This is a genomic window from Legionella shakespearei DSM 23087, assembly GCF_000373765.1.
GTDB classification, from domain to species: domain Bacteria; phylum Pseudomonadota; class Gammaproteobacteria; order Legionellales; family Legionellaceae; genus Legionella; species Legionella shakespearei.
This window is the reverse complement of sequence record NZ_KB892392.1, coordinates 1-57,671: the sequence shown is the minus strand read 5'-3', so window position 1 is coordinate 57,671 and position 57,671 is coordinate 1. Positions and strand designations below refer to the sequence as shown.

The window sequence follows — 57,671 nt, the reverse complement described above, 5'->3', positions numbered from 1 at the left end:
GCAATTAATCATTCATGCCCCTTTCGGAGCGCGTATTAATAAAGCCTGGGGTTTAGCATTGCGCAAATGTTTTTGCCGCTCTTTTAATTTTGAATTGCAGGCTGCCGCAACAGATGACGGCATTAATATTGCCCTGGCAGAACAGCATAGTTTTCCTCTGGGTGATGTATTTAATTTTCTGCATATCAATACCATTACTGAGGTTTTAATCCAGGCTGTTTTACAATCTCCTTTATTTGCTACCCGTTGGCGTTGGGATGCCTGTCGGGCTCTGGCCTTGGTGCGCTTTCGTAATGGCAAAAAGGTTCCACCCAATATTTTACGCATGCGTTCAGAGGATTTGCTCGCAGCAGTCTTTCCCGATGCAGCAGCCTGTCAGGATAATCTTGCTGGTGAAGATATTGAGCTTCCCGATCATCCCTTGATAAATGAAACAATGAAAGACGCACTGACAGAAGCTCTGGATATTGATGGCCTTATCCAGGTTTTAACCAAAATAAAAAGCAGGGAAATCCAGTGTGTAGCAGTAGATACCCCTTCTCCTTCGGCTTTTTCCCATGAAATATTAAATGCTAACCCTTATGCCTTCCTGGACGATGCTCCACTTGAGGAGCGACGAGCCAGGGCTGTTGAAATGCGACGGATATTACCGCAGGAATTGTTAAAAAATCTGGGTAGACTGGATCCTGAAATCATTGAGTCAGTTCAACAGCAGGCATGGCCAGATGTAAGGGATGCTGACGAACTTCATGACGTATTGCAAACTCTTGTTGCCTTTCCTGCCCAATATTCACTTTTTCAGGGAACAATGAATTTGTGGGAAGAGTTTTTCAATGAATTGCTTGCTTCGGGAAGAGCAGGAACTGCAACCATCAATAATCAGCTTTATTGGTTTGCTGTAGAAAAGGCAAAAACTTTTTCGCTTATTTATCCTGATGCGATTATAAATAATACTTTGAAGGAAATCGAAAAGAATCCTCCAGATCGTGAACAAGGAATTTTAAATATGCTTCGTGGCTGGTTATTTCATCTGGGGCCAGTCACTGTTAAGGCACTGCACAACCTGGTGCAGTTAAAAAACTCGGAAATAGAACAAGCATTGCTCCACCTCGAAGCTACAGGATTGATTTTAAGAGGAAATTTCACCAATCAGGAACAAATGGAATGGTGTGAACGCCGTTTGTTAGCCCGCATTCACCAACTGACTTTGGGAAAACTGCGCCAGGAGATCAAACCCGTCAGTGCAGCCCAATTCGTTCGTTGGCTATTAATCTGGCAACATCTGGCTCCAGGAACACAATTAAGTGGCGAACAGGGCTTGCTGGCCATAGTGGAACAATTGCAAGGTTTTGAAATTCCGGCCAAAGCCTGGGAAACGGATATTTTGCCCAGACGGATGACTCATTATGATCCCCAATTACTGGACAGGTTATGTCTTATGGGTGTCCTTGGTTGGGGACGGTTGTCTGCTCCTGACTCGGCTACAGCAAACGACAATGGCGTAATCGAAATAAAACGGGTCATACCAACCAGCGTTGCCCCTATTACCTTTTTCCTGAGAGCTGACTCCCAATGGCTACCGGCCAGCCAGCCAGAAAATAACACCGCCATGTTAAGTTATATTGCCCAGGATGTTTATGATTATTTGCAAAAAAATGGCGCGTCATTCTTTACTGAAATTCATAGTGCTGTTGGGCACTTAAAATCAGAAATTGAAATGGGTTTGTGGGAATTAGTTACTGCCGGAATAGCGACAGGGGATCTTTTTGATAATTTACGCTCACTGATTGATCCGAAACGCCGCCTTGTCAGAAAAAGAAGACGCCCTTTGCATCATCAGTACGGCACAGGCCGCTGGTCCTTGTTAAAAGCAGGTAATCCCGTAGATAAAAATAAACACCTTGAGTCTATATGTTGGGTATTATTAAAAAGATATGGGGTGGTTTTTCGTGATTTATTAGCCAGAGAGAAAATCATACCTCGCTGGAGGGATTTACTCATCGTATTGCGCCGTATGGAAGACAGGGGAGAAATCCGGGGTGGGCGCTTTGTTGATGGCTTTTTAGGAGAGCAATTTGCTCTCCCGCACGCTGTAGATTCTTTAAGGGCTATTCGAAAGAAAGAACCTGACGAAGAAATTATTACCCTTTCTGCAGTGGATCCTCTCAATGTGGTGGGTTTCATTCTACCAGGCAACAGGATCACAGCCATATCGGGAGGCAAAGTAATGCTACAGAATGGTGTGGCGGTCTCATATTGAGTAACACTCAGATCTATGCAGAATCGCCTTCCCCTCTCCGGGGGAAGGTGCCCGACAGGGCGGATGGGGGGATCAAAAAAGGAGTTTTTATCAAATAGACCATCTTGTTTTAGAGCGTTCTACCTTAAATGAGTTCTCTTTTTGATCCCCCCACCCACCCTATCGGGCACCCTCCCCCGGAGGTGGAGGGGCTACTTGCGATGATCATCCTGTTTATTTACATCTTTTTTTAAATAAACCCTCTACTGAGCCTCAACTCAGATTGCTCTGAATGACGTCTCTCGTCAACGACCCTTGATAATTTCCATCCCGCCTAAATACGGTTGCAAGGCTTTTGGAATACGGATATTGCCCTCTTTATCCTGATAATTTTCCATAATGGCAACCAGGGTTCGGCCTACGGCCAGTCCTGAGCCATTCAAAGTATGCACCAGTTCCGTTTCATTGGTTTCAGGATTTCTATAACGTGCCTTCATACGGCGTGCCTGAAATGCTTCCATATTTGAACAGGAAGATATTTCACGGTACGTATTTTGGCTGGGCAACCATACTTCCAGATCATAGGTTTTTGCAGAACCTGCTCCCATATCACCGGTGCATAAAGCCAGAACGCGATAAGGTAATTCCAAACGCTGCAGGATGACTTCGGCGTGACGGGTTAATTGCTCTAAAGCATCATAAGAATCCTGAGGCTTGGTTATCCAGACCAGTTCCACCTTTTCGAATTGATGCTGTCTTATCATCCCCTTGGTATCTTTACCATAAGAGCCTGCTTCGCTACGGAAACAGGGTGAATGGCAGGCATGGCGTACGGGTAAGCTATCAGCGCTTAAAATAGTGTCTCGCACTGTATTAGTTACAGGAATTTCTGCAGTGGATGTCAGATAATAACCGCTGTCACCAGATAATTTGAACAAGTCTTCTTCAAACTTGGGCAACTGCCCTGTACCCAGTAAACTGTCAGAATTAACTATATAAGGAACATAAATTTCCTGATAACCGTGCTCTTGAGTATGTATATCCAGCATAAACTGAATCAGGGCTCTGTGGAGTCTGGCCAATTGCCCTTTCATAACCACAAAACGGCTGCCAGTTATTTTTGCAGCCAATGCAAAATCCATCTCTCCTAAAGCTTCACCTAACTCATCATGGGATTTGGCAGGAAAATCCAAAACCGTCGCTTCTCCCCAACGTCTTACTTCCTGATTGTCTTGCTCATCTTTTCCAACAGGCACCGATTCATGAGGAATATTGGGCATGGATAAAGTGATAGCCTCCAATTGTTGCAAGACTACTTCAAGATCTGCCTTTTGCTGTTCCAGCTTAGCTCCTAACTGATTGACTTCCTCACGCATGGGCTCTATATTTTCGCCTCGCGCTTTGGCTTCACCAATAGCTTTGGAACGCTGGTTTCTTTCATTCTGCAGTGCCTGCGTACCAACCTGTAAGGCTTTACGTTTTTCTTCTAAAGCAGTAAAGGCAGCTACATCAAAGGTATAACCGCGTTTTAATAGTTGGCTTGCTATGAATTGGGGATTATCCCTCAGTAATTGATTATCTAGCATAGTATCACTCTAAGAATTAAGTTGGATCGAGATAGCCTGCAAGTAAAAAGCGCGCTGCCATAGTACCTAACAATACCATAGTTAATGAACCAATATTATTAGCCATGATATTGGTGAATAATTTCAGCCATTGCTCCTGTTCAAACAAAAACAAAGATTCAGCAGCAAAACTGGAAAAAGTAGTATAAGCACCTAAAAATCCGGTAAAAAAGAACAAACGCCAATACTCTTCGGCACTAAACCGCCCTACCAGCAAAGTAAGAAAAAATCCTGCCAGAAAAGAGCCCAAGGTATTAACAATTAAGGTGCCATAGGGAAAACGTAATCCCCAGACATTTTGTGCGAACATCACTGTTGCATAGCGAGAAATTGCCCCCAATGATCCGCCAAAAGCTACAATCGCATAAGGAGCAATCATTTTTTACCTCACAATACCACGTGTTGATTGATTCAAGGCATCAATCATGGGAACGACTTCAGGACATTCACCTTGCATTAACTCAAGCTCGGCAACTGCTTGCTGTACAGTAAGTCCCTTGCGGAAAATTATTTTATAAGCACGGCGCAGACAGTCAATCGCAGAAGATGAAAATCCACGGCGGCGCAATCCTACTGTATTAATACCACAGGCTGAAGTAGCATGCCCGGCAATCATGACATAAGGTAAAACGTCTTTGGTCACATAAGTTGCTCTGGCAATAAAGGCATAAGCACCAACATGACAAAACTGGTGAACTGCAGCATAAGGGCCAATAATGGCATAATCATTTACAATAACATGGCCTGACAAGGCAGCATAATTAACCATGATGATTTGGTCACCTACCATGCAGTCATGCCCTATATGAGAATAAGCCATTAAAAAATTGCCATTCCCAACACGAGTAATTCCGCCGCCTTTCACAGTACCTCGGCTAATCATGCAATATTCGCGAATGACGTTGTTATCGCCAATTTCAAGTCGCGTTGGTTCCCCTTTATAGGTAATATCCTGGGGCTCATCGCCAACAGAAGCAAATTGGAAAATTTTATTGTTTTTACCAATGGTTGTAGGTCCCTCAATAACTACATGAGGGCCTATCCAGGTGTTCTCACCAATTTCTACATCGGCGCCAATAACCGTTCCAGGACCTACTGATACACCCTTTGCCAATTTAGCAGACGGGTGAATCATTGCTCTTTCATCTATCACTTTTAATTTCCTTTGCTGCGCTTAATAAGTCTGCGGAACAGGCCAGCTTATCACCAACATAAGCCTCGCCATGTATGCGCCAAAAATCTCTTTTTTGTCCTATTAATTTAACTTCAAGACGTAATTGATCGCCCGGAGTAACCACCTGCTTAAATCGAGCATTATCAATTCCCGCAAAAAAATGCAGAAAATCGTAACCTTCTTTGGGTTTACGGGATAAATTGGATAAAATTGCAGAGGCTTGCGCCAATGCTTCCAACATTAACACTCCCGGCATGATGGGATTGCCCGGGAAATGGCCTGTAAAGAAATTCTCATTAATAGTGACATTCTTGATTGCGGTTAAATAATCAAGTGTTTTATAGTCCAGCACCCGATCAACCAATAGAAACGGATAACGGTGCGGTATCAAACTGACTATCTTGTTTATATCTATGAACTCATCCATACACTGTTTCTCATGTAATAATCATTGAATTCTTTAAAAGAAGGATCATTATCTTGTTTTAATTGATTCTAATCAATCGTAAATTTAAAAATATCTCTCACAATACACATTTTTATAAGCGTCGCCCGGTCTGCCTGCAGCTGACTCTCTACACATCTTTTCCATTACCCGATATCCACGTCGTCCTGAGCGCGTCTTTTTGCGCGAAGGACCTCCCGAAAGCGGCATGGTGCCACTGAGATCCCGGCTGCAAGCAGACCGGGCTACACATCCTGTCAGGATTCAGTGCCAATTTCAGGAGATTCTCCGCGCAAAAAGACGCGCTCAGGACGACGTAGATCCGAAACCGGGCTACGTTTCTTCACTGCTGATTTTTTTCTCCAAGGCCCCGAGTTTGACTATATAATCATCCAGGCGCCTGAACCGTGCTGCATTACGACGCCAGCGGTTGTGTTCATGAACCAGGGTACCTGAAGAATAAATTCCTGCTTTGGCAATAGACTTATTTACGGTAGACATACCGGTGATCACTACATCGCTGCTTAACTGAACATAGGCAGCGATACTGCTGGCTCCTCCAATGATACAGTCCGCACCAATATTCGCAAAAGCACCAATGGCGGCACAGCCCACAATTGCTGTATTACTCCCTATAAATACATCATGGGCAATTTGTACCAAATTATCGATACAGACATTTTCTCCAATGAACGTATCGCCTAATGCACCTCTATCCACTACAGTATTGGCACCTACATGCACACCTGATGAAATGATTACTCCACCGAGATGAGGACCTTGTAGCCATACGCCCTGATGTTTCACATAATTAAATGGAGAGGCACCTATAATACATCCTGAATTGATTACTACCTTGGTGCCTAATTGGCTGCCGGAATGCAATAATACGCCGGAATCTATTCGGGAGTTAGCTCCAATCCGGACTGATGATTCAATTACAGTATGAGCCCCAATAATAGCCCCATCCTCTAACAAAACATCTTTATCCACAACTGCATATGCTCCTATAGATACATGCTTACCCAATTGGGCAGTGGGATGAATTTGGGCTGTTGGGTGTATACCACAACGTTCAGAGGGATTGAGAGAGAAAAGACCGATTGCCTTGTTCATGGCAGCAAAAGGATCATCGACCACTATAGAGTTGGTCGGACAAAGAGGTAAATGCTCTGTCTTAATTAAAACTGCTCCTGCTGATGTTGCCGCCAGGATATGTTTTAGCGAAGGATTATCAAAATAAGTCAGGTCTTTGTTTGTAGCACGAGCCAGGGAAGATAAACCAAAGATGGCGTGATTGGCATTTCCATGCCAGACGCCATCTAAAGTTTCAGCCAGCTGCGTTAAGGTCAGCAATTTAATAGCCAAATTAACTGATTGCTTTAATTACTTTTGCAGTCACATCAAGAGTTTCAGAGCTGAAAGGAGCCGCATCTTTTTGCACAATAATGTCATACTTTTCTTCTTTGGCAATTTTAGTAATTGCAGCACGGACTTTAGTATATAAACCTTCCATTGCTTCATTGTGAGCAGCACTTAATTCTTGTTGGTATTGTTGTCCATCTCTTTCAAATTGTTGTTGTGCTGTAACAATTTTCTTTTCCATTTCTTTCTTTTGAGTAGCGCTCAATATTGCTGCATCACGCTTGAATTTTTCCATATCGCTTTTTAAAGTAGTTTCCATAGCAACTAATTTGTCACGACGTGGTTTAAACTGGCTTTCCAATTTTTGTTGGATGTCTTTCATTTGTGTTGACGTTTGCATGATTTTTTGCAAATCAACAACGCCAATCTTTGCCCAATCAGCAAATACAGCAGTGCCAAATAAACTAAAAACCAATGCGACTAATACCGCACCAAAACGCTTCATAATTATCTCCTAATTGAAAGATTGAGATGCTAGCACAATTCCAAAAAGGTTGCGATATGTACAACCATACTTTTCATCAGATGACACGCCAATATTTAAACGCCTTTGACTAAATATCAACAATCTTATGACCAAACACAAGTTTGTAGCCTGTATTAGCGGAGCGTAATACAGGATCGAAGCGGCAACGACCCGTATTACGCTCCGCTAATACGGGCTACAAAACTGTTGATTTTACGTCGTCCTGAGTGCGTCTTCGTTCCTTAAAACCCGGAGGAAAGTGCGAACTGGAAGAATTGGGTTTGATCCAGCGGTTGTGGATTCAGGGCTTTTGCCACGCTGAATGCCAACGGGCCAAAGGGTGATCTCCATTCCAGTGAAACACCCGCTGAATAACGCATTGGACCTGCAGGAGTACCACGGAAAGCAATTGGTGTCCCCTGTGAAAATACGTTACCGGCATCGGCAAAGATCGTAGTACGAATATTATCTCTGCTGAGCGGATAAGGTAAAATCAGCCCAACAGTTCCATTGAGCAGGAAATTAGCACCCATAGCATTACCCAGATTATCTTGTGGGCCTAGAGAGTAACTGTCATAACCACGTACCTGACCAGGTTGGGCAATACCCCCAGCGTAGTAGTTTTCAAAGAATGGTAACCCTTTATTACCAAAGGTGTTTCCATACCCTACGTTACCCAAAACTGAAAATATCCAGCCACGTGTCAGTGGATAATAAAGATGAGCCTGATAGGAACTCTTGTAATAAGTCAGCGATTGGGATGTTGCGGGTAAGGCAACAAAGGCAACAGCCTGCTGGTTGAAACCACTGTTAGGATAGGGCATTTGATCATAGGTGTTTCTGCTCCATCCAGTACTCAGACGAATTTCCTGGAAATGACGTCCGTTTGCATTGACGAAATTCTGAATAGGAATGACATAACCTACATTATTAATGTCAATGTCCTGATATCCAAAACCCGCCTGGAAGCCACTTGCTTCACCCAAGGGGAAATTATAACTGACATCACCACCATAACGATTCGAACTGTAAGTACTTACATTAAGGTTTTTAGGATCAACACGGGAATAATAAAGGGTGGCACCGCGGCCAATGCCCGTATCCGTGTAAAAAGGATTGTAATAATTTAATTGATAATCTTGTCCCCATTGGCTTGCATTAAATGCAGCCCCCATGGAGCGCCCTGTTCCCATAAAGTTATGTTGATTTACCGAAGTATTAAACTGATAACCGTTGGTGCCGTATCCAATAGAAGCACTGGCTTCAGCTGAAGGTGCTTCTTCCACTTGCACGTCCAAATCAACCTGGTTATTGGTTCCTGGTACCGGATTTGTTTTTACATCAATATTTTTCAGGTAACCCAGCAAACGTAATTGCCGTTCTGATTCTTTAATATTATGCAAGGACAAAAGTCCGCCTTCATCCTGACGAATCACATTTCGCAATACGAAATCTGCGGTTTTAGTGTTGCCATGGAAGTTAATGCGGCGGACATAGACATGCCGTCCCGGCTCAACAACAAAAGTAATAAATACGGTTTTATCATTTTCATCAACACGGGGTTCTGCATTAATTGCAGGGAAACCATAACCCACGTCGCCTAAAGCAAGGCCAATCGCTGAAATCGTTTCGGTTACTTTTTTACGTGAGAACACATCACCCTTTTTAACCTGAATCAATGGGGTAATTTTTTCTTTTGGCAATATTGTTTTACCAACTACAGAATATCCCGAAAAATGATATTGAGGACCTTCATCAATATGAATATTGATGTATACATCTTTCCTGTCTGGTGATAACAAGACTTGCGATGAAACTATATTAAATTTCAAATAGCCTCTGTCCAGATAAAAGGAACGCAAGGCTTCCAAAGAAGCATCCATGGATGCTTTGGAGTACTGGTCTTTTTTAGTAAAATAGGTAAACAGGTTACTGGTTGTCAACTGCAATTCAGGGAGCAATTCGTTAGTAGTGAAATCGTGATTCCCTATAATTTTTATTTCTTTAATACGTGACACACGGCCCTCTGAAACCGTAATGGTAATACCCACTCGGTTGTCCGTCAGGTTGGCCACATGGGCTTCAATACGTGAGTTATATTTTCCTCTGGCGGTGTATGCCTGCTTTAATTCCTTTTCCAGACGTTCCAGGGAAGACTTTTGAAACACTCGTCCTTTGACTAGCCCCATTTCCTTCAGGAAAGACTTCATTTTATCACTGGGTATGTCTTTGTTCCCTACTATACTGATGGTACCGATAGTGGCTCTTTCTACCACATTAACGATCAATATATTGCCTTGTCGCTCCAGAGAAACGGACTGGAAAAAGCCAGTATCATACAAGGTACGGATAATCTGACCTGTAGAACCGGGGGTTATTTCTTCGCCGACCTGTACGGGGATATAGTTTAATACCGTTCCGGTTGAAACTCTTTGTAAACCGGTGACTTTGATACCACGCACTATGAAACCATCTGCCGCCATAGTTTGTGCAGACCACGTCAACAATGTAGAGCAACAAACACCCAAGATTAATTTATTACTGACTTTTTTCATTATTATTTTACGTCCAGTACTGCGGGCACTTCTGAATTTTTAAAATCCAGTTACGCCAAAAATTTGAAACCCTTTTATAGAAAGTAAAGCCTTCTGTCAAGTTTCCCCTAACCCGTTAATCTCGATATATCATTAGTAAGCGCTACAAACATGAGAGCGACTAATAAAAGTAAACCAAAATAAACACCTACTGTTTTCACTCCATCAGACAAAGGTTTGCGTCTGATTATTTCCAACGCATAATACAACAAATGTCCACCATCCAGCATAGGAATTGGCAATAAATTTAACGCGCCTAAACTGATGCTGACTAAAGCCAGGAAAAATAAATAAGATACCAAACCGCTACGGCCTGAGTCTCCCGCACCCTGCGCTATGCCCACAGGCCCGCTGATGCTATTGATGCTTAGTCGCCCAGTGACCAATCTGCCCATCAGGGTAAATGTTGTTCCAGTCAGCTGCAAGGTCTGTTTAAAGGCGGTTCCCAAAGCGGTAAAAGGCCCCTGCCGCTCCATACGCAACCAATGGGCGGGCCAATCAACCTTTTGTGAACGAACACCAATAAATCCTTCTGGTTTGCCTTGATTCATTTGCTTGCCAGTGAGGATTACTATTTTTTGCTCTGTTCCTTTGCGTTTGATTTCAAGATTGAGTTGAGTATCTGGACGCTCGCGCACGTAGTCAACTAAAAACATCCAGTCATCAAAAGATTGTCCGTTAACACTCAAAACATAATCGCCAACGTGTAACCCTGCTTTTGCTGCCGGAGAATCAGAAACAACTTCGCCAATCACCGGTGGAATAGTGGGTATGAATGGCTCAATTCCGAGACTGTTAATCGGATCAGGTTTTTTATCGTCAAGAGTCCAATTGGCCAGAGGTAAAAAATGTTGGCTTTGTTTTCCGTCTACTAAAGATTTAACCGTAACATCTACGGTCTCTTCCGAACCGATAAGAGGCATCATGACGTATTGAAAATCTCTCCAGGAATTCACCGGGGTGGAATTTAATGAAATGATTTCCTGTTTTGAGCCCAGGCCAGCTTTAGCAGCAATGCTATCCGGTTTGACTGATGCAATCATCGGAGCCAGTGAATACATCCCTATGACCAGAACCAACCACAACGCCACAAAAGCAAAAAGGAAATTAAACAGTGGGCCTGCCAAAACTATGGCAATGCGAGATAAAACCGGTTGATTGTTAAAGGCCAGATGCTTTTCATTTTCAGGCACATCCCCTTCAGACTCGTCAAGCATTTTAATGTAACCGCCCAAGGGAAACAGCGACCAGGCGTATTCAGTTCCCTTTTTATCGTGCCACCTGGCAAGCACGGTTCCAAAACCAAAGGAAAAGCGCAATACCTTTACCCCGCACCAGCGCGCCACCTGGAAATGGCCGTATTCATGCACGGTAACCAGCAACAGTAAGGCCAATAGAAAATAGAGCAAAGTAAGGAGCATATCGCTATCCCAAAGTTAATCCAAAATAAAATACGGGCAATGCGGCTATCAGACTGTCCAGGCGATCCAGAATGCCACCATGGCCTGGAATAATAGCTCCAGTGTCTTTCAAATGACAACGCCGTTTTAAAATACTGATAAACAAATCGCCAAAAATAGAAATAATTACTGTAATCAAGGCCAGAACAATCCAGTGAACAACCGATTGGGGCATAAAATAGAAATAACCGACACCCATGACTGTCATTGCCAGAACAACACCACCTAATACACCTTCCCATGATTTTCCAGGGCTCACCTGAGGGATCAATTTGGTTTTACCCCAACGTTTTCCCGTAAGATAAGCACCAATATCAGAAGCCCATATTAAAAACAACAAATAAACCAGCAAGCCTTTACCCTGGGGCAAATCATATAAGTGAATCAGGCTTTGTGCAAATAAAGGCAACAATACGCAACAAACGCCCGCAACAAGGACGGGATATCCCCAATATTTTTGTGATTCAGGGAAGGTTATTATGGCAATACAATTGAGTCCCCATAACACCAGGCCCAAAGCGAGCCAATAGCTGAATAAATAACCACAGGCCCATAAGGCAAAGAATAACAGGAGAATAAACCCTGCCTGCATGATGCGATTTTTTAGAGGGATTAATTGCAGACTCTCATACCCTGCTCCAAAAAAAATAATCCCGACAATTCCCGCCAAAAGCCAGGCTGGTGCATAAAAAAGGATAAGTAAAACCAGGGGTACCAGAATTACAGAAGTGATCAAACGTTGCATAAACATGAGTGTACCCTTATTTCAAATTCGAAATCTGTCCAAAGCGTCTTTTACGTTTACCAAAGGAAGCCAATGCCAGTTCCAGCTCCTGAGCGTTAAAATCTGGCCAATGAACTTCAGTAAAATAAAGTTCGGTATAAGCTAACTGCCAAAGAAAGAAGTTGCTGATGCGCAGTTCCCCACTGGTACGAATGAATAAATCCGGTTCAGGCAAACCATAAGTATCAAGATAGTGCTCAAAAACCTGTTCGGTAATATCACTAAGCAGCATCTCACCGCTCGCTACTGCCTGGCATATTTTTTTTGTGGCGTTGGTGATATCCCACTTGCCACCATAATTCATCACCACATTTAAAATTAATTGTTGATTAGCACAAGTCAGTTCTTCTGCTTCATTCATTTGTTGTTGCAACGCAGGAGCCAGTACCTCTCTATCACCGGTAAATCGCATCTTCACGCCGTGTGCGTTTAATTCAGCCAATTCTTTCTGTAAAGCCTGCACAAACAATTCCATAAGGAAATTAACTTCATCAATTGGCCTGGCCCAATTTTCGGAACTAAAGGCAAAAAGACTCAAACAGGAAATTTTTTTTTCCATACAACAACGAATCATTTCCTTAACCGCAGCAACACCCGCTTTATGCCCTTCAATGCGCGGCAAACCACGCAGCTCTGCCCAACGCCCATTACCATCCATCACTATCGCAATGTGTTGAGGTAGTTTATAATCCAAAACAACTCTTCCTGCCATTTAAAATGGTTGATAGTCTAACCTCTTTAAGGTAAAAATTTAAGTGGTACCGGAAAATCAGTTCCAGGGATTTTATTTTTGAATGAGGGATAGATGAAAAAACATCCATTTACAACTTTAGCAAAATCACTCCTGATTTTTTCCAGCCTTGCCGTTTCCCCTTCCCCCCTTTATGCCGACTCTTCCAGCGGATTTGCCTTATCCGAGCATTGGGCCATGGGGCAACAGGTAAAACTGCGCTTTGATGTGAATCAGCAGCCAGAAGCTGCCGTTCCCTTACACCTGAAAAATGGCCTGGTACTTTCTTATGGCGACATCATGAGTCTTGGCGACCTTTATGGAATCATTGGTCGTCCAATCAGCCACGGCCTAACTAAAGAAGAAAGACAGTCGCGCTTTAAAGATGCGTTTAAATCCTTCGCCAAAAACTTCATGGCCATTGAGGAAGTTAAAGAGCTGAATGCCGTGGTAAAAAAGGAAATTGAGGCCGTTGAATTCGGAATAGATCATGGGGAAAAGGCGGAAGCCATATATGAGCGCATAGGCAATGAAATTGGCCGTCAGATAAACTGTATTACCGGAGGGGGTTGCACCAGCATGGGTTGGTGGCTCTATCCTGGGCGTTATTTGCTTCTGGCCATGGAAAATTTCGATCATTTTTCTCCTAATAATATCATCGCTTACAAAAACGGGCACAAGGCGGCCTTGCAACAAGCCCTGAAGGCAAGACAAACGGGAAATAAAGCGGATTTGGAACTGGCTTATGCCATGGATGCCTTCGCATCTCACTATCTTTCAGATCGCTTTGCAGCAGGCCATTTACGCACCCCCAGAGAAAATCTGGCAGATAAGGTCACACCTGCCGTTCTTGGCAGCCTGTTATCCAGCTATATGCATAGTGAAGAGAATAAATACGGCATCCATGTCCACAATGATCTTGGCGAGCGCTGGGTAGTGTATGGTGATTTTTCCTATTTTAATCCCTTTAACCAACCCAATCAGCAGATGCTATTAAGAACCCTGCAAACTTCCGCAGATGAAATTTTTGAAACTTATTTTACTGGGGTAATTCCTGATAAAAGTGTTGTATTACATATGATCCCGCATCCTGAACCATTGAATGGCGAAAATGACCTGGATATAGCCCCTATGTTTTACTGGGATGAGCAAAGCAAACAATTATACAGAAGGACTGATTTGTCCAATCCTTATGACAGGCATTGGACTAATAGCTGGTGGGGATGGAGCACTTGGGTCATTTTAAAAACTCAATATGGCGTAAGTTCGACCATACAACTTAGCCTGACCAAGCATCTTTCACAGTATAAGCCCAAGGAATTGGACACTAACTCTTTTGGGTGAATACAAGACCACATTGATCTATAAAAGAGCTATACTCTAATCACGTACCTGTTATTGTAACAGGGACATGATCCACGTCGTCCTGAGCGCGTCTTTTTGCGCGAAGGATCTCCTGAAAGCGGCATGGTGCCAGTATTTGGAGATCCTTCGCGCAAAAAGACGCGCGAAGAAACGACGTAGATCTTAGTGTAAACCTATGCATAACAAGGGAGAAAGTCATGCGTGGATTGGGATTGAATTATCAAATTTCTCGTGCGTTTATTCTGTTGGTGTTTTTATTTACTTCTACACTTTGTCTGGCAGAGCATTTTGGTGGTGCAGGCGGTTTCGGCCATGTAGGTGGCGTGGGAGGCGTCGGCCATGTCGGAGGTGTGGAGGGTGTCGGCGGAATTGGTGGTGTTCATCCTTACGACAATGGCTGGAATAACGGCTACCATAATTCTAATGTTGGTAATTATTATCCAGGAAACGGTTGGGTTGCCCCCACCTACATTATCAACGGTGGCGGTGATTATGATGATTGCCAAAGCGTGCAACAATGCGATTCCAACGGCAACTGCATCCAGACTCAAGACTGTAATTGAAACACCCCCTGTAGCCCGTATTAGCGAAGCGTAATACGGGATCACATGACTTATGAACCATGCCATTCCCCGTATTACGCTTCGCTAATACGGCTACGAATCCTGAGCTATTGCTATATACCTCTTTAATTGACAAAGGTATAATTCTTTTTCTGCATCCTTTAATAATCGGGTTTAACTCATGTCTAAAAATGCTCCACTGGTCCTCATGATCCTTGATGGATGGGGATATAATCCCAGTGACACGCATAATGCTATTGCAAAAGCGCATACTCCCCAATGGGATGAATGGTGGCAAACATGCCCTCACATGCTTTTACACGCTTCCGGATTACCCGTAGGGTTGCCTGATGAGCAAATGGGTAATTCTGAAGTAGGGCACATGCACATAGGTGCCGGCCGCGTCATTCAACAGGACTTTACCCGCATTAATCAAAGCATTAAAACTGGGGAATTTGCTGAAAATCAGGTATTTAACCAAATCATTACCGAACTGCAGGATAACAATAAATCCCTGCACATTATGGGCTTGCTCTCTCCTGGTGGCGTGCACAGCCATGAACAGCACCTGTTTGCCTTACTTGCCCTGTGCCATGCCCGGAAGTTCACTGCAGTATGTTTGCACTTATTTCTCGATGGCCGGGATACCCCACCCCAAAGTGCTCTGGACAGTCTGGAACGTTTAAATGCAGAGCTTAAAAAATATCCTGTGGCCTCCATAAGCTCAATTACTGGCCGTTATTACGCCATGGACAGGGACAAACGTTGGGAGCGAATGGAGCCCGTTTATAATTTATTGACCCAGAATCAGAGTGAACATCATTTTCCTGATGCGCAAACGGCCATCAAATCGTTTTATGAACAGAAACTTTCTGATGAATTTATCCCTCCGACCTTAATAGGGACGCATCAACCCATAGAAGATGGGGATGCTGTTTTATTCTTTAATTTCCGCGCGGATCGCGCCCGGCAATTAACTGCGGCCTTTATTGATCCTGCCTTTAACGGATTTAAGCGACAGTTCCTGCCGAAATTATCCTGTTTTGCCACCATGACCCAATACGATAAAAATATACCCACATCCATGGCCTTTCCCCCAATGCAATTAAACAATACGTTGGGTGAACTGTTAGCCTCACATGGCTTAAGTCAACTACGTATTGCAGAAACCGAAAAATATGCGCATGTCACCTTTTTCTTCAATGGCGGGAGCGAACTGGTTTTTGCTCATGAAGAACGCATCCTGATTCCCTCCCCCAAAGTGGCTACTTATGATTTACAACCCGAAATGAGTGCTGAAGAATTGACAGAAAAACTGGTTGCAGCCATTAACAGTACAACTTATGATGTAATTATATGTAATTACGCCAATGCAGATATGGTTGGCCATAGCGGTAATTTTAATGCAACAGTACAGGCCATAGAATGCCTGGATAGATGTATGAACAAGGTTTGGCAAGCTCTTGCCATACAAGGGGGCAAATTGTTAATTACCGCCGATCATGGCAATGCAGAAGAAATGTTTGATGATACAACACATCAGGCACATACCGCCCATACCAGTGAGCCCGTTCCTCTGGTTTATGTCGGCGGCGGTTGGCATTTTACCCAATCATCCGGCAGTTTGATTGACGTGGCGCCAACAGTGCTCACCTTATTAGGAATCACTCCCCCGCCGGAAATGACTGGACAGCCCCTATTGGAAAGAGACTATGCCCCGGTTCATTAAACGGTCCCCTGTCGCAGTAAAAAGAAATCCGAGCCGCGACCATGAGGGAGCGGAACCCTTGGGCCGGCTAATGAACAAGCGAATTAACACGAAAACAAAACATCTTGCCACATCAAACTATTCCGCTCCCTCACGGTCGCGGCTCGGATTAGATCAGGCAATTCTTAACTTAATGGCAGTGGGATTAAGCCTGGTAATGGCCCAGCCCTGCCAGGCCACTTCCCCCGTGGTACAAACCCAGACCAAATTAAAACAATTGGATGCCCAAATTAAAAACCTGCAGCAAACACTGACTACTGCAAATGATAAGCGGGGAATACTGCATAAAGAACTCTCAGGTACAGAAAAGCAAATTGGTGAAGGAATACGTAAACTTTATGGAATCCAGCAAGACATTAATGCGAAAGAACATAAAATTGCCGAATTGCATAACAAGTCAGCGCAATTAAATAAGCAGTTACTGATGCAGCAACAATTATTAGCGAGCCATGTACGAGCACGCTATCAAATGGGTGAATACCAACCTGTTAAATGGATACTGAATCAGGACGATCCCTATAAAATCAGCCGAATTTTAACTTATTACCAATACATTGTTAAATCGCGGCAAGATTTAATTAATGAAATTGGTGAAACTCGCCAAAGCCTGAGTGAAAATAAAGAAAGGCTGCATAGTGAGCTGACAGAAACCCAAAAGTTGAAACATCAACTGACCCAACATCAGGAGTTGTTGCAACATAATAAAAGTTATCATACAACCTTAATTCAATCGCTTAATAAGGAAATTCAAAACAAACAACATACTTTAACTGAATTCCAAAAAGATAAAGACAATTTATCACGCCTTTTAAAGTCATTATCTCAACAAAGTGTCGTTCAAAGCAGCAAACCCTTCCTGCAAATGCGCAAAAAATTGCCGCTTCCTGTACAAACTGAGCACCGATCCATACGTAGAATGAATCAAGGGGTGACATTTTTTGCCGATGAAGGGGCAGTAGTTACTGCCGTTTACCCCGGAAAAGTAGTATTTAGCGACTGGTTAAAGGGCTATGGCCTCCTGGTGATCATTGACCATGGACAAGGCTTTATGACTCTGTATGCACACAATCAATCTCTCTTCAAACATAAAGGACAAACAGTCCGTCAAAACGAGCAAATAGCTAGTGTAGGCCACAGCGGCGGTATTAAACAAAACGGTCTATACTTTGAAATAAGACAAAGAGGAAAAGCGGTTTCTCCGCTGAACTGGTTGTCTTAAAGTTGCCTCTGGCATTTAAATTGCATTTCAATATTTAATAAAAACAAAAGAAGGCGGCTTAATTAATAGCCTTGCATCCCAGGAGATCGCTATGGTTACCAGAAAAATACTTCCACGTACATTAGCATTAGTGTATGCCTTAACGTTAATGCTTCCATTAACCGCTTTTGCAGCCAGTGAAACGGCTACAGATAATAATACTAATACGAAAAGGATTCCATTGGAAGATGTCCAACGATTTTCTAATGCAATAGGTGAAATAAAAAAATATTACGTGAAACCAGTTGATGATAAGGAACTGTTTGATAATGCTATTCGTGGCATGTTGGGCGGTCTCGATCCTCACTCAAGCTATCTTAATGAAGAGGAATTTAAAGAACTACAAACCTCTACCAGCGGTGAATTCGGCGGCTTAGGCATAGAAGTGACTATGGAAGATGGTGTGGTTAAAGTCATTACTCCACTGGTTGATACTCCTGCCTTTAAAGCAGGAATAAAATCCGGAGACTACATTATCAAATTAGGTAAAGAGTCAGTTCAAGGCCTCACTCTTAAAGATGCCGTTAATTTAATGCGCGGAAAAGCAGGCACCACCATTGAATTAACCGTTTTAAGAAAAGGCGTCAGCAAACCTTTAACGTTTGACCTGATCCGTGAAGTAATATTGATCAAGAGTGTGAAAAGTAAAATGTTAAGTGATGGATACGGTTACATTCGTTTAACCCAATTCCAGGCCTTGACAGGTAAAGACATGCTGCAAGCCATAGAACAATTAAAACAACAATCTAACGGTAAATTAAAGGGATTAGTCCTCGATCTCAGGAATAATCCAGGTGGATTGCTTGATTCAGCAATTCAGGTGTCTGATGCCTTCCTTGGCAATGATAAATCAGGAAAACAAGAGTTAATTGTTTACACCGAAGGACGTTTGCCTGGTTCAAAATTCACTGCCTTGGCTAACCCAGGTGATGTGTTAAATAATGCTCCAATTGTCGTCTTAATCAATAATGGTTCAGCTTCTGCATCAGAAATTGTGGCTGGCGCATTAAAAGACAATAAAAGGGCGATTATTCTGGGAACTAAAAGCTTTGGTAAAGGGTCTGTGCAAACCGTTTTACCGCTGGACAATAAAACAGGCATTAAATTAACTACAGCACTTTATTACACTCCATCAGGAACTTCTATTCAGGCTAAAGGAATTGTGCCTGATATTGTGGTGGAAGAAATGGAAGTGCCTAAAAATGCTGCTAAAAAAACAGATGCCATGGGTTACAGTGAAGCAGATCTGAATGGCCACTTGATTAACGGGAATAACTCTGAAGCTACTCCTGCTAAAAACAATGCCCAATCAAGTGATCTGATTCATGAAGACTACCAGCTTTATGCAGCATTAACTGTTCTTGAAGGTATGGCTTTAGCAAACAGATAATGGGTTCTCTAAAAATAAAAATGGAGCAATCAGTTGCTCCATTTTTATTTATGATTTGGGAACTCGTAGCCCGTATTAGCGAAGCGTAATACGGGAATATCCTAGTACGATCCCGTATTACGCTTCGCTAATACGGGCTACAGATCTAGCCAGTAAGAACCTGCCCATTTTTTACCTGTTTAATTTCAGACTTGGTATAAAGCACACCATGCTTGTCGAAATTAATTGTCCCCATCACTCCAGTCCCTGCAGCAAGAATATGAATTTGATTGGCAATGTCCTGACGTGAAAAAGCGGAATTACTTTTCATAGAAAGGACTACACTTTTATGCAGAATATGAAAAACATCATAAGCATAACCTGCCTCTGTTACTGGATAATTCATATATGCTTCCTGGAACTGTTTTACAAACTGCGGATTCATCTCATGATTATCAACATACCATTGCCCATCAAACACCTCCATTACTTTAGGAGTAACCCTTTCAATAATAGTAGTAATCGGTTTATCGATATGGGCATTAGCCATTTGTGACTTAATCAGGCCAATTTCTTCAGGAGTTGCCATGATGAAATAAAAATCGGAATTCTTTTTTTTGATTTTATGGACCAATGTCGAAAAATCTTTGCTTCCTGATTTAAATTGCTCGTGTACCGCTATTTTTATTGGTGAATTACCCTGAACTTGCTGTATTACATTTTGAGTAAACAATGCAGAGGAAGGATTATCACTACTGATAATAGCAAGTTGCTGCACTTTATTACGCTTTAATTCTTCAACTAAAACAGAAGCCTGCTCAGAAACAGGATTCCACGCCAGAAAATTATTTGTTCCATCAGCAATAGCTGGATCAGTGGCCATACTAAAATGCAGAATGTTATTCTGTTTCGCCAAAGGGGCTGCTATCAGGCCACTGAAGGATCCTTCAGTCAAAAGAACATTGATATGATGCGCATCAATAAATTTTTGCAAGGTCCGGGATGCCGTTTTATTCTCGGGAAGCTCATCCAAAGTATAAAAAGAATATTCAATATCAGCTGAATTTAATTGATCCCGCGCCATTTCCATTGCAGCCAGTATATTTCTGCCAATAAAAGCTGATTTATCAGAAAAAGGAGCATAAATACCGACGTTAACAGTAGTTTTGGTCGTGTTTTTTATTGAACTGACAGGTGTTGAAGCGAAAGAAGCATCACTCATCAATGACAGGCCAAGAGAGGCTGATACACAAACAGCCTTTAGTAGAGAAGGTAACATAATTATCGTCAATGGTTGAAAACCGTGAAAATATTCTGCTATGAATAGTTACTAAATACAATGATTATTCGATACTTAAGGTTTGTCGTCTCCACTCAAAAACTGTAGCCTTGATGCAGCGACAGCGTAATCAAGGTTTTCCTATGGCCTCTTAAAACCGTGATTTCGCTGTCGCTGCATCAAGGCTACGCTGGATAGGCTAATTATATATTGGGTTCACTTTGTGATTATGAGATAATTACTGATTAATTGACTGTCTGTGAATCATTATGAGCCCTGTTAAATCAATTTCATTTCTTTGTACTACACTTTTATTTTCATCTGCCCACGCCAATATTGATGATCATTTGAATCAGATTAAAACTGATCCGAATGCCCTTTATGCCTTTTTCAAAAAAATGCCCAAAGGCGGAGAACTTCATTATCATCTGGCTGGCGGCCCTTATCCGGAAACCATGCTCGCCCTGGCAGCTCAAAGCAGTTATTGCATGGATTCAAAAACGTTCTCCGTAAGTAAAGTATCAAATCATTGTGATGGCATCAAAGTTAATGAGGTTTTTAATCAGCCTAAACTCTATGCAGATATCATAAGAGACTGGTCTATGAAAGATTTTATTCCAGGCCAGGAGTCGGGACATGATCACTTTTTTAAAAGCTTTTCCAAATACATGCCTATAGTCTTTAATTTCAGACCACAACTGATTGCCGATGTCATTCGCAGAGCAGCGCAACAACAGGAACACTATCTTGAATTAATGGATATACCCGATAATGCTCATTCCCTTAGTTTTGGTGAATTGATAAAAAACACCCAATCTTACGATGAAAAGAAAAACATTTTATTAAATAATAAAAAGTTTCAAAACAATATCAAACACACTGTTTTTGAAAGCGATAAAATGCTTGCAGATGCGTATCAGGATTTAGGCTGTGATACCAAGCCCCAGGCCGAAGAATGCCAGGTTAAAGTCAAACTTCTTTATTACGTACTCCGCGAACAGCCATTAGATAATGTCTTTGCCCAGACACTTAATGCATTTGAAGCTGTTGCACAATCCAAAGGCAGTCTGGTGGGAGTGAATCTGGTTCAACCTGAAGATGGAATAATCTCTCTGCGTGATTACCGCAAACAAATGCAGATTTTTGATTATTTTCACAAGCTCTATCCGCAAGTGCATATAGCCTTACATGCGGGAGAGCTCGCTCCTGGATCTGTGGTGCCAGAAGAACTGGGCTTCCATATTCACGATGCGCTTCTGGAGGGCCATGCGCAAAGAATTGGGCATGGTGTTGACATAGCTTATGAGAATAATTCAGACGCCACCTTAAAGTACATGGCGCAACATGATATACCCGTGGAAATTAATTTGATAAGTAATGCGAAGATATTAGACGTTTCCGGTCGAAACCACCCCTTGAATTATTATTTAAAACACAAAGTTCCTGTAGTTTTATCTACTGATGATGAAGGAGTACTGAGAACAGATTTAACCCAGCAATACGTTGAAGCTGTTATTGGCCATAATCTGGATTATCAGACTATAAAACAAATTAATCGCAATGCCTTAACTTATGCATTCTTACCCGGTAAAAGCATTTGGGCAAATGCCGCTGAAGCCAGATTGGTTGAAGAATGTACGGATTTAAAGAGCAAAACCTGCCAGGAATTTCTGAATCAAAATGAAAAAGGGCAATTACAGTGGGATTTGGAACACAAGTTAAATGCTTTTGAGAGTGGATTTAAGTAATACTACGTCGTCCTGAGCGCATCTTTTTGCGCGAAGGATCTCCAAACATTGGCACCATGCCACTATCAGGAGATCCTTCGCGCAAAAAGACGCGCTCAGGACGACGTAGATCTGGGGAGGATCGGAGGAATCCAAATCCTCCGTATTATACGCTTCAATCCCCCGTATTACGCTTCGCTAATACGGGCTACGGTTCGTTTAAACGCTAAAAGGATCACGCAAGATAATAGTCGAATTCCTTTCAGGACCTGTTGATAACATATCAACAGGAATGCCCAACAAGTCTTCAATTCGCTGTAAATAGGCTTTAGCGTTAGCAGGTAAATCATCCATATTGGTGACATCTGCCGTATTTTCCTGCCAACCCGGCATTTCTTCGTAAACAGGTGTCAAGCCTTCAAAATCATCAGCAGCCTGTGGTGGCCTTGAAAGCAAGTTGCCCTTACTGTCTTTATACCCTACAGCAATACGTAACACGTCCAGACCATCCAATACATCCAGTTTAGTCATACACAAACCAGTAATACTGTTTAATTCAATGGAACGTTTTAACAGAGCAGCATCAAACCAGCCACAACGTCTTGGTCTGCCAGTAACCGCACCAAACTCCTGACCACGTTCAGCAATTCGCTTACCCACTTCATCCATTAATTCCGTTGGGAAAGGGCCACCACCTACTCGAGTGGTGTATGCTTTGGTAATACCCAGGATATAGTCAATGTATTTAGGACCAAAGCCTGCACCATTAATAACAGACCCAACGCAGGTATTTGATGAGGTTACAAAAGGATAAGTACCATGATCGATATCAAGATAAACACCTTGAGCACCTTCAAATAAAATGTTGTCACCATTTTCCCGGTGTTCATGCAAACAGGCAGAAACATCACAGACCATAGAACGCAACTCTTCAGCCCACACTAAAGCCTCATCCAGCAAAGGCTGTAATTCTATTGCAGGTTGTTTGTAATATTGGGTTAAAATAAAATTATGATAATTCAAAAGCGCCGTTAACTTCTGTGCAAAGCGTTCCGGGTGAAACAAATCACCGACCTTCAATGCCCTTCTGGCGATTTTATCTTCATAGGCAGGCCCAATTCCACGACCAGTAGTACCGATAGCCGCATGCCCCATATGGACTTCACGCGCCTTATCCAGAGCCACATGGTTAGAAAGAATTAGTGGGCAGGCAAGGCTAATCCGTAAACGCTCACGTACATTAACGCCTTGCTGTTCCAGTTCTTTTATTTCAGTAAGTAACGCCTGAGGAGAAAGTACGACACCATTTGCAATGTAACAGGTGACATGAGGCCTGAGCATGCCTGAAGGAATTAAACGGAGTACTGTTTTTACCCCGTTAATTTTCAAAGTATGCCCGGCATTATGGCCGCCTTGATAACGAACCACTACTTCTGCATCCTGTGTCAACAAATCGACAATCTTACCTTTGCCTTCATCGCCCCACTGTGTACCTAAAATTACAACATTCTTACCCATGATCTACTCTTTGTTAGCAAAGTGCTGATTGATATTGAACCGATTTCAGCAAAATCGGCCATTATAATTACTTTTTAACGGCTATACCATCATTTTTTGGCATGGCTTGTTTGAAATAATCAAAAAAGGAATTACTTTGATCCAAAACCAAAATATCTTTTTTGCTGTTAAAACTGCCCTCATATGCTATCAAGCTTCTGTATAAGGCAAAAAAGTCCTTATTCTGACTAAAGGCTTTAGTATAAATAGATGCAGCCTCTGTCTGCCCAACCGCTTTTACCTGTTGCGCATTACTTCTGGCTTTAGCTAATAATACCATGACATCAGCATCCGCTTTAGCTTGTATTTGTTCTGCAGCAGCCTGTCCATCAGCTCTGTGTCGATTGGCAATTTTTTGCATATCCGCACGCATTCTCTGGTAAATAGCATTACTGGTATTAGCTGGAAGTTCTATTCCTTTAATACGTACATCAATTACTTTTATACCCAGCTCTCCTGCCTGTTTTTCAGCAGCATTACGTAGCAGGATCATCATATCATTACGGCCGTCAGAAACAGCATCAGAAATAGTACGCTTACCGAATTGGGCGCGTAATAAAGTATTTAACTGCTGCTCTAACAATGTTTCTGCTTTAAACACATTGCCACCGGTTGACTTAAAGTACTGTGCCAAATCAGCAATACGCCACTTCACGTAATAATCAACCATTACGTCCTTTTTCTCTTTGGTAACAATACGCGATGACTTGATATCCATCGTTTGCATACGGGTATCAAAAATGCGCACATTCTCAATGAACGGCGTTTTAAAATGGAGTCCCGGATTCAATACTTTTACAGTATTGGTTTCCGAGTCATTTACCAGCCGCCCCAAACGCAGGATGATGCCTTGCTGACCTTGAGTTACAGTAAAAACGCTGGTAAATAACAATACCAATATTAAAAATAACAAGATGCTCAAGGTTGTTTTAGTCGCATTCATTATTACTCTCTCCCTTGGCTGTAAGTAGGTCTGGTGAGATCACGTCCGGAAAGTATCAGACTGTCTTCATCATTAGTACCGTTTGCAGCATTATTATCACTTTTTAAAGCAGTTGTCTGAGAATTTAATTGTTTGCCGATGAGCTTATCGAGAGGAAGGTACAATAGATTCCCTGATTTGCTGTCCACAATAATCTTACTGCTTTTGCTCAGCACTTTTTGCATGGTTTCAAGATACATACGTTCAGACATCACCTGAGGCGAAGCTACAAATTGGGGTAATAAAGCCAAAAACTCGGCCACTTCTCCCTGGGCGCGTAAAACGACCTGTTTTGAAAATGCCTGAGCTTCCTGATTAATACGGCTTGCATTACCTTCTGCAATAGGCACTACTCTGGCAGCATAGGCAAAAGCCTGCTCTTTAAATCGTTTTTCGTCTTCCTGCGCTTTAATTGCATCATCGAAAGCATCCTGAACACTTTCAGGCGCTCTTGCAGGCTGTGGTGAGACGTTAACTATTGAAATCCCTGTTTTATAAAGGGCAAGAGTTTTGATCAAAGTGTCCTGCACGCTATTACCCCAGACTTCTCGCCCTTCGGTAATAATCTGATCCAAGGTGGTCATACCAACAACCTGCCGTAATGCGCTGGAAGTTGCCTGTTGCAGACTTTCCTCTGGATTTGCAACATTAAATAAATACTGTTGTAAATCGCTGATACGGTATTGCACTGCCAATGCTACTTCTACCAGATTTTCATCACTGGTTAGCATTTGTGCCGAATAGGAATAATCCAGAACCCTGTCCACGTTCATGACGATTTTGGATGAAATAATACGGGGAATCCAGTGTGGGCCGGGACCAACCGTCTCAACATATTTTCCAAAGCGCAAAATTGCCGCCTGCTCAGCAGGATCTACAATAAAAATACCTGAAAGAACCCAAAGAATGAAAATGATTAAAGCTATCATTACAGCAAGCAAACCACCGCCGGAACTATTCGATGAATTATTGTCAGACTTGTCTGAACCACCAAAAAAAGTCTTCTTTAATTTTTCATGAATACGTTTTAAAGCCTCATCCAAATCTGGAGGCTGATTCTGACCTTTCCATGGATCCTTGCCCTTTTCTGGCTCATTCCACCCCATCGATGACTCCTGATAATTTTCAAAGAAGGCTAGAATTCTATGGGGTATAGCAAGTTTAAGCAAGTAGATACTTTACTCTTTGTATAATAATGACAATGACATGAGACCCCGTATTATGCTTCGCTAATACGGGTCAGACACAGGTATATAGGGATTATATTGCTCTTGCCGCATGGCTTTCAGGCTGGCTATCCAGGTCATCGTGAATTTTAGGAATAGGATTAAACATTTCATGAAGAATAATCCGGGTTCTACTGGTTGGATTAGTACTCGAATAACGTTTCACCGTTTCCCAGTCGCAACGCCCTTCAGCAATCATCCAGCGCATAGTGCTCCAGCGGTTTGGAATCAATTGGCTATCATAAGCCATTTTATAGCGGCGAACGAACTCGGCATATAATTTCAAAGGATCGGTTTCTTTGGAAAAATCTTCAACTGCTGAAGTTGATAAATAATTGCCATGACTTTGAGCCAGCGCAGGATTACTGTATTTTTTAATCACCAGATCTTCCAGCATGAATGCCGCATCACTTGGCATTCCAAACAGGTGCCGAATGGAACTGCCCCAGGAATGATCAGCATAAATAATGTAATGCAAAGGGCTTTCTGTCAGATGGCAGCGGTTCACAAAGGCATCGACCAACTCCGGTTTATCCAATAGATACTCATGAACTGCCTTCAATAAGTCAACGCGATTACTACTCAACAGTTGTCGCATCGCGTCACTGCGTGGTGGTTCCGCACCACGGCACAACAACATGGCAACGCCGCGAAGGGCGTTTTCTTTTTCCTCACCATTTGCGATACGCTCACAAAGCTCGTCCATAGCCGTGTAGCCCGTTTGCCTGTCTTCAAATAAATGCTTATTTTCTGCTTCAAGCACTAATTGCTCTACTGGAAACTCTAACAATGCTTCCAAAGCATTTATTTTTCCCAAACGCGCAGCCAATGACACAGGTGTATCACCCAGCACGCCAAAAGGATTAGACAACACCGCACCCTCGCTGGCTAATAAGCGCACCCCATCCGCCAAATCCAATGCCACGGCCTGATGAAGCGGCTGAAATGCAACCTTGACCGCTTTGCTATCCGCCATACTTGTTGCCATATGGACACCGAGGCCTTTTAGCAGGAAATTTAAAAGCAACCATATATTTTTTGTATTTAAAATCAGCGAAATTAAAGAACGCCCTTCACTGTCGCGCCGATTTACATCAAAGGAAGCGCTATGTGCAGTAAGCGAGAATTCCTGCTTTTTCTTACGTAATTCACCCAGAGTTTTAAGAACACTATGTTCAATGTGCAATTCATTACTTCTATCTTCACCCAAAAGATGAAGAGCCAATCGAGTTTTTCCTGAGGCAACGGCCTGATGCAAGGGTTCCCCAACATTAGCATCTTTGGCTAAACTGACAACATAATCAATCTTGTCTGTCAGATCATCAGAAGAATCCACTTCTTCAGTCCCTTCTTTCTTTTCCGGGCAGACACTAATCAGAAAATTCAAAACGGTCATTTGCGACCCATCGGGTAACCAGAAGAGTTGTTCCAGATAATCTTTATTGATCTTCACCTTGTTATTAACAAAGGCTTTAAATTCTTCCAGACCCATGCCTATGGCTGCAGTCATCTCAGTTACAAAATCCATGATTTAATCCTTCTTCTGGTTACTGCGATAGTCATTTTACCGCATACCGATATTACACAATGAACAATTGAAGATCAAAAGAATCTTTGGCCTGTTTTCATACTAAAACGGCGTCAGCTCATCGCGGGTAGAAAACGTTATTTTTTAACAAATAGTAAATCCCATACTCCGTGCCCTAAACGCTCACCACGTTGCTCAAACTTGGTTAATGGCCGAGAATCAGGTTTAGGAGAATAACCACCGTCTGGCTGGGAATTAACCAAAGCCGGTTCGCCAGACAACACTTCCAGGATATGCTCAGCATATTCCTGCCAATCCGTTGCACAATGAATAAAACCGCCTTGCCTGATTTTGCTGACTAATAATTGAATGAACTCCGGCTGAATCAACCGGCGCTTGTGATGGCGCTTCTTGTGCCAGGGATCCGGAAAAAAAATCTGTACTCCCGCCAAAGAGTTATCTTCTAAATGGTTTTGAAATACTTCAACTGCATCATGGGCAACAACGCGAACATTCTCTAGCTGATGATCGTGCAAATCGGCAACCAGGCTTCCTACTCCTGCCCGGTGAACTTCTATCCCCAGATAATTCAAATCAGGATTATTCTGAGCCATGGTGAACAAGGAAGTCCCCATACCAAAGCCAATTTCAACAACAGTATCGGCACTACGCTGGAATTCATCCGCCAGATTCCAGGGACAATCTTTCATGGGAAGCTCATAGTCTTTCAGCCAAAGCTCTAACCCTTGTTGTTGCCGATTGCTGATACGGCCAGCCCGCAACACATAGCTTTTTATCTTACGATGCATTCTAATTAACTCGATTTAAAAGTCCGGGATTATACTGATTTTGTTTAAAAGTTCTACCAAGCTTCCCCATCGAGTAAATTTTTGATAAATTATACGGCGGTAAATGATTCAGAAATAATATGCTGTTTCTTCATGATGGCATGTTTATTGAGAATGCAACGTAAAAATATTGCAATATTTGAGTTTTTTTGATATAAAACCGCTCTTGTATTTCACATCCGGCTATTTTGTTTAACGAAAGCCCCGAATTTTACAAAGACGACCATAATATATAGAACTTATTTGGAGTAGCACAATGTCTAGAGTATGTCAGGTAACTGGCAAGCGGCCCATGACTGGTAATAAAGTGTCGCACGCTAACAATAAAACCAAAAGACGCTTTCTGCCTAACATTCAGAATCACAAGTTCTGGGTTGAAGAAGAAAATCGATTTGTCTCTTTAAAACTGAGTACCAAAGGTATGCGTATTATCGACAAATTAGGTATCAAAGCAGTTCTGGATAAAATCAGAGCTAACGGTGAAAAAGTATAATTAAGGGGATAAACCATGGCAGCTGTTACCGTAAAAGTGAAAATGGAATCCACAGCAGGAACTGGATACTATAAAACCACTACTAAAAACCCACGTAACCATCCTGAAAAGATGGAACTGATGATGTACGATCCTAAAGTACGCAAGCACGTGCTGTTTAAAGAGAAAAAAGTTAAGTAATTCTTCTGTTCTAATCATTTTTTGCTAACTTGAAGCTAATTTATGATTCAAGTTAGCAAAAATATCTTAAAAATCAAAACAATAATATTTTCAAATAGAAACCTGAAATAATATCTGCCCAGCCCTGTCTGTCAAAATAAATCCAATTTAAGTATCAAATGTACTAAGCATTTCATTTATTTAACAAAATACGTCAAATAACCGTCTTTTAATTCAAATTATGCCGGTTAAATACTGGATAATCCTTACGGATCGTTTAAACTGATAAATAATAGCAGTGTAAACAAAGAGGATTTGCATGAAACCGACATTGCAGCTTAGTATTGGTCAACATCTCACGCTTACTCCACAGCTACAGCAAGCAATAAGACTTTTGCAACTATCAACAATTGATTTACAGCAAGAGATTCAACTCATTGTTGAGTCTAACCCTATGCTCGAAGCAACACCTAATGAAGAAAAAGAAGAGCCCGCTTTAAATGGAAATCAGGAAAACAATGATGAATTTGCTGATTTTCAATGGTCGCAACTCTATAACAATGCCAACAAACGCACCAATTTCGATGAAAACGATTACAATTTTGATAATCTGCATTGCACAACAACCAATTTACAAGACCATCTGCAATGGCAACTCGATTTGTCACCCATGAGCGATGTGGACAGAGTTATTGCTACCACTCTGATTGATGCAATCAATGATGATGGTTTTCTTACCATGTCCATTGATGACCTATACAACAGTTTGAATAGCGAAGATTTTCCACTGGATCTGGATGAAATTGAAGCGGTCAGACACCGATTACAACTATTTGACCCCGTGGGTTGTGCCTCTGCAACATTGGCGGAAACTCTGCTGATTCAATTGGAACAATTGCCTTTAGATACAGGACATCTGGAAATTGCTAAAAAAATTATTATTGAAGACATTGATTTATTAGGTCAGCATAATTACAGACAATTAATGAAAAATCATCAGATCAGTGAAAAAACTATTGATGAAATTCTGCAAATTATTCAACGCCTGAACCCCAAACCCGGTAATTTGATTCATCAGGATATTGCTGAATACATTATCCCTGATTTAACAGTTAAAAAAGTGGACAATCAATGGAAAGTCTATTTGAATCAAAATGTCCTTCCCAATTTAAGCATTAATAGTCAATATGCATCGCTGATTCAACGAGCGGATAACAGTATTGATAATCAATTCCTGAAAAATAATCTTCAGGAAGCACGCTGGTTTCTGAAAAGTATTCAAAGCCGTCAGGAAACACTGCTTAAAGTAGCTACCTGCATCGTTGAATATCAAAAAGGATTCCTGGAACTGGGTGAAGAAGCAATGAAGCCGTTGATTCTTAACGATGTTGCATCAGCTCTGGACATGCACGAATCAACCATCTCACGGGTTACTACTCAGAAATTTATGCACACCCCACGCGGCGTCTTTGAATTGAAATATTTCTTTTCCAGCCATGTGAATACCGATGCGGGCGGTGAATGCTCCTCAACAGCAATTCGGGCGGTAATCAAAAAGCTGATTCAGGCGGAAAACAGGAAAAAACCTTTAAGTGACAGTAAAATTGCTGATTTAATCGCAGAGCAAGGTATTAAGGTAGCAAGACGTACTGTAGCAAAATATAGAGAAGCTATGGGAATTGCCCCCTCTAATGAAAGAAAAATTATTCGTAGTTAATTAATGAAGTCAACCGAAGGAGAGTCTTATGCACATCAACATCACTGGACATCGCTTGGATGTTACTCCTGCACTCAGAGCCTTTACTGAAGAAAAATTCGAAAAGCTTGAGCGTCATTTTGATCATATTACTGCTATTAATGTAGTTTTTGATGTTGAAAAACTGAGGCAAATTGCGGAAGCAACCATTTCTGTCAGTAAAGGTACAGTACATGCAAGTTCAGAATCAGAGGATATGTATGCTGCGATAGATACATTAGTAGATAAACTGAATCGTCAACTTACCGATCATAAAGAAAAAATTCTTGGCCTGCGCGATCACCGGGAATAATCTTTAAGTACCTGCGCCACAGAATTGTAGCCCGTATTAGCGAAGCGTAATACGGGAAATATCAGGTTCATGCGTACTTCGACCCGTATTACGCTTCGCTAATACGGGCTACATCCTTAAAAAAACTGTATTCCCTATACTGCGGGTATATACCTACCGCCAGAGTCATGATACATTGTAAGCGCTATGATAAAGACTAAAATCAAAATTATAAATAAATTAGGTTTACATGCCCGGGCATCAGCGAAATTTGTTTCAACAGCGGCACGATTTCAAAGCCATATCGATGTAACCAAAGACACGCAAACCGTTAATGGTAAAAGCATTATGGGAATCATGATGCTGGCCGCCAATAAGGGCAGCGAACTCACGCTTGAAATAGATGGACCAGATGAAGAAGCAATGAATGACGCTTTGGTTCAGTTGATTAATAATTACTTTGGTGAAGGCGAATAGTTACGTAAAAGGTCAGCCCCACCGTAGCCCGGTCTGCTTGCAGTTGTCTTCTACACCTCTCTGAGAACACAATTGGCATTGACTCTGTCATCCCCCTGCTTGTCCGATGAGTTCAGGGCAGAAACACTGTTCCTGCCAGTATAACTGTTCCGCTTCCTGACGGTCGCGGCTCGGTTTTCGTGCGTTCGTCTTGACTTCATCGTGCACCGGAAACCGAGCCGCGACCGTCAGGAAGCGGAATTTTTGTTGCGGCACAGAGCATGATTTAGTGTGTAGCCCGGTCTGCTTGCAGCCGGGATCGAAGTGGCACCATCCCGGTTGCAAGCAAACCGGGCTACGGCAAACCGGGTTACGGCCTTTCGAGCAAGATGCAAGATCCCTCCTGGCTTACTGCTTTTTTTCTTTATCTGACTTATTGCGTTGTTTTCTCATTTTCCGCAAAGAGAGCAAAGTACAGACCGGGCCTGATAAAGCGAAAAGGCTAAATCCGACAAATAAAACTATTGGAGGGTTCAGGAAAATAACAACAATCAAAATAATAAAAACCAATACATACAAAAATGGGACTTTTCCCTTAAAATCCACCTCTTTAAAACTGTAATAGCGCAAGTTGCTCACCATCAGGATGGACGCAGATAATGCCAAAATTGAAGTGAGTATTGAAATTAAAATATTCTGCCATTCATGCTGATAACACAACCAGACAAAAGACGCCATGACGGCAGCGGCCGGAGGGCAAGGCAATCCCTGAAAATATCGTTTATCCGCTGTTTCCAGTTGTGTATTGAACCGGGCTAGCCTCAATGCGACTGCTGCTGTGTACACAAAGGCAACTAACCAGCCAAACTTGCCCAGCTGGCTCAAAGTAAAATTAAATAAAAGCAATGAAGGAGCTACGCCAAAAGTAACCATGTCCGATAAACTGTCATACTGGGCACCAAATTCTGTCTGGGTATTGGTCAGCCGAGCAATCCGCCCATCCAGCCCATCAGCTATCATTCCAATAAACATAGCAACGACGGCGGCTTCATATTGTCCCTTCATAGAGGAAACTATGGAATAAAATGCAGCAAATAAACTCGCAGTAGTTAATAAATTTGGCAACAAATAAATTCCAGAATGATTTTCTTTTTCCATTCGCAAGCAAGCCTCAATAATATCGAAATCAACCACATGCTATCATAATTGCGCCAAAAACTACTACAGGACATACGAAAAACTCCTCCAGGAAGATACACTGCCATTAAGTTAAGCGGTACTCCACCGTACCGCGGCTTGTCCGCGGTATCCAGGAATCTCACTCCGAACTTAGATCTCTGGATCCCGCGGACAAGCCGCGGGACGGCGGAGTACCGCCTAACTTAATCGCAGCGCACCCCGCCCGGAGGCGCTTTATCGCAAGTCTTGCACTATTGAAAAGAGATTTAATGGATTAATGCAAATAAATTGCATCAAAAGTGATAAATTTCCACCCTGCAAGGCATGATGATGTTATACTTAGCATACTGTATTTAAAATGCATAGAGATATGACTGATTCGGAAAATAAAACCATTATCATTGAAGGGGTAACGTCCCAAGGTAAAACCTTTCGTCCCAGTGACTGGGCCGAACGCATGAGCGGCACATTAGCGAGTTTCAAAAACAGCCGCATCCATTACTCCCCATTGTTACAGCCCAGCGTAAACAGTGAAGGATATCATTGTGTCCTGCTTGACCCAAAACTGAAGGAATCAAGCCCGCAGGTTTACCAATCCATCCTTGATTTTGCCAAAGCCAATAATCTCAGAATTTGTGGTGAAGAAGAGTAAATCCATTATTACACAGTAAGGCGTAATTTACTTAAAAGCCCTGACTGGCCTTCACAGCCAAAGTCCAATGAATTAACGCGTTTAAAATGTAATTAACCATAGCAATAGTATTATCAAAGTTCATCGCCAGAATACCTGCAATAATAAACAACAGACCTTTGGGACCCTCTTGAGTCCCTGGTTGGCTGGCATGAACAACCAAAACACTCCCTCGAACAAACCAGATCACTCCCGCCGTCCTGATAAATACGCCTATTACACTGTATATGTTAGTCGGTGAGGGTGGCGCATAGGTCAATACATTACCCGCTCCAAAAGCAGTATTTGCCATAGTATCCAAAGCCGTAGGAAGATAAATCAGCATGGCACCAAAAAGAATGTGAATCATAGGGGTAAACATTTTTTCCTGGGAAGAAGACTGAGCTCTGTGATCCGCTATTTTTCTTAATTTCCCTATCGCGCTCAAAAAAAATAACACACCCAATAAATAAGCCCCCCCGGTGATTAATTTTTGCATCGGAGCAAGGGATTGGCTGATATTGCCAAGTATTGTGATGAAATCTATACTATTCATATGTTAATTATATGCGTTTAACACTTGCAATGCATAATTTTTCCCCTATATTAAGCACTTTATAATAAAAGTTGAAATCCGTCATGCAAGTAAATACCTTTCCAATCACTTTAGAAGAATCATTTATGATTTCTCCCAAAGTAAAACACTTTATTTTTAAATGTGATATGACCCCTGCGTTTGATTATTCACCAGGTCATTTTATTACCATTCATTTTGACCATGAAGGTAAAAGTTTAAAAAGAAGTTACAGCCTGGCAAATGAACCCAAGCAAGATAATCGTATTGAATTCGCAGCGGGTTATTTTGAAGGTGGCCCCGGAACTCAATTACTATTTAATTTGAAACCAGGCGACACCATTAATATTAATGGTCCTTTTGGGCGTTTGACGCTAAAAGACGAGAATCCTGGCCGTTATATTTTAGTAGCAACCAGTACGGGCACCACCCCTTACAGGGCAATGCTTAACGAACTGGGGCAGCGCATGGAGCAAAATCCCGATTTGCAAGTGGTCATTCTGCAGGGCGTGCAACGCAGAGAAGAAATTCTGTACGGAGAAGATTTTCGAGCATTCATAAAAAAATACCCCCAGGCAAGCTTCAGGTCTTATTTAAGCCGTGAAGACGGACAGCATTTACTTGAAAACGAGTTCAGCGGTTATGTACAACACGCATTTCCTGAGCTCAATCTGGATCCCGCAAAGGATGTAGTTTATTTATGCGGAAATCCAGGTATGATCGATGACGCATTTAATTACTTAAAAGAGCGCGGCTTTGCCATGCAGCAAATAATTCGCGAAAAATATATTTCACGTTAAACCCCAGGTTCCAAGGAGAACAACACATTATGAATTACGAAGAATTATCAGCCACTATGGAGCAAATGCTGCAAGATGGTAAAGGTATTTTGGCTGCCGATGAAAGCAATAGCACCATTGGCAAACGTTTTGCTACCATAAACACCGAAAACACAGAGCAAAATCGCAGAGATTACCGCCTGTTACTCGCTACAACTCCGGATTTGGAACAATACATCAACGGAGTTATTTTATTTGAAGAAACCTTCTACCAAAAAGATGACAACGGTACCCCTATCGCTGAATTGTTTGCCAATAAGGGCATAGTTCCCGGAATTAAAGTAGATAAAGGCCTTGTTGACTTACCTCATACAGAAAATGAAAAAGTAACTCAAGGTCTGGATGGCTTGACTGAGCGCTTGCTTGAGTTCAAAAAAATGGGAGCAAAATTTGCCAAGTGGCGTAACGTTTATTCCATTTCCCAATACACACCCAGTTTATCTGCTATTAAAACCGGCGCAGAAAACCTGGCGCGCTATGCTGCTGCCTGCCAATCTGTTGGAATCGTTCCAATAGTTGAGCCTGAAGTCCTGATGGATGGTACTCATGATATTGATCAATGTGCTGAAGTCTGTGAGATGGTATTACATGAAGTATTCCATGCTCTGTTCATTCACCAGGTTGAACTGGAACATATTATCTTGAAGCCAAGCATGGTTACCAGTGGTAAAGAGGTAAAACCATTTAGCGAACCTGACGAAGTGTCTGAATACACCATTAGCGTATTCCGCAATAACGTACCAGCAGCAGTGCCCACCATTAACTTCCTGTCTGGCGGACAAACACCACAACAGGCAACAGCTAATTTAAACGCCATGAATACTCTTGGCCATCAACCCTGGTTATTAAGTTTTTCTTATGGTAGAGCACTGCAGGAAGATTGTTTAAGTGCCTGGGGTGGAAAGAAAGAAAATATTGCCAAAGCTCAGGAAGCCCTGATCAAACGCGCTCGTCTGAACAGCATGGCCTGTTTTGGTGAGTATAATAGCGAGATGGAATAATAAAGCAGGTTGGACCCTTGGCCTAACAATCTGTCGTCAGCTGTCAAGCTAAGGCTCGACACTTAAACGGTGGCAGAGTCTGGCTCCCTCGCCCGCGAAAGGAATTCTATTAATAATCATATCTTTATCGCGGGAGAGGGCTGGGGAGAGGGTCAAGATCGACATTTGCCCTCTCCCTAACCCTCTCCCGCGCTCAACTGCAGTTCTATACACGAATTCCTGGCGCGGGCGAGGGGACTGAACCGTGCCGTTTGCACCTTCTGAGCCTTAGCTTGACGCCTATGTATCTAAAGTAGAGGGGCTACTTGCGCTGATCATCATGTTTATTTATATCTTTTTACAAATAATTCTCAAAGCAATTCAAAGCGCGCAAACAAAGGTAAATGATCTGACAGCATCCGCCAGGGTTTGCCCTGCAAACAGGCAACCTCTTTGACATTCATACCACGAAAATACACCCGATCCACACATAAAGAAGGCCTTATCGCAGGAAAAGAACGGGCGTGCTGCCCTTCTACAGCCACAAACGCTTCTTCTATACCCAAATCATTTGCCAGAACTTTAGAAATCACCGTTCGCCAATCATTAAAGTCACCAGCCATTAGCAAGGGCTCATCAGGAGGAACCATATCTTTTATGCGCTGCATCAAAGCCCTGCACTGTTCTGTCCGCTCTGCCTTAAACAATCCCAAATGAACACAAAGCAAATGAACGGTTACGTTATCAATTTTTAACTGCGTGTGCAGAATTCCTCGTGACGCCCTGTTAATAGTCGACAGATTAATGCTCTCAAAACGATCAAAAGGATATTTGCTTAAAATGGCATTACCATGATGCCCGGATTGATATACTGCATTTTTGGCATAAATATAGTGTGGCCATATGTTTTCGGCAATGTATTCAAATTGCGGCGAATCTGGCCAGGAGTTAATACGCTTCTCGCGTTTTCGGTGCTTGCCTTGCACTTCCTGCAAAAACACGAAATCGGGGTTTAAGCCGGTTATGGCCTCTCTCATTTCAGGCAGCAGGAAACGAACCGCCCCCACACCAAAACCTTTATGAATGTTATATGTTATCAGCGAAATGCTGCCACCCGCCCCTTGCTGCATATCTATTATACCTTTTCCAGGTTCTATACTAAGAATAGACTAAGCGGCTATAAAAAATAACCCTTTAGAGCTAAAAATCGCAATTGTCTTGTTATAAAAATGCTCCGGTAATTTTTACAAAATGAGATGCACGTATATACTATGTTTTATCAGACGCTTGTATGGGATACCAATGAACTCACGGGAATTAACTATTCAAGGCTTAACCATAGCATACAAAACATGGGGCAGTCCTAAAAATCCGCCTATTGTTGCCTTACATGGCTGGCTCGATAATGCCAACAGTTTTGACTATCTGGCGCCTTATCTGCAAGAGCACTATTATTTTATTGCAATTGATCTGCCAGGACACGGCCATTCATCCCATTTGCCCTTAAGCAGCAATTACCATTTTACCGATGGCATATTTACAGTAGTACAAATCATCGATGAGTTAGAGTATGACAAGATTCACTTGTTAGGCCATTCCATGGGCGCCTGCCTGGCAAGCCTCGTGGGTGGAGTTGCTCCGGAACGCCTTTTATCCCTTAGCCTGATTGAAGGGCTAGGGCCATTTTCTGCTCCTGGAGAAACAGCATCGGCTCAATTGTCCAAATATTTAAGTCATCTGACGCAAAAAGAAGAAAAAAAGGCGAAAGGATATAACACATTTGAAAATATGGCTCTTGCCCGATCATTGAAAGGATATGTCTCTCTTGATATTGCCAAAACACTTTGTGAGAGAGGGGTGAGGGAAGAGGACGGTCTTTACTACTGGCGACATGACAGAAGACTGATACAACCTTCTCCGCTTAGAATGACCGAGGCTCAGGTTATCTCTTGCCTGGAGCGTATTGCCGTAAAAACCTGTTTAATTTTAGCCGATAAAGGATTTTCCTTTGATTCTGAACTGACACAAGGACGAATAAAATCGATAAAGGATTTAAGCATTGTCCATTTGGAAGGTGGGCATCACATTCATATGGAGCAGCCAGAACATGTAGCGAAACTGCTGGCTGCGCTCTACAAGGCCTGAAATAAAAGGTCAGCCACTGGTAGAAACTGCCGTAGCCCGGTCTGCTTGCAGCCGGGAATGGAGACTTGGTTAGAACGTCAGTTCCCGGTTGCAAGCAACCGGGCTACACCTAAGTTCAGGCCAGTTTTTGATTTGATTATTCAGTAAAGCAAGATTGGTAGTTAATAGTCACATCACTCAGTGATTTTTTAACATCATCTAAAGAATAACCTAAATCTTTAGCTGCTTTTAAAGCACCGCAACCGCCTTCATCAAAAGTTGAATAAGGTGTCCAGTAATCCATGTTTGCTTTCACCATAACATCGAATGCCATACGGGTATTCCAGTCAGGTTGATTCGCCAGGATGTAGAACAGATGGTTGAATACCCCACTGGAATAATGCACATCCAGTCCACCATAATAGTCATCAGCTACGTCAATAGAACGACCGTCTTTACTTGGTTTGTCCATATAACGTAAGGCTTCATAACCACTGTCTTCTTTCATGATTTCAGGGCCAATTTGCCAGCTGTTCTTGCCTACTGAATAATATTCAGCGGCTTGAGCTGCCATATCAGAGAATGCTTCGTTCATACCACCAGACTGGCCAAAATACTCAAGACCTGAATGCTGTTCCGTGAAACCATGGCTTACTTCATGACCGCCAACACCTAATGAAACCAATGGATACATCATGGTATCGCCATCACCAAAGGTCATTTGTCTGCCATCCCAGTATGCATTTTCATAACCAGAACCGTAATGAACGCGCATTACTAATTGCATGGGCGTACCATCAGATTTGGTCAACGCCTCTATACCATACCAGTCATGGTACATATGTTTGATTACATAACCTGCATATAATGCATCATTAGTTGGTGACGATGCGCCATTATCTCTGTCATATCCATCCGCCTGGTAACCAGTGAAGAAGATATTGGATTGATTGTCAACAGCGGCTTTACAGGAAAACTGCATGGGTTTGTTATTAGAATAATACTTATGCAACATATCCACTACTTTAACATCAGTATTTTCCATGTAACACATTTCAGCAGTCACATCACGGCTCAGTTCCAGAAAAGGTAATTCTTTACCAAACTGGTACTCACCCATTTTATTGTTTCCGCCAAAGCCTGTTCCTTTTGCAGGAACCGTTGCTGTTTTCACGTCATCCCACTGAACAAAAGGCTTATTGGTTTGCGCATCAATAATAGCGGTGGGACGCGCAGGAATTTTATCGTCATAGCTGACAAACACGCTGACTTTATAAGCCCAATGAGCTTGTTGCTTGTCATCTATATAAATCATTGGTGTTACTTGTTCTTCGCTAACACGGTTATCCGCATAGGTTTTTTTGAACTGTTGCAAAGCCACAGAAGCGTTCTTAACAAAAGAATCACTGGGCTGACCCAATTCAGATTGCAGACCTTGATACACCACGCCATTCATTTCAACATCAGATTTTGCTGAAGCTAAAGATTTGGCAGTATTTTTACTGTGCATAATGGCATAACCGCCAAAGACAGGGAATCCTGCATATTGTTGCTGCATGCGAACGTGAGTCACTTTGTTGGCATCTGTATGTTGTCTGATAAATTGCAGGCTATCAGGACTAACAGTGGCACCTTTCATAACACCTGGTAAGGACAATTGAAATTTTTGCTGTAATTGAGCAAAACTTGCCTTCTGTAAAGGCATAGGTTCAGCAGCTTTTACTGGCGAGGCTAAACCTAAAGCAACGGCAACAGCTAAAGGTGACAAATAATAATTTGGGTGCATTGGTTCTAACTCCTTAAACTAAATTCGCATGAGACAACTCTTCCTGGAGAGTCCATGTTGTTATATAACCCTATAATTTATCAGTTTTTTTTATGAAAGTACTGAAGGATTTAGTACTTCAGTGGCAGGCGCTCCGGCCACAACTAAACGTCAAAATCAAGGATGATCCAAACTTGGTCTATGCTCTGAGGATAACGCGCCTCATCAGCATATACCTGTTGCTAATCAAATAATCCGGATAAAGATCTAAAATACTTAATCATAATCAGGTACATAACCAACTACTATTTTTCAAAATGCAAGTGCATCTTGCCAAACGTTTCAAAGCTAGCATAGTTTTATCTTTTTGGAAATTATTATTTCAGGATCAATGCTTCTGCCGCGACCGTGAGGGAGCGGAACCCTGGTGCATACGAACGAATACGAACAGTAACACGGAGCATCGTAGTGCATCGAACTGTTCCGCTCCCTCACGAGAATGTAGTAATAATCACCTACGTCCTGCGGCTTGTCCGCAGGATCCAGAAAATTCAGCGTAAATATGAAAGATATCAAGTCTTTGTGCTCATTAGTAGATCGAACTGGATACCGCGGACAAGCCGCGGTACGTAGAAAATATGGGCAAACTGTATTATACAACTTTCTCTCACGGTCGCGGCTCGGATTAGCGTCAGCGTACTGCTGGCCACGAACAGATTGGAACAAATATTTACTAATTAGTAAAATTAATGTACAATAGAACGCTTTAATTGCCCTGGGATGACTATGCCTCAATTTAATCTTCTTACTGAGCAGGAACAATTTGTTAAAGATGCTTCTCAGCAACCCTGGTTAGCAGACGTTAATCTAACACAATTAACCGTTGCACAAATCATTCAGCTAAGAAAAGAATATGGCCTGAAAAAATTCATTCCACTGATTCCTCTGATCACCTTTTTAAAACTTAATATAACTCTTCCTGACGCAGAACAATTAAACGCTGAAGATTTCGATACATACATGCAACACTTCGCATTTAATGATCATATGCGTTCTATGCTCACCCACCGCTTTCACCCACCAGTTGATGAAAGTATTGAAGGCGATATATACAATCAGAACGCGTTCAGGGCGCGCTCTATTGTTGAAGAAATGAGTAACTCCCTTGATGCACACCCAAGCCAGATTGATTGCACCATAGAAGATGGTTTTTATGAAATCCGTGAAACCGATGGGCAAGGTATGTCGCCTGAAATTTTATTCACCAAATACCTGCTCCCCAAAGAAACAACCAAAACCGATTCCGCCAAACAAATTGGTCGCTTTGGCATTGGCAGCTTTTTAAAACTCGCTCATTTAAAAGATGAGCACGATAAAATTGTTATCGAAACGAGAAAACAGGGACATAAAGGCTGCCGTATTGAATTTCGCCGTATTAAGGGTGAAATCAGCGTGACCATGGAAGAAGACAATAACATTCCTCTGGGCACAGTCACCAGGGTGAGTTCCAGTGATGTGAAAAAACATGAATTTGAACAGATGTTAACCGAACATTTGGCAGAAGATCTTGATGTGCCCGTCCACATCAATGGCCAAAAAATTCAACCGCAGCATAAAGAAAACAAAACCGTTATTTACATAGGCGGTATCGCAATAGCCAAAATCATTCATCCAGCAGAGAGTTTTAGCCAAAATGTCTCTTGGGAATTCCCTCGAACAACCAACATTTCTGAAGCCAGGAACAGAGTAATATTAGACAATCAGGAAATAAGGGATAAAATTGTTGCGCTAATCCGGAAAATTGACAGCATGCCCCATCCTCAATGGGTGGCTTATGCCAACAGTATTGCCCCACTGGTCAAAGAGTTACAGGCCAGTAATGCTTCGTTAAAAGCAGAAGACAACGTATTTGAAACATTAATCAATACGGTGAACCAGCGTCTTTATGACTGCCAATACGTTCCTGACGTTGAGCCTTATCGCCAATTGGCAGCCAATCAGGTCTTACGCTTGCATCCCCTGATAACTCCAAATAACTGGCTAAAAACGGTGGCACAGGTAGCCCCAGAATTTTCAGGGAAATCAAAACTCTATGTGGCTCATCTTCTTAACAGCCAGGAAAAACCTTATCTGGTTGATCCTGAAAAAGACTGTGTTTTTGTCGATGCCGAGTTTTACGAGCGCTTAAAAGCAGAAAATAATCTGGCCATGCTGGAATTGCTGTTTCAATACCCTCCCGGCGAACTCTCAATCACCTTAAGGAATGAGAGCGAGGAACTCGTCCATGATGACCAAATGATTGAAGAGCACCTGTCTTCGGTACACTACAAACCTCAGGTTTTAGCCAATCCCTTGCATCCATTGTATCAACAACATGGGGTATTGCAGCTTTACGGTGATGAAGCCACGCAAAACATTTTAGATAGCCACCCTCAGGCTATGAGCATCCTGATGAAAGCCCAAACCCTTGTAGCAACCTCCCCTGCTTTAGAGTATTCAGATGGCTACAGCGACCATAGTGTTGGTGATCTCCTGCTTCAGTTCAGATTTCAGGGGAAACATTTTTACTACTCATTCGCCACAAACAACAGAGGCTTATTTGACGATAAATTTCAGAAATTACATCATCCCCAATGGGATTTGTTAGTGGCTAAAATCAAACACGTTTATTCTGCTAATATTTATAATCGTGATGAAGCAGTAACGAGGTTACCCGAAGTAGAAATCGAGTTGACAAAGTCAGACGTATTGTGTGTTCGCGATTCAAAAACCCAAAAATATAACCTTGTTAATGGCTTGGGAGAGCTGATTAAAGAGGGATATTGGGAAGTTGAAAAAATCAACGCGTCACTCTGTTTACTTAAAAGCCGAAACAACATCCAGATATATAATTCCAATACCCAATCTTTTGACACGATTTATGCAGAAGAGTGCACATTACTCAGTAAAAGCCCTTGCCTCTTGCTTTGTAAAAAACGTGATTCAGGTACAAAAATTTATGATGTCGAAAAGAGACAATATACAGCTCAAGACACGTTCATACATAAGCAGAACGGATTAATCATCCTGCTTAATAAATCCAATTACTATTCATCATATAAAAATATCCAGATTATTGATCCTGAACATTCTGGCTCTCAAATAATAGAAAAAGCGTTGGGGCAAATACCGATAGATTCTATACAAAAGATAGATTGTCGCGTTATCGACAGCATGTACTACATTTCCATTCTTGATAAAAAAGGAAAAGTACATTTGGTGGTGGCCCACAAAGACCAGGATGAAATAATGTACTATAGCCCCCAACATACTTTTGCCTATCCTGTACGTGGCATTACGATACAAGGCGTGAATAATGAAGCGGCTCAATACGTACAATTAATTCCTGCTGACTTGACCACGACAGACGTTCTACAAACGTCTCAGGGATATCTTAGACATAGAGGCGCCCATCCTGCAAGGCGGGAATCGGATAATGTTGAAATTACAGAACGCAATAAAGACATGCCCGTTCTTCTGGAAACGACTGATGGCCTCGTTCTTTTTGATCCCGAGGTACAGCAATTTGTTTCATTAAATCTGGCATGGCCTTATGATGATATTGGCTCCATTTACAAAAAAGGGGCTTATTATCTCATTGAAAATTCAAAGCTGCCGAAAAAAAATGAAGGTTGGTCCCCAGTTACTTATAAAACTCTGGTCGACACGCAAGGCCGTATGCTGTATGAAGGTTATGATTTTTCAATATATTCATCAACCTGTCAGGGCGATTTTTTCGCTGTAGATGGTATTTTATTTGATAGAAACAACAAGCAACTTATCAGAAAGAAAGCAAAATTTATTTCATTTTACGAGGAAGATGATCAGGTGTTCTTTGTTATTGACTATGATAATGGTGACAATGAATTAATTAATGGTGATGGACTGGTAATAAAAAAGGAGGAGTGGTTATCGATAGCGGAGCAAAAACCATCCTACGTATACTTATTCTCCTCTGAAGGAAATAAATTAATTACCCCCTATGCTCATATACCACATGGAAAAGTAAAGCCCTCCAACAATGCTCATTCTGCGGTTGATGATTTAGTGGCCATGTCTAAAGAAAAATCAAATCTTTTATTGACCGATCGCGGCTACCCTTTTTATAAAAAATTCATTCCTGAATACCACGATTTTTTGCGTCATACTGTTTTAAAAGCAAGACCGCATGAAGGGTTCCCCAAAGGGGCGGTGTTATCAGCACTAACTGAAGAGCAACTGAACTCGCCAGAAGTAATGAGAAAACTGGCTTGGTTAAACCAGCAGAATCTCGATTTTGACCACTATTCCCAATGCTTGCGCCTCATTGACTTACCTCTTGAGCACCTGAGCTTAATGCTTCCTTATATTAACTACTTTCATTACACTCCCTCAGCTCATTTACTACCCGAATATCGCAGCATCATTCATTTTGCAGATGGGCTAAGTCCTCGGGACCAGGAGTTAATCTTCAAAACCTTTGATCTGCTCTGCTATGTATTGCATGAAACAGATCAGTCAGGAATAGCGCAAAAGTTAATTGATGTGATCAACCACTACGGCCTCAATGAACTGGAACAATTGCACCAGTCCTTAAGCAAGCAACAAACAAAACTGGCCGCATGTTATGGGGATTTTGCCCAATCCAAGCCCTATCTCGATGCCATGCCCAATACAGCAGGCCAAATGGCTTATTATTTGCTGTTCCCAGCGGATCAATTATTGGCTGAAAATAATCCACTTCCTGCACTTGAAGAGTCTCAGGCACAAAGCGTCTCATTGACAGACTTTATGATGGCTTATCAATTTGACAGTACGATTTTGCACTTGTTAGCCCAATCCCCTCAGGAATTCCTGCAAAAAACCCAATCCTTTGGCGCTTATGGCAAAAAAGCCCATTTTCAACGTTTGCTACAACATGCCATTTATCACCAGGCAGATCCAAATCAGCATTTATATGAGCGCGAATTACTGCAAAATGCTCTTGATGCTTACTCTGCTGAACCCGGGCAAGATAGTTCGTCCCAGATTCTTGCCACTCTTTTTCGAGAAGGAAACCATAGCGTATTCAGGCTGGAGGATTTTGGCACAGGCATGAATTTACAGCAGGTGTTCCAGTATTTTTGCTTGCCAGGTGCTTCGACCAAAAGGGCGGATAATCACCAGCATTTTATTGGCGGGCATGGTGTGGGACTCTTTACCATCTACCATAATGCACATTGTGTGCGCCTGAAAACCGGGAAAGGGGATGGCACTTATACCCTTTTTGAATTTACCCCGGTATACGATGCCCAACAGAAAATCATCGACATTCAAATCAAATGGCAACAAAAAGAAGGCATGTTCAAAGGAGTAGCAATTGAACGGGTAGAACAGGGAGAAAACCCAGGGCTTGCTGCCGCACGCCATCAAAGAACTTTTCATGGGCATGGTGCCACTGTTGATGCCAATCAGGCGGTAATCTCACTCAATGGGCAACAGATCAATAAACCATTAACCCCTTTGGCCAGAATCGACATGCCACCTCTGGGGGAAATAAAAGTCTTTAGTTCCATTGAAGATAAAATGACTGTCGCAGGGCTTGCCATGAAATCTATTGGCACTATGGATCATTTTGTTCCCGAAGAAATACGTGCAACAGTACGTCAAAAGGGAATTATTATTGATTTTCCCAAAGCAATGCCATTAAATCGGGAGCGAACTGATTTCACTAATGCTGCTGAAGTCTATGAATTCATTAAACCATTTATAATGCGCGCATACATTGAATCTTATGCACGGCTCATCCTCAGCCAACAGCTACATGTAAATGAATTACCTTATGATTTTTTTGTTTATTTTGACCGATTTATTTACTCATCCAATTTAAGCAATAATCAGGTTGAAGAAGATGCAAAGCGTTTGATGAATAACGAGCCCTTATCTGATTATACACAATATGAATCAGCTGCCCGTTTGCATGCATTGATTGCGTTTTTACCTTTGTTCAAAGATGCACATTCAGAAAAAAAATACTCTTTAGTCGAGCTGGCGCAATACTATAATAAAAATGACACATTGCCATCTCTGAAACATGTTCCCCAATATCTGGAACGCTTTACCAGTCATTATAAAACGGAAATGCAAAACAGGAAAAAACAGGAACGACTGGCTAATGAAAATCAGGTAATTCCAGACAGGGAATGGAGACAAGGACAATATGATCTGCAATCCAATTGGGGATTGCTTGCGGCGATTACTCAAAAAGCGGTTGCTCGCTTAGGCTATCCCGAAGTCAACATTGGATTTTCCACCCAGGCAAATGGCAGTCTGATGTATACTTATCAATCAAGTCGCATCATTTATTGGAATGTTTATGAAGCGGCCAAAGAATTAGGAAAAACCATTTTAACCAGTCTGGAATCTGGCAACGGCAATCTGACTCCTCATGTGCTGGATAAGTTATTAGATGTGGTAAGCCATGAATTGGTTCATGCCCAAAAAGAACGCCCCAATGAACAAACCCATAATCGTACTTTTTATGAGAAACAGCAGCAGTTACTATTGGGGATGACCAAACCGGGCGTAAAACAAGCCTTACTTGATGAAATCAGGCAATTGTATCAAAACCATCCGGATAAAAGTTCTGATTTATCACTGGATCTCTTTAGAAATCAGACTTTAAGAAGAGAAGTTCCACCGGCTTATGACCCTGGATTCTTTTCTGAAGCTCCAGCTCCCAGAAAGGAACGATTACCTGAAACAGAACCTGATAACCTCTCCCTGAGCTTGTAGCCGGAGGGTGGTACTGTCATTAAGTTAACGTGAGTTATGGATAAGAAGCTTGTTTTATCCAGTCGTTACTTCGATGCCGTTCGGGCTGAGGAAGCGCGATAGCGCTGTCTCGAAGCCTTGGCATGGTGCTAAGGCTTCGAGATGAGGCTACCGCCTCTCCTCAGCCCGAACGGCATCGAAGTAACGACTGGCTCAAACAACTTTCTTATACGAAACGTTAAGTTAAGAGGGGTTTATTTAAAATAGGTGTAGCCTTGATGCAGCGATAGCGAAATCAAGGCTACAACAGATTATAACCCCATCTTAATCAAAACCTGATCGGGTGTTACCTTATCTCCTTTCTGGCACAGTATCTCTGATACCACGCCATCAACAGGGGCCTGAATCTCCGTTTCCATTTTCATGGCTTCGAGGACCAATATCGCCTGTCCTTTTTTTACCTTGTCACCGACTTGAACATGAATTGCTATAATCGTGCCTGGAATAGCTACGGTGACATCTCCGGGTTCTGAACGATGCTTTACTGAGGTTAGTGACTGATGCTCCTCGCCTTCAGAACGATAGACCACTACTTCTTCGGGCACACCATCAACCCATAGAAAACAGGATTGTTGGCCATGCTCTGCTGTTCCAAATCCTGCTACTTTGATATTATAATTTTCGCCGTGAAGAGTAATATCAAACTCTGATAAAGCCGAATTATCCGCCACGGCTGATGGGGTGAGTAAGGGTTCAGGAACCAGGCTGTCGTTGTTACGTTGTTCGAGGAACTGGCGCCCTATTTCAGGAAACATGGCATAAATTAGAACGTCTTCATCATTTAAAGCCAAACCATCAATTTCCTTGCGCAATTGTTTTAACTCATGGGGCAACAAATCAGCCGGCCTGACATCGATTGCATCAGTGCGGCCAATAGCCTTTTTACGCAGGCTTGGGCTTATTTTACCTGGAGCTGCTCCGTACTTGCCCTGACAATAGAGCTTCACTTCATTGGTTATTGTTTTGTAACGCTCCCCGGTTAGCACGTTAATAACAGCCTGTGTTCCAACCACTTGTGAGGTGGGCGTCACTAAAGGCGGGTAGCCCAAATCTTTGCGCACGCGGGGAATTTCCATATGAACGTCATCAATTTTGTCCAAGGCATTTTGTTCTTTTAACTGGTTATATAAGTTCGATATCATGCCGCCAGGAACCTGATAAAGCTGTACTCTGGGATCGGTATCTCGCGCTTCACTTTCAAACTGGGCGTATTTCTTACGAACCATTTTAAAATAGTCGTCTATTTCCAATAACAGGTTTAAATCCAGTCCCGTATCATAAACTGTACCCGCTAAAGCCGCGACCAAAGCTTCCGTTGGCGGATGTGATGCCCCCCCAGAAAATGAAGAAATAGCCGTATCAATATGGTTGCATCCCGCAAGCACTGCCTCGTAATGGCAAACACTGGCCAAACCAGAGGTGGCGTGGCTGTGCAGGTGGATTGGCAGGCCAGTGGTGTCTGATAGTCCCTGAAACAATTCTACCGTAGCTGTGGGCGTGAGCAAGCCAGCCATGTCTTTAATGGCTATGCTGTCGCAGCCCATCTCGGCAAGTGAGGTACCCAAGTCGAGAAAATTCTGTAAGGTATGCACGGGGCTGGTGGTGTAGCAAATCGTTCCCTGAGCATGTTTTTTATGCGCTTTTACTGCCTCTATTGCTACTTTCAGATTACGTGGATCATTTAAAGCATCAAAAATACGAAATACATCAACACCATTATTGGCTGCTAATGTCACAAAGGCTTTGACCACATCATCAGCATAATGCCTGTACCCTAACAGGTTTTGCCCTCGCAGCAGCATGGATAATTGCGTATTAGGCAAGGCATGGCGCAGTAAACGCAGCCTTGACCAGGGATCTTCTTTTAAAAAACGTAAACAGGAATCAAAAGTTGCCCCACCCCAGACTTCCATAGCCCAAAACCCGACTTCGTCCATTTGTTTGCAGGCAGGCAACATGTCTTCTGTGCGCATACGCGTTGCAATCAGGCATTGGTGCGCATCCCTCAAAGTCACATCCGTTATATTCGTCTTAGCCATGAATCAATTCCTGTTTCATTTATCTAAAAAACAATAGCACAAAGTATGTTGCGTAGCACCATCTGATGCGACATATCATTCAACCCTTTTCACGTAGTCCTGAGCGCGTCTTTTTGCGCGAAGGATCTCCTGAAAGCTGGCAGGGCGTGTAGCCCGGTCTGCTTGCAGCCGGGATCAAAGTGGCACCATGCCGCTTTGGGGAGATCCTTCGCGCAAAAAGACGCGCTCAGGACGACGTAGATCGGGGAATAGTAAAGAGGTTTAGAAGAGACCGACCTACACGTCAAATCTTGAAGCTAACGTGCGGAGATCTTGCCGATATCCTCGAAGATATATAGACATGTTCTTAAAGATAAGGCAAAATCAGCAAAAATGAGACTACACTGAAGTCTAATGAAAAAAATTCTTGCCTTGAATGGGCCCAATTTAAACCTTTTAGGTACTCGTGAACCTTCTGTTTATGGTTCTGTTACTTTAGATCAGATAAATGCTGATTTGACCCATGCTGCCCAAAAAGCAGGTTTTGCGTTAACCTGTTTTCAAAGCAATTCTGAAGGCGATTTAATTCAAGCCATTCATCAGGCCAGGAACGATAAAGTGGATTATATTATCTTTAATCCCGCCGCTTACACCCATACCAGCATTGCACTGCGCGATGCGCTTACCGCTGTAGCAATACCGTTTATTGAAGTACATCTCAGTAATATTTATTCCCGAGAAACTTTTCGCCACCATTCCTATTTTTCTGATATTGCCAAAGGTGTTATCAGCGGGTTCGGTGCTCAAGGTTATCTCCTGGCGTTAACCTCAATTATTAAAGAATTTAAGTAGAGAGAATCAACAATGGATATCCGAAAAATTAGAAAACTCATTGAATTGCTGGAAGAAACCGGCATTTCTGAAATTGAAATCAAAGAAGGCGAAGAGTCACTAAGATTAAGCCGTCATAGCAGTGCTCCCGTAGAAGCACCGCAGCAAATTCGCTATATTTCCCCACAACCGCAACAACAGCAACCTGTAGCGGCTCCTGCTCCAACGCCAATACATCCATCCCACAGTGAAAGCAAACCTGTACCCGCTTCTAACGGACACAAAGTTCGTTCACCCATGGTTGGAACGATGTACACATCCCCATCGCCAGAAACGCCCCCCTTTGTCTCTATAGGTCAGGCAGTCAAAGTTGGCGATACCTTATGTATTGTTGAAGCAATGAAAATGTTTAATGAAATTGAAGCCGATCGTGCGGGTAAAATCGTAGAAATATTAGTGAAAAACGGGGATCCTGTTGAGTACGACCAGGCCTTGTTTATTATAGAATAGAGAGACATGTCCATGCTCAGTAAAATAGTTATCGCGAATCGAGGCGAAATTGCCTTGCGTATATTACGCGCCTGTAAAGAACTAGGCATACAGACTGTCGCAGTCCATTCTGATGTAGATAAAGACCTGTTGCATGTTCGTCTTGCCGATGAAACCGTATGTATAGGCCCTGCACCAGCTCAAAAAAGTTATCTGAATATTCCGGCGATTATTTCAGCCGCAGAAATTACCGATGCTGTAGCGATTCATCCTGGCTACGGATTTTTATCTGAAAATGCTGACTTTGCCGACATCGTCGAGCAAAGTGGCTTTCGCTTTATCGGCCCCAGAGGCGATACCATTCGTCTCATGGGTGACAAAGTATCAGCCATTGCAGCCATGAAACTGGCTGGCGTACCTTGTGTACCGGGTTCTGATGGCCCCTTAGGCGATGATGATGCGGTGAATCTGGAGATGGGTCGAAAAATTGGTTTTCCAGTCATCATTAAAGCGGCTGGTGGCGGTGGTGGACGAGGCATGCGGGTAGTCCACAGCGAATCCAATCTGTTAAGTGCCATAGCACTCACACGCAGTGAAGCCAAGGCAGCCTTTAACAACCCCACTGTATACATGGAAAAATTTCTTGAAAATCCACGACATGTAGAGTTTCAGGTACTAGGTGATGGAAAAGGCAACGCCATCCATTTGGGTGAGCGTGATTGCTCCATGCAAAGGCGTCATCAAAAAGTAGTTGAAGAAGCACCTGCCCCAGGGATTACCCCGGAATTAAGAAAAGAAATTGGCGATTCAGTAATTAATGCATGCAAAAAACTGGAATACCGCGGCGCAGGAACTTTTGAGTTTTTATACCAGGATGGCTGTTTTTATTTTATCGAGATGAATACCCGTATTCAGGTTGAGCATCCCGTTACAGAAATGATAACCGGTATTGATTTGATTAAAGAACAAATCAAAATTGCCAGCGATATTCCTATGACCTTAACTCAGGATGATATTAAACTTCGTGGACATGCCATTGAATGCCGAATCAACGCGGAAGATGCCAAAACATTCATGCCGTCTCCAGGAACTATAAAATTGCTGCACCAGCCTGGCGGTCCAGGAGTGCGTTTTGACTCCCATATTTACAGCAGTTATACCGTGCCACCTAATTATGACTCAATGATAGGTAAACTCATCAGTTATGGCGCAACTCGTGCTGAAGCGATTGGCAGAATGCGTAATGCCCTTGATGAAATAATCATTGATGGCATTAAAACCAATATTGAATTGCATCAACGCATCCTTCATGACAAATCCTTCATAGAAGGCGGCACCAACATTCATTATTTAGAAAAAATGCTGAAGGAATAATATGGTGTGGTTTCAATTAAAAATAGAGCATTGTCCAACAGCCGATGTAGAGGAAATCAGTGAAGAACTGGAAGAGTCAGGTGCATTATCCATTATGCTTACTGACAAAAATGATAATCCCGTTCTTGAACCAGAACCGGGCACTACTCCTTTATGGCCTGAAATAATCATTCATGCCCTATATGCTCAGGCAGAAGAAGCGCAAGCGGCAAGAGAGTTGTTATCAAGTACCCGACCTAAACTGCTTTGCAGCCTGGATGCCCTGCCTGATAAAGACTGGGAAAGAGCCTGTATGGACGATTTCAAACCGCAACGTTTTGGCAAGCGTCTCTGGATTTGCCCTACCTGGCAAAGCCCTCCAGACCCTGATGCAGTCAACCTGATTCTCGATCCTGGCCTGGCATTCGGTACGGGTACCCACCCAACTACAGCCTTGTGTTTAACATGGTTGGAGCAAGCGGATTTACACAACAAATCCGTCATTGATTATGGCTGTGGCTCAGGAATACTGTCTCTGGCGGCTTTAAAACTGGGTGCCAGGCACGTTCATGCTGTAGACATAGACAATCAGGCTCTACAGGCAACCCATAATAATGCGGTATCCAATGCAATTAATGAGCAGCAATTGTCTGTAGGTTTTCCTGAAGCCTTACAGGATCCTGTTGATTTAATTATTGCCAATATCTTGCTCGCTCCTTTAATCAGTTTAAAAGATCGCTTTCATCAATTGCTTCATCCCGGCTGTCATCTGATAGTATCCGGTTTGTTATCCGAACAGGCAAACCAATTGATAGAGGCTTATGACTCTTTCTTTGAAGTAGTTCGCACAGAACACATGGATGGCTGGGCTTTATTGGTTTTTGCCAAAAGCGCTTGATAAATGCACCACTACAGGTAGGATTAAAATGGCCAAAAAACAGATTTATTCTTCATTCCAGCCACGCAGAGCATTACTCAGTGTATCTGATAAACGCGGCATAGTTGAGCTTGCACAGGTTCTGCATCTCAACGAGATAGAGTTAATCGCCACAGGAAATACCGCGGCCTTGTTAAGAGAACATAACCTGCCTGTCACCGATGTCAGTGAATGCACCGGTTTTCCGGAAATGATGGACGGCAGAGTCAAAACATTACATCCAGCCATTCATGCAGGCCTGCTGGCACGCGGTGAACAAGACAGGCAGAGCCTGGAAGAGCACAATATAAAGCCTATTGAGCTACTGATCGTCAATTTATACCCCTTTGAACAGGTCATCAGCCGACCCGATTGTGATTTTAACAAGGCCATAGAAAACATTGATATTGGTGGCCCTACCATGGTACGCGCAGCGGCTAAAAACCATGCCCATACCTTTGTAGTAGTAACACCTGACGACTATGCTGAACTGATTGAATGTCTACAGACTAAAAAAGCGCCATCGCATTGGGGCTTTACTCTGGCGAAAAAAGCATTTGCCCATACGGCAGCTTATGATGCAGCCATAGCCAATTATCTGACGACTTTGGATGCTGATTGTACTCCAAGTGGTTTTCCTGATGTGCTTACCTGTCAATTTAATAAAATCAGTGACTTACGCTATGGTGAAAATCCACATCAGCAAGCCATATTTTATGCCGATAAGAATGCAGCAACGGGTTCTTTAGGTGCAGCAACACTGCTTCAGGGCAAACAGTTATCTTACAATAATATACTGGATGCTGATGCGGCTCTTGATTGTGTTAAATCGTTTCCGGCCGATCAAGCCATTTGCGTTATTATCAAACATGCCAATCCCTGCGGGATTGCCATCAGTAATAACATCCATAATGCTTATTTACGGGCTTTCCAATCGGATCCGCAATCAGCCTATGGAGGTATTATTGCCTTTAATCAAACCCTGGATAAAGAGACGGCCAAAGCTATTCTTGAAAAGCAGTTTGTCGAGGTCATAGTAGCTCCGGAAGTCAGCGAAGAAGCTAAAAAAGTACTGGCTGCCAAAGAAAACGTTCGTGTCCTTGCTACTGGCTTTTGGAACCAGGAAAATGCATTCCGGCTTAATATGAAAAAGGTTGATGGTGGTCTATTGGTACAGGAACATGATTCCTTGTCTTTAGTAAACTGCGAACTGCAGACCGTCACTAAAAATAAAGCCTCTGCACAACAAATGCAGGATTTAATGTTTGCCTGGCTTGCAGCCAAGCACGTGAAATCAAACGCTATAGTATATGCTAAAGATGGAGCTACTATTGGTATAGGCGGCGGCCAGACAAGCAGGGTGATGAGTGCACGAATCGGGCTTTGGCAAGCGGAGCAAATGGGTTTTAATCCGCAAGGCAGCGTTATGGCATCGGATGCGTTTATTCCCTTCCCTGACACTGTAGAAATCGCAGCAGAAGCAGGAATTAGCGCTATAATCCAGCCCGGAGGCTCAATCAGAGACGATCAAATCATAGCCTGTGCCGAAGAGCATGGCATAATCATGGTCTTCACCGGCATACGTCATTTTAAACATTAAAGCTAAATCTGCCTTGACTACCTTGAACAAAGAGCGGTATATAACGTATCATCTTTTATTAAATTACAGTCAGTGCTGATGCAATAAATGAAGCACAATTGATTTGGAGCTACCCATGATAGCTGAGCATTATCCGGCTTCGCTTGTCAGCCGCCTTGCCATATCGGAATCGAATCTGGTTCCGCAAGGATACTATCGCTCAAAACTCTTTATTGCTCCTTTTTCTACCAACACTCTGGTTGCGGCAGCAGGCCCTTTATTATCACTATTGGAAAGGCTTTGCCTAAGCCCTACCCTGCCCCCTATTGAACATATCAGAGAAAATATAGAACATGAGTTACGGGCATTTCATAGTAAGCTGGATGCTTCGAAATATCCTCTGGATCTTATCAGCATTGCTCATTATCTGATGTCAGCAACCATTGATGAAATTCTCGGGAAAAGCTATTTGCGCGTCTATAATATAGCCGCTGAATTTAAATCCTTTACCCCATTGACCCATGACGGTGCGCAACCGCAACAACGTTTTTTTGAAATATTAAATTACATTAAAGAACGGCCTAATCAATTTCTTGATTTAATTGAACTGGTTTACTTTTGCCTTATTGCCGGATTTGAAGGAGAATACCATCTTAAGGCGGATGGACGTCAGGTCTTGGATAATACGATTGAAGATTTGTACCAGATTATTCAACAATACCGTTTCAATAAACCACAACGCTTATTTAATGAAAACCCCATACCCAAAACCGTTAAAAGAAATTACCGGGCCTCCATAATTGCAGCAGTAGCAGCAGTAAGCCTGATCGCTCTGGCATTCTTGACCAGCCAGATTTTACTGGAAAATAAAGCAAAAACGGTTTTATTTGGACACACCCAACTTGCCATGCTGGATAACTAATGGATAACTCGTTACGTGCATTATCTGATGCCATAAAAAAAATACTTTCCCAATTAAAACCCCAGGTTAACCAATTATCCTTCATAGTGATTACTGGTAAAAACGAACAGGGGAAATCGGCACTGCTAAAACAAAGTACTATGGAAGAAATGCCGGTATTTAGTGAGCAGCATGCAAAAATATATTTTAACCAACAAGGCATTATTGTCGAGCTGGGTGAAAGCTGGCTTACCAACAGTAAAACCTTATTACAAAATACCTTAAAACAATTAAATCGTTGCAACCGTTACCTTAAAATTACAGGCTTGATTTTATGTGTTGACGTCAATGATCTATTAATCGCAGAGCCTGCCCAGTTTGCAGAAAGTAAAAAATCCCATTTGCAATTGCTGGAAAAATTTGGAGTGAATCTGGGGTATCAGGTTGAACTGGCGCTGATCTTTACAAAAATGGATACGCTGGCTGGGTTCACTGAATTTTATCAAATGGAACATGCCTCTGATTTATCCAAACCCTTAGGGTTCTCTTTGGATTGCCTCAACCAGGTGCGCAAAAAAGTTGAAACGTATTCCCAACAATTTAATCAACTGGTTGAATTGCTTGCCCAGCAAGTGATCACCAAAATGCATCCCGTACGTTCTACTATCAAACGCAGCCTGATTCGTGAACTACCTTTGCAATTATCCAGCCTGCGCGCCCCAATACAAGCACTAATACAGGGAATTTCACCCAAATTATTTCAACTTCACTCCCTCTATTTTACCAGTGCCGAACAAGGTGGCGTAAGTATTGATCGTTTGAATAAAAAGATTCAGCATGAATACGCCCTTGTTGTTCAGGATACCTTTCCTCAGGCCACCAATTACCGCGCGTACTTTGTTGAAGGCGCTCTGAAAACAATTCAAGAACAATGCAGCCAGGCACCTCAAACCAGGAAATTTTCCCAAAAACCCATTATTGCAGCCGCTGCCAGCATTGCAGGTATTACCCTACTGGTCATGAGCTACAATCATTACAAAACAGCGCATCTGCTTGATGATGCCAGTAAAGAATTACTTGCCTATGATACCTTAAACTCTCAAGGTAATAATGGCGCACAAGCCTTGTACCATCTGTCTAAAGCAGCAAATGACATGGATCATATAGCCACTAACTCCATCTCTTTGCCAACGGTACATCAACTTAAGTTAAATCTGCATAATAATACCCAGCAACGGCTGGAAGGGGAGTTTTTACCCGCCTTGACCAATGATCTGGAAGAAGAAATCACTAATCCCGGTAATACACCTATCGTGCGTTATAAAGCATTAAAGATTTACTTGATGCTGGCACAACCAGAATTTTTTTCAGCAAATGAAGTCCAGGATTGGTTCAAATACAAATGGCGAGATCAAAAGCCAGGCACCGCCGCGAAACAGCTGGCGTTGTTAAAGAGTACGCTTGCCAAGCCTGTGCATCATGTGCAAACGAAGCAACAAATCATCAGCGATGCCAGAAACTATCTCAATGCTTTGCCAACAAGTTATTTATTTTATTCTATTGCCAAAGAATCGTTCTCTAAAGACAAGCAAAAAATCGCAGTAGAAGGCTTTAATCTGGCAACAGATGAATTACCTGTTTATTATACCAAAGAAGGTTTTAAACAAGTAATGAAAGATATTCCGGCAATCAGCCGCAAGCTGCAGTCAGAAAATTGGGTATTGGCTCGTCAGGATATGGCGCAGTTACAGCATTTGTTAATTCAGTCCTATTGCTTCGATTATGTTACCTGGTGGCAGACGTTCATGAAAAAGTCACAGCCAAGACATTATCAGGACTATCAACAAGGTCGGCAGATTGTCGCTAACTTGCAACAAACGAATGCCATTAACCGGCTTGTCACTTTGGTACAACAGGAAACCAAACCTGATATTACCGATGACAACTCTAATTTCAACCAATTTGTGGCCCATAAATTTACTGATTTGAATTTAATGAGCCTATCCAGTGTCAGAGAATTAAGCCAGAAAATAGGTGAATTAGAGCGCTTTATTTCAACCCTTTCTGTAGTGAATGATGGTGGTAAAACTGCCTTCAATTTGACTCGGGCGCGGTTTATTAATGAAAACTCATCTGATCCGGTGAGTTCCCTGTTTAGCCAATCCCGTCAATTGCCTGAGCCACTGAGTTCATGGGCAAAGCAAATAGCTGGAGATACCTGGGTTATTCTGATCAGGGACAGTCGTCAATATATAAATCAGCAATGGCAACAAACCGTATTCAATGAATTCAGGAATACCATCGCAAAACGCTATCCCTTTGATTCAGCACAAGAGCAAGAAATACAAATAGCCGATTTCAACCGTTTCTTTGCAACTCATGGTGTACTAAATACTTTTTCGGAGCAATACATTAAACCATTCCTTGATACATCCAGTGCTGAATGGAAACCGAAAGCCGTCAACGATTTTGTACTGCCTATTTCTTCTGAGACTATGGATGAAATCATCAGGGCTAACATTATCACTAACATGTTTTTCCCCGATCATGGTGATGAGTGCAAGATAGATTTCAGTTTACAAAAAATCAGTCTTGACCCTGTGGTAGCCAATCTGAATCTGGAAATTGGAGCAACCAAATTAACCGATAACCAAGGCAGTGAATCATTTACGCGCTTCACATGGCCACAGAATAATGCAAAACTGGCTTTAGACTCTATTGAAGGAAACCACTATGAACTGGCCGAGCAAGGTATCTGGGCCATATTCAAGCTCTTGGAAAAGGTCAATGTATTGGTTGATGAACAAGACAGTTCCAGCCTGCAAATCCTGTTTGAAGTAAACAGCAATTCAGGACGCTATTTGTTAAAAACAAACAATCAGGTCAATCCCTTCACGCCAGGCATATTGAATGGCTTTACGTTGAATGAAGTGGTGGTGTAGTAGTAGCCCGTATTAGGCGCCAGCCGTAATACGGGAGAGAAGTGGCAATCAACTCATTCCCGTATTACGGCTTCGCCTAATACGGGCTACAAAACTGTGCCATTCCCAGATCCACGTCGTCCTGAGCGCGTCT

45 protein-coding genes (1 of these 45 running past the window's edge) are annotated in these 57,671 nt (G+C 42.4%); 24 read left to right on the top strand and 21 right to left on the bottom strand.

Annotation, left to right across the window (positions count from 1 at the left end; genetic code table 11):
• Positions 1 to 2,260, top strand: the 3' portion of a protein-coding gene (locus B094_RS0105665) for a DEAD/DEAH box helicase (RefSeq protein ID WP_018576834.1). 1,988 nt of this gene lie to the left of the window's left edge; only the last 2,260 of its 4,248 coding nucleotides appear in the window; the start codon falls outside the window, past its left edge; its stop codon occupies positions 2,258 to 2,260.
• A 284-nt stretch (positions 2,261 to 2,544) separates the two neighbouring features.
• On the opposite strand, the gene serS is transcribed toward B094_RS0105665, so the two are convergent.
• The 10 genes from serS to uppS all read right to left on the bottom strand — a co-directional run bounded on the left by serS (position 2,545) and on the right by uppS (position 12,906).
• Positions 2,545 to 3,825: a serine--tRNA ligase gene (gene serS, locus B094_RS0105660; protein WP_018576833.1), complete on the bottom strand. Its 1,281-nt coding sequence runs from the start codon at positions 3,823 to 3,825 to the stop codon at positions 2,545 to 2,547.
• A 16-nt stretch (positions 3,826 to 3,841) separates the two neighbouring features.
• The gene (gene crcB, locus B094_RS0105655) at positions 3,842 to 4,243 is read right to left on the bottom strand and encodes a fluoride efflux transporter CrcB (RefSeq protein ID WP_018576832.1); all 402 of its coding nucleotides are present in this window, start codon (positions 4,241 to 4,243) and stop codon (positions 3,842 to 3,844) included.
• A 3-nt stretch (positions 4,244 to 4,246) separates the two neighbouring features.
• Positions 4,247 to 5,017, bottom strand: a complete 771-nt coding sequence (gene lpxA / locus B094_RS0105650) for an acyl-ACP--UDP-N-acetylglucosamine O-acyltransferase (protein WP_018576831.1) — start codon at positions 5,015 to 5,017, stop codon at positions 4,247 to 4,249.
• The gene (gene fabZ, locus B094_RS0105645; protein WP_018576830.1) at positions 5,007 to 5,465 is read right to left on the bottom strand and encodes a 3-hydroxyacyl-ACP dehydratase FabZ; all 459 of its coding nucleotides are present in this window, start codon (positions 5,463 to 5,465) and stop codon (positions 5,007 to 5,009) included. Before fabZ ends, lpxA begins: the two co-directional genes overlap by 11 nt.
• A 351-nt stretch (positions 5,466 to 5,816) precedes the next feature.
• A complete protein-coding gene (gene lpxD, locus B094_RS0105640; protein ID WP_018576829.1) occupies positions 5,817 to 6,851 on the bottom strand; it encodes a UDP-3-O-(3-hydroxymyristoyl)glucosamine N-acyltransferase in 1,035 nt (344 codons plus the stop codon).
• Between the two features lies 1 nt (position 6,852).
• Positions 6,853 to 7,353, bottom strand: a complete 501-nt coding sequence (locus B094_RS0105635) for an OmpH/Skp family outer membrane protein (protein WP_018576828.1) — start codon at positions 7,351 to 7,353, stop codon at positions 6,853 to 6,855.
• A 263-nt stretch (positions 7,354 to 7,616) separates the two neighbouring features.
• Positions 7,617 to 9,929 (bottom strand): outer membrane protein assembly factor BamA, encoded by a 2,313-nt coding sequence (gene bamA / locus B094_RS0105630; RefSeq protein WP_018576827.1) that lies wholly within the window; start codon positions 9,927 to 9,929, stop codon positions 7,617 to 7,619.
• Positions 9,930 to 10,036: 107 nt separating this feature from the next.
• Positions 10,037 to 11,389 carry an RIP metalloprotease RseP gene (gene rseP, locus B094_RS0105625; protein ID WP_018576826.1) on the bottom strand — a complete coding sequence of 451 codons (1,353 nt, stop codon included), beginning with the start codon at positions 11,387 to 11,389 and terminating at the stop codon, positions 10,037 to 10,039.
• A 4-nt stretch (positions 11,390 to 11,393) separates the two neighbouring features.
• Entirely contained in the window at positions 11,394 to 12,179 is a 786-nt protein-coding gene (locus B094_RS0105620) for a phosphatidate cytidylyltransferase (protein WP_018576825.1), read from the bottom strand.
• A gap of 10 nt (positions 12,180 to 12,189) precedes the next feature.
• A complete protein-coding gene (gene uppS, locus B094_RS0105615; protein ID WP_026253900.1) occupies positions 12,190 to 12,906 on the bottom strand; it encodes a polyprenyl diphosphate synthase in 717 nt (238 codons plus the stop codon).
• A 111-nt stretch (positions 12,907 to 13,017) separates the two neighbouring features.
• Between uppS and B094_RS0105610 the strand changes: the two genes are divergently transcribed.
• The 5 genes from B094_RS0105610 (at position 13,018) to B094_RS0105585 (ending at position 19,286) form a co-directional block, all read left to right on the top strand.
• Positions 13,018 to 14,286 carry a hypothetical protein gene (locus B094_RS0105610; protein ID WP_018576823.1) on the top strand — a complete coding sequence of 423 codons (1,269 nt, stop codon included), beginning with the start codon at positions 13,018 to 13,020 and terminating at the stop codon, positions 14,284 to 14,286.
• 218 nt (positions 14,287 to 14,504) lie between these two features.
• Complete coding sequence (locus tag B094_RS15780) at positions 14,505 to 14,870, top strand: hypothetical protein (protein WP_018576822.1); 366 nt, start codon at positions 14,505 to 14,507, stop codon at positions 14,868 to 14,870.
• A 181-nt stretch (positions 14,871 to 15,051) separates the two neighbouring features.
• Entirely contained in the window at positions 15,052 to 16,599 is a 1,548-nt protein-coding gene (gene gpmI, locus B094_RS0105595; RefSeq protein ID WP_018576821.1) for a 2,3-bisphosphoglycerate-independent phosphoglycerate mutase, read from the top strand.
• Positions 16,600 to 16,771: 172 nt separating this feature from the next.
• Complete coding sequence (locus B094_RS0105590) at positions 16,772 to 17,857, top strand: murein hydrolase activator EnvC family protein (protein WP_155823655.1); 1,086 nt, start codon at positions 16,772 to 16,774, stop codon at positions 17,855 to 17,857.
• Positions 17,858 to 17,948: 91 nt separating this feature from the next.
• Positions 17,949 to 19,286: a S41 family peptidase gene (locus B094_RS0105585; protein ID WP_018576819.1), complete on the top strand. Its 1,338-nt coding sequence runs from the start codon at positions 17,949 to 17,951 to the stop codon at positions 19,284 to 19,286.
• Between the two features lie 145 nt (positions 19,287 to 19,431).
• Here B094_RS0105585 and B094_RS16435 read toward each other — a convergent pair whose 3' ends face one another.
• The gene (locus B094_RS16435; protein ID WP_155823649.1) at positions 19,432 to 20,544 is read right to left on the bottom strand and encodes an ABC transporter substrate-binding protein; all 1,113 of its coding nucleotides are present in this window, start codon (positions 20,542 to 20,544) and stop codon (positions 19,432 to 19,434) included.
• 269 nt (positions 20,545 to 20,813) lie between these two features.
• Between B094_RS16435 and B094_RS0105575 the strand changes: the two genes are divergently transcribed.
• Positions 20,814 to 22,292: an adenosine deaminase family protein gene (locus B094_RS0105575; protein WP_018576817.1), complete on the top strand. Its 1,479-nt coding sequence runs from the start codon at positions 20,814 to 20,816 to the stop codon at positions 22,290 to 22,292.
• A 198-nt stretch (positions 22,293 to 22,490) separates the two neighbouring features.
• Here the strand turns inward: B094_RS0105575 and B094_RS0105570 are convergent, their stop codons facing one another.
• The 5 genes from B094_RS0105570 to trmB all read right to left on the bottom strand — a co-directional run bounded on the left by B094_RS0105570 (position 22,491) and on the right by trmB (position 28,373).
• Positions 22,491 to 23,789, bottom strand: a complete 1,299-nt coding sequence (locus B094_RS0105570) for an adenylosuccinate synthase (RefSeq protein WP_018576816.1) — start codon at positions 23,787 to 23,789, stop codon at positions 22,491 to 22,493.
• A gap of 67 nt (positions 23,790 to 23,856) precedes the next feature.
• Positions 23,857 to 24,771 (bottom strand): protease modulator HflC, encoded by a 915-nt coding sequence (gene hflC, locus B094_RS0105565; protein WP_018576815.1) that lies wholly within the window; start codon positions 24,769 to 24,771, stop codon positions 23,857 to 23,859.
• 2 nt (positions 24,772 to 24,773) lie between these two features.
• Complete coding sequence (gene hflK, locus B094_RS0105560; protein WP_018576814.1) at positions 24,774 to 25,916, bottom strand: FtsH protease activity modulator HflK; 1,143 nt, start codon at positions 25,914 to 25,916, stop codon at positions 24,774 to 24,776.
• 154 nt (positions 25,917 to 26,070) lie between these two features.
• Positions 26,071 to 27,564: a Dot/Icm T4SS effector AnkC/LegA12 gene (ankC, locus tag B094_RS0105555; RefSeq protein WP_018576813.1), complete on the bottom strand. Its 1,494-nt coding sequence runs from the start codon at positions 27,562 to 27,564 to the stop codon at positions 26,071 to 26,073.
• 137 nt (positions 27,565 to 27,701) lie between these two features.
• Complete coding sequence (trmB, locus tag B094_RS0105550; RefSeq protein WP_018576812.1) at positions 27,702 to 28,373, bottom strand: tRNA (guanosine(46)-N7)-methyltransferase TrmB; 672 nt, start codon at positions 28,371 to 28,373, stop codon at positions 27,702 to 27,704.
• A gap of 295 nt (positions 28,374 to 28,668) precedes the next feature.
• On the opposite strand from trmB, the gene rpmB reads away from it, so the two are divergent.
• The 5 genes from rpmB (at position 28,669) to B094_RS0105525 (ending at position 31,568) form a co-directional block, all read left to right on the top strand.
• Positions 28,669 to 28,905 carry a 50S ribosomal protein L28 gene (gene rpmB, locus B094_RS0105545; RefSeq protein ID WP_018576811.1) on the top strand — a complete coding sequence of 79 codons (237 nt, stop codon included), beginning with the start codon at positions 28,669 to 28,671 and terminating at the stop codon, positions 28,903 to 28,905.
• Positions 28,906 to 28,920: 15 nt separating this feature from the next.
• Positions 28,921 to 29,085, top strand: a complete 165-nt coding sequence (gene rpmG / locus B094_RS0105540; protein WP_006872450.1) for a 50S ribosomal protein L33 — start codon at positions 28,921 to 28,923, stop codon at positions 29,083 to 29,085.
• A gap of 298 nt (positions 29,086 to 29,383) precedes the next feature.
• Complete coding sequence (locus tag B094_RS0105535) at positions 29,384 to 30,781, top strand: RNA polymerase factor sigma-54 (protein ID WP_018576810.1); 1,398 nt, start codon at positions 29,384 to 29,386, stop codon at positions 30,779 to 30,781.
• A gap of 28 nt (positions 30,782 to 30,809) precedes the next feature.
• Complete coding sequence (gene hpf, locus B094_RS0105530) at positions 30,810 to 31,112, top strand: ribosome hibernation-promoting factor, HPF/YfiA family (RefSeq protein ID WP_018576809.1); 303 nt, start codon at positions 30,810 to 30,812, stop codon at positions 31,110 to 31,112.
• 186 nt (positions 31,113 to 31,298) lie between these two features.
• The gene (locus tag B094_RS0105525) at positions 31,299 to 31,568 is read left to right on the top strand and encodes an HPr family phosphocarrier protein (RefSeq protein WP_018576808.1); all 270 of its coding nucleotides are present in this window, start codon (positions 31,299 to 31,301) and stop codon (positions 31,566 to 31,568) included.
• Between the two features lie 387 nt (positions 31,569 to 31,955).
• Here B094_RS0105525 and pssA read toward each other — a convergent pair whose 3' ends face one another.
• Entirely contained in the window at positions 31,956 to 32,705 is a 750-nt protein-coding gene (gene pssA / locus B094_RS0105520; protein WP_026253899.1) for a CDP-diacylglycerol--serine O-phosphatidyltransferase, read from the bottom strand.
• A 391-nt stretch (positions 32,706 to 33,096) separates the two neighbouring features.
• Between pssA and B094_RS0105515 the strand changes: the two genes are divergently transcribed.
• Positions 33,097 to 33,378, top strand: coding sequence for a DUF3579 domain-containing protein (locus tag B094_RS0105515; protein WP_018576806.1), 282 nt, complete (start codon positions 33,097 to 33,099; stop codon positions 33,376 to 33,378).
• Between the two features lie 31 nt (positions 33,379 to 33,409).
• Here B094_RS0105515 and B094_RS0105510 read toward each other — a convergent pair whose 3' ends face one another.
• On the bottom strand, positions 33,410 to 33,952 hold the full coding sequence (locus B094_RS0105510; RefSeq protein ID WP_018576805.1) for a hypothetical protein: 543 nt from the start codon (positions 33,950 to 33,952) through the stop codon (positions 33,410 to 33,412).
• Positions 33,953 to 34,035: 83 nt separating this feature from the next.
• On the opposite strand from B094_RS0105510, the gene B094_RS0105505 reads away from it, so the two are divergent.
• Positions 34,036 to 34,770, top strand: a complete 735-nt coding sequence (locus B094_RS0105505; protein ID WP_018576804.1) for a ferredoxin--NADP reductase — start codon at positions 34,036 to 34,038, stop codon at positions 34,768 to 34,770.
• Between the two features lie 29 nt (positions 34,771 to 34,799).
• Positions 34,800 to 35,810, top strand: coding sequence for a class I fructose-bisphosphate aldolase (locus B094_RS0105500; RefSeq protein ID WP_018576803.1), 1,011 nt, complete (start codon positions 34,800 to 34,802; stop codon positions 35,808 to 35,810).
• Positions 35,811 to 36,160: 350 nt separating this feature from the next.
• On the opposite strand, the gene B094_RS0105495 is transcribed toward B094_RS0105500, so the two are convergent.
• Entirely contained in the window at positions 36,161 to 36,919 is a 759-nt protein-coding gene (locus B094_RS0105495) for an endonuclease/exonuclease/phosphatase family protein (RefSeq protein ID WP_018576802.1), read from the bottom strand.
• 172 nt (positions 36,920 to 37,091) lie between these two features.
• On the opposite strand from B094_RS0105495, the gene B094_RS0105490 reads away from it, so the two are divergent.
• Positions 37,092 to 37,934, top strand: a complete 843-nt coding sequence (locus tag B094_RS0105490; protein ID WP_018576801.1) for an alpha/beta fold hydrolase — start codon at positions 37,092 to 37,094, stop codon at positions 37,932 to 37,934.
• A 136-nt stretch (positions 37,935 to 38,070) separates the two neighbouring features.
• On the opposite strand, the gene proA is transcribed toward B094_RS0105490, so the two are convergent.
• Positions 38,071 to 39,699, bottom strand: coding sequence for a zinc metalloprotease ProA (proA, locus tag B094_RS0105485; RefSeq protein ID WP_018576800.1), 1,629 nt, complete (start codon positions 39,697 to 39,699; stop codon positions 38,071 to 38,073).
• Between the two features lie 765 nt (positions 39,700 to 40,464).
• On the opposite strand from proA, the gene B094_RS0105480 reads away from it, so the two are divergent.
• Complete coding sequence (locus tag B094_RS0105480) at positions 40,465 to 46,470, top strand: ATP-binding protein (protein WP_018576799.1); 6,006 nt, start codon at positions 40,465 to 40,467, stop codon at positions 46,468 to 46,470.
• Positions 46,471 to 46,760: 290 nt separating this feature from the next.
• On the opposite strand, the gene oadA is transcribed toward B094_RS0105480, so the two are convergent.
• Positions 46,761 to 48,548, bottom strand: a complete 1,788-nt coding sequence (gene oadA, locus B094_RS0105475) for a sodium-extruding oxaloacetate decarboxylase subunit alpha (protein ID WP_018576798.1) — start codon at positions 48,546 to 48,548, stop codon at positions 46,761 to 46,763.
• A 393-nt stretch (positions 48,549 to 48,941) separates the two neighbouring features.
• On the opposite strand from oadA, the gene aroQ reads away from it, so the two are divergent.
• From aroQ to icmF, 7 genes are all read left to right on the top strand, one after another.
• The gene (gene aroQ, locus B094_RS0105470) at positions 48,942 to 49,379 is read left to right on the top strand and encodes a type II 3-dehydroquinate dehydratase (RefSeq protein WP_018576797.1); all 438 of its coding nucleotides are present in this window, start codon (positions 48,942 to 48,944) and stop codon (positions 49,377 to 49,379) included.
• A gap of 12 nt (positions 49,380 to 49,391) precedes the next feature.
• Complete coding sequence (accB, locus tag B094_RS0105465) at positions 49,392 to 49,868, top strand: acetyl-CoA carboxylase biotin carboxyl carrier protein (RefSeq protein ID WP_018576796.1); 477 nt, start codon at positions 49,392 to 49,394, stop codon at positions 49,866 to 49,868.
• A 12-nt stretch (positions 49,869 to 49,880) separates the two neighbouring features.
• Entirely contained in the window at positions 49,881 to 51,221 is a 1,341-nt protein-coding gene (accC, locus tag B094_RS0105460) for an acetyl-CoA carboxylase biotin carboxylase subunit (RefSeq protein ID WP_026253898.1), read from the top strand.
• Between the two features lie 4 nt (positions 51,222 to 51,225).
• The gene (prmA, locus tag B094_RS0105455; RefSeq protein WP_026253897.1) at positions 51,226 to 52,098 is read left to right on the top strand and encodes a 50S ribosomal protein L11 methyltransferase; all 873 of its coding nucleotides are present in this window, start codon (positions 51,226 to 51,228) and stop codon (positions 52,096 to 52,098) included.
• A gap of 28 nt (positions 52,099 to 52,126) precedes the next feature.
• Entirely contained in the window at positions 52,127 to 53,716 is a 1,590-nt protein-coding gene (gene purH, locus B094_RS0105450; RefSeq protein ID WP_018576793.1) for a bifunctional phosphoribosylaminoimidazolecarboxamide formyltransferase/IMP cyclohydrolase, read from the top strand.
• A 115-nt stretch (positions 53,717 to 53,831) separates the two neighbouring features.
• Complete coding sequence (icmH, locus tag B094_RS0105445; RefSeq protein WP_018576792.1) at positions 53,832 to 54,617, top strand: type IVB secretion system protein IcmH/DotU; 786 nt, start codon at positions 53,832 to 53,834, stop codon at positions 54,615 to 54,617.
• Complete coding sequence (gene icmF / locus B094_RS0105440) at positions 54,617 to 57,538, top strand: type IVB secretion system protein IcmF (RefSeq protein WP_018576791.1); 2,922 nt, start codon at positions 54,617 to 54,619, stop codon at positions 57,536 to 57,538. Before icmH ends, icmF begins: the two co-directional genes overlap by 1 nt.
• Positions 57,539 to 57,671: the final 133 nt, after the last annotated feature.

What these genes read in the sequence shown, in the direction of transcription:
- serS (WP_018576833.1), bottom strand. Translation starts at nt 3,825, where the DNA reads ATGCTAGATAATCAATTACTGAGGGATAATCCCCAATTCATAGCAAGC.
- crcB (WP_018576832.1), bottom strand. Translation starts at nt 4,243, where the DNA reads ATGATTGCTCCTTATGCGATTGTAGCTTTTGGCGGATCATTGGGGGCA.
- fabZ (WP_018576830.1), bottom strand. Translation starts at nt 5,465, where the DNA reads ATGGATGAGTTCATAGATATAAACAAGATAGTCAGTTTGATACCGCAC.
- B094_RS0105635 (WP_018576828.1), bottom strand. Translation starts at nt 7,353, where the DNA reads ATGAAGCGTTTTGGTGCGGTATTAGTCGCATTGGTTTTTAGTTTATTT.
- bamA (WP_018576827.1), bottom strand. Translation starts at nt 9,929, where the DNA reads ATGAAAAAAGTCAGTAATAAATTAATCTTGGGTGTTTGTTGCTCTACA.
- rseP (WP_018576826.1), bottom strand. Translation starts at nt 11,389, where the DNA reads ATGCTCCTTACTTTGCTCTATTTTCTATTGGCCTTACTGTTGCTGGTT.
- B094_RS0105620 (WP_018576825.1), bottom strand. Translation starts at nt 12,179, where the DNA reads ATGTTTATGCAACGTTTGATCACTTCTGTAATTCTGGTACCCCTGGTT.
- B094_RS0105610 (WP_018576823.1), top strand. Translation starts at nt 13,018, where the DNA reads ATGAAAAAACATCCATTTACAACTTTAGCAAAATCACTCCTGATTTTT.
- B094_RS15780 (WP_018576822.1), top strand. Translation starts at nt 14,505, where the DNA reads ATGCGTGGATTGGGATTGAATTATCAAATTTCTCGTGCGTTTATTCTG.
- gpmI (WP_018576821.1), top strand. Translation starts at nt 15,052, where the DNA reads ATGTCTAAAAATGCTCCACTGGTCCTCATGATCCTTGATGGATGGGGA.
- B094_RS0105590 (WP_155823655.1), top strand. Translation starts at nt 16,772, where the DNA reads ATGGCAGTGGGATTAAGCCTGGTAATGGCCCAGCCCTGCCAGGCCACT.
- B094_RS0105585 (WP_018576819.1), top strand. Translation starts at nt 17,949, where the DNA reads ATGGTTACCAGAAAAATACTTCCACGTACATTAGCATTAGTGTATGCC.
- B094_RS16435 (WP_155823649.1), bottom strand. Translation starts at nt 20,544, where the DNA reads ATGTTACCTTCTCTACTAAAGGCTGTTTGTGTATCAGCCTCTCTTGGC.
- B094_RS0105575 (WP_018576817.1), top strand. Translation starts at nt 20,814, where the DNA reads ATGAGCCCTGTTAAATCAATTTCATTTCTTTGTACTACACTTTTATTT.
- B094_RS0105570 (WP_018576816.1), bottom strand. Translation starts at nt 23,789, where the DNA reads ATGGGTAAGAATGTTGTAATTTTAGGTACACAGTGGGGCGATGAAGGC.
- hflC (WP_018576815.1), bottom strand. Translation starts at nt 24,771, where the DNA reads ATGAATGCGACTAAAACAACCTTGAGCATCTTGTTATTTTTAATATTG.
- hflK (WP_018576814.1), bottom strand. Translation starts at nt 25,916, where the DNA reads ATGGGGTGGAATGAGCCAGAAAAGGGCAAGGATCCATGGAAAGGTCAG.
- ankC (WP_018576813.1), bottom strand. Translation starts at nt 27,564, where the DNA reads ATGGATTTTGTAACTGAGATGACTGCAGCCATAGGCATGGGTCTGGAA.
- trmB (WP_018576812.1), bottom strand. Translation starts at nt 28,373, where the DNA reads ATGCATCGTAAGATAAAAAGCTATGTGTTGCGGGCTGGCCGTATCAGC.
- rpmB (WP_018576811.1), top strand. Translation starts at nt 28,669, where the DNA reads ATGTCTAGAGTATGTCAGGTAACTGGCAAGCGGCCCATGACTGGTAAT.
- rpmG (WP_006872450.1), top strand. Translation starts at nt 28,921, where the DNA reads ATGGCAGCTGTTACCGTAAAAGTGAAAATGGAATCCACAGCAGGAACT.
- B094_RS0105535 (WP_018576810.1), top strand. Translation starts at nt 29,384, where the DNA reads ATGAAACCGACATTGCAGCTTAGTATTGGTCAACATCTCACGCTTACT.
- hpf (WP_018576809.1), top strand. Translation starts at nt 30,810, where the DNA reads ATGCACATCAACATCACTGGACATCGCTTGGATGTTACTCCTGCACTC.
- B094_RS0105525 (WP_018576808.1), top strand. Translation starts at nt 31,299, where the DNA reads ATGATAAAGACTAAAATCAAAATTATAAATAAATTAGGTTTACATGCC.
- pssA (WP_026253899.1), bottom strand. Translation starts at nt 32,705, where the DNA reads ATGGAAAAAGAAAATCATTCTGGAATTTATTTGTTGCCAAATTTATTA.
- B094_RS0105515 (WP_018576806.1), top strand. Translation starts at nt 33,097, where the DNA reads ATGACTGATTCGGAAAATAAAACCATTATCATTGAAGGGGTAACGTCC.
- B094_RS0105510 (WP_018576805.1), bottom strand. Translation starts at nt 33,952, where the DNA reads ATGAATAGTATAGATTTCATCACAATACTTGGCAATATCAGCCAATCC.
- B094_RS0105505 (WP_018576804.1), top strand. Translation starts at nt 34,036, where the DNA reads ATGCAAGTAAATACCTTTCCAATCACTTTAGAAGAATCATTTATGATT.
- B094_RS0105500 (WP_018576803.1), top strand. Translation starts at nt 34,800, where the DNA reads ATGAATTACGAAGAATTATCAGCCACTATGGAGCAAATGCTGCAAGAT.
- B094_RS0105495 (WP_018576802.1), bottom strand. Translation starts at nt 36,919, where the DNA reads ATGCAGCAAGGGGCGGGTGGCAGCATTTCGCTGATAACATATAACATT.
- B094_RS0105490 (WP_018576801.1), top strand. Translation starts at nt 37,092, where the DNA reads ATGAACTCACGGGAATTAACTATTCAAGGCTTAACCATAGCATACAAA.
- proA (WP_018576800.1), bottom strand. Translation starts at nt 39,699, where the DNA reads ATGCACCCAAATTATTATTTGTCACCTTTAGCTGTTGCCGTTGCTTTA.
- B094_RS0105480 (WP_018576799.1), top strand. Translation starts at nt 40,465, where the DNA reads ATGCCTCAATTTAATCTTCTTACTGAGCAGGAACAATTTGTTAAAGAT.
- oadA (WP_018576798.1), bottom strand. Translation starts at nt 48,548, where the DNA reads ATGGCTAAGACGAATATAACGGATGTGACTTTGAGGGATGCGCACCAA.
- aroQ (WP_018576797.1), top strand. Translation starts at nt 48,942, where the DNA reads ATGAAAAAAATTCTTGCCTTGAATGGGCCCAATTTAAACCTTTTAGGT.
- accB (WP_018576796.1), top strand. Translation starts at nt 49,392, where the DNA reads ATGGATATCCGAAAAATTAGAAAACTCATTGAATTGCTGGAAGAAACC.
- accC (WP_026253898.1), top strand. Translation starts at nt 49,881, where the DNA reads ATGCTCAGTAAAATAGTTATCGCGAATCGAGGCGAAATTGCCTTGCGT.
- purH (WP_018576793.1), top strand. Translation starts at nt 52,127, where the DNA reads ATGGCCAAAAAACAGATTTATTCTTCATTCCAGCCACGCAGAGCATTA.
- icmH (WP_018576792.1), top strand. Translation starts at nt 53,832, where the DNA reads ATGATAGCTGAGCATTATCCGGCTTCGCTTGTCAGCCGCCTTGCCATA.
- icmF (WP_018576791.1), top strand. Translation starts at nt 54,617, where the DNA reads ATGGATAACTCGTTACGTGCATTATCTGATGCCATAAAAAAAATACTT.